This is a genomic window from Lysinibacillus sp. F12 (genome assembly GCF_057773605.1).
In genome coordinates this window covers 1092554-1150224 of record NZ_JBYMLP010000001.1, presented here as the reverse complement: position 1 = coordinate 1150224, position 57671 = coordinate 1092554, and the positions used below count along the sequence as shown (strand labels likewise).

Below are 57671 nucleotides of genomic sequence, written 5' to 3'. Positions count from 1 at the left end.
TGGTATTGCCGTATCCGTCGTAGCTTCCAGTGGTATTCCCTTTAAAACCTTTTGGAAATTTTTTGGTGTATTGGCGGCATTCGGTGCTGCAATCCTTGGCATACTTTTGTTATTCAAGGGTGAACTATTAACTGATAACCGAAAAGGGCGAATTTTATCTTATTTAAATCCGTTCGAATATGAAAATGGTAGTGGTCACCAAGTGGCCAATAGCTATTATGCAATTGGTGGAGGCGGCTTAGAAGGAAGAGGACTTGGTCAATCCATTCAAAAATTAGGGTACCTACCTGAACCACAAACAGATTTTATTATGGCTATAATTATGGAAGAATTAGGGATATGGGGAGTTTTAATCGTCCTGACTGGTTTAGGGTTTATCGTGTATAAAGGTTTTTCTATTGCTTTGCGAACAAAGGATCCAATGGCACGCATGATTGCGGCAGGTATTGCGAGCTGGATAGGCTGGCAATCGTTTATAAATCTTGGGGGTGTAACTGGGTTAATCCCGTTAACCGGTGTAACGTTACCTTTTATAAGCTATGGCGGTACATCTATAATCATTCTATCTTTAGCAATGGGAATATTAATCAATGTTTCTATGTTTGAAAAGGTAGAGAGGAAAAAAACACAATCATAAAGGGGGATATCTATGGAATCAATCAACAAAATCCTTGTAGCCAATCGAGGAGAAATTGCAATTCGTATTTTCCGTGCTTGTACGGAGCTGAATATCCAAACTGTTGCTATCTATTCAAGAGAAGATAGTGGTGCTTTTCATCGCTTTAAAGCTGATGAAGCTTATTTAGTGGGAGCGGGCAAGAAACCAATTGATGCCTATTTAGATATTGAAGGTATTATTGCCATCGCAAAAGATGCAGATGTTGATGCGATTCATCCTGGGTATGGTTTTTTATCAGAAAACGTGGAATTTGCACGTCGCTGTGAAGAAGAGGGTATTATCTTTATTGGACCAACTTCTGAACATTTAGATATGTTTGGGGATAAGGTTAAAGCACGTTTGCAAGCCATTGCGGCTGACATTCCTGTTATTCCTGGTACAGATGGCCCTGTAGCCAATTTAGCAGAGGTAGAGGCATTTGCTAGCACTTTTGGCTATCCAATTATGATTAAGGCAGCGCTTGGCGGTGGTGGTCGTGGCATGCGTCTTGTGCATGCAGCCGAGGAGCTTGCTTCTGCCTATGAACGCGCAAAATCAGAAGCAAAAGCTGCTTTTGGCTCTGATGAGGTGTATGTTGAAAAGGCCATTATAAAACCAAAGCATATTGAAGTACAAATTATTGGTGATCAGCAAGGCAATATTGTGCATTTATATGAACGTGATTGTTCAATCCAACGTCGTCACCAAAAGGTAGTTGAGATTGCTCCTTCTAACTCGATTTCCGAAGAGCTAAGAAATCGTATTTGTGCTGCTGCTGTGAAAATAATGAAGAATGTCTCGTACATAAATGCAGGGACAGTGGAATTTTTAGTCGCAGGGGACGATTTTTATTTCATCGAGGTAAACCCTCGCATTCAAGTAGAACATACGATTACAGAAATGATTACAGGTGTAGATATTGTTCATACCCAAATTAAGGTAGCAGCAGGTTATAGCCTGTTCAGCGAAGAAATTCATATGCCAAAGCAAGAAGATATGCCAATGATCGGCTATGCAATTCAGGCTCGTGTAACAACAGAGGACCCTGCTAACGACTTTATGCCGGATACAGGAAAGTTAATGGTTTACCGCTCTAGTGGTGGTTTTGGAGTGCGTTTAGATGCCGGTAATGGTTTCCAAGGTGCTGTTGTCACACCATACTATGATTCCTTACTCGTAAAAATCTCTACATCTGGCATGAATTTTAAAGAAGCTGCTGCGAAAATGGACCGAAATTTAAAAGAATTCCGTATTCGTGGCGTCAAAACGAATATTCCGTTTTTAAATAATGTTGTGACACATGAGAAATTTTTATCCGGTGCCTTTGATACAAGCTTTATTGACACTACACCAGAGCTGTTCCATTTCCCAGTACGTCAAGACCGGGGGACAAAGCTGTTAAGCTATATCGGTAATGTAACGTTAAACGGATTCCCAGGTGTGGAAAAGCAATCAAAGCCCATTTTTGTTCAACCGAACATTCCTAAAATAGATCGTTTAATTGTGCCGCCAACCGGTACGAAACAAATTTTAGATACACAGGGAGCAGATGGCTTAGTGCAATGGATTTTAGCACAAGATGATGTGCTATTAACGGATACTACTTTCCGTGATGCTCATCAATCTCTTCTCGCTACTCGTGTACGCTCGCATGATATGTATCAAATTGCAGATGCAACAGCTCGTATGATGCATCAATTATTCTCTTTGGAAATGTGGGGCGGTGCTACGTTTGATGTGGCGTATCGCTTCTTAAAGGAGGACCCATGGGAGCGTTTAGCAAAACTACGTGAGCAAGTTCCAAACGTATTATTCCAAATGTTGTTGCGTGGTGCCAATGCTGTTGGTTACACGAACTATCCTGACAATTTAATCCGTGAATTTATCGCAGAATCAGCTGCATCGGGTATTGATGTGTTCCGTATTTTCGATAGCTTGAACTGGATTAAGGGAATGGAAGTAGCTATAGATGCAGCACGACAATCAGGGAAAATTGCGGAAGCGGCAATCTGCTATACTGGCGATATTCTGGATGATACTCGTGCGAAATATTCTGTGCAATATTATAAGGACATGGCCAAGGAACTTGAGGCATCTGGTGCTCATATTTTAGCTATTAAAGATATGGCTGGTTTACTGAAGCCAGAAGCAGCATATCGTTTAATTTCCGAATTAAAAGAGACGACAAGTCTGCCAATCCACTTGCATACCCATGACACTAGTGGTAATGGTATTTACTTATATGCAAAAGCCATTGAGGCAGGTGTAGATATCATTGATACAGCATTAGGGTCAATGGCAGGTCTCACATCTCAGCCAAGTGCAAACTCACTTTACTATGCCATGAAGGGCAGTAAACGTGAGCTCCGTGCAGACATCGATGCATTGGAAAGATTGTCTTATTATTGGGAAGATGTACGTAAATATTATAAGGATTTCGAAAGTGGCATGATTAGCCCACACTCTGAAATCTATGTACATGAGATGCCTGGAGGACAATATAGTAATCTACAACAACAGGCAAAAGCAGTGGGCCTTGGCGATCGCTGGGAAGAAGTTAAACGTATGTATTCCCGTGTGAACCTATTATTTGGGGACATTGTCAAAGTAACACCTTCCTCGAAGGTAGTAGGTGATATGGCACTCTTTATGGTACAAAATGACTTAGATGAAAATACTGTATTAACAAGGGGTCAAACGATTGATTTCCCAGACTCTGTTATTGAATTATTCCAAGGCTATCTAGGACAGCCACACGGCGGATTCCCTAAAGCATTGCAACAAGTAGTGCTAAAAGACCGTAAAGCTATTACAGTTCGACCTGGTGAATTATTAGAGCCTATTCAATTTGAACAATTGGAGGCAGTGCTAGAAGAAAAATTGAATCGTCCGGTTTCAAAAAAGGACGTATTGGCATATGCCCTTTATCCAAAAGTTTTTGAAGAGTATGCGAAAACGGCAGAATCTTTCGGTAATATTTCAGTTCTTGATACGCCTACATTCCTTTACGGCTTAAAGCTTGGTGAAATCATTGAAGTTGAAATCGAAAAAGGAAAAACGCTGATTATTAAACTGGTCTCTATCGGCGAACCGCAACATAATGGAACGCGTGTCCTGTACTTTGAGCTAAATGGTCAATCCCGTGAATTGGTCATTCAAGATATGACCGTGGAAGTAGATGGCAATCTGTCATTAAAGGCAGATCCAAGTAATCCAAATCAAATTGGTGCTACAATGCCTGGTACTGTATTGAAGGTCGTTGTGTCCAAAGGAAGTCCTGTAAAACGTGGTGATCATCTATTGATTACAGAGGCAATGAAAATGGAAACAACTGTCCAAGCACCAAAAGATGGTATCGTTAAAGAGGTTTATGCAAGTGCAGGAGATGCTATTTCAACAGGTGATTTGCTGATTGAAGTTGAATAACTGATAGTAATACAAGGTATGTAGATGCTTTTTTAATATCTGCATACCTTTTTTAATTGTAGAAATGAGAACAATTATATAGAATTTGATTAATTGATTAAGAGATGTTTGAGTAATCAATGAGATTTTATGGAAATTAATAAAAATACCTTTATTCAGGAAGCAAGGAAACAGCAAATTATTTGATGTAACTATAAGGACGTTCAGTGATATTGGCTATGTGAAGTCGAGTTTAGCCCAAATTGCAAATGTACTTTCATTAGCACAGCTTTAATTTCATATCATTTCGCAAAAACACATGTTGCGGATGATTCATTAGCTCATTTTATGGAGGGCATATCAAGAGATACACCCAGAAGGTAATACTGCGCTACTAGTACTGCTAATAACATTCCTTTTGATAAGTTGCCAGGTGATGGAGAAGATCTTTATTACAAGCCTTGAGCAATATATTAACTAAAGGAACAAGGTGAATATATTACATCTGTCCATGTTATGGTAAAACTTAATCAAGGATTGATTGGGGAGTACATGTTAAGAAGGATACCTCATCGAAGAGGTCATCAACATTAGCTGGACAGCTATGAAAGTAGAGGATACTAACCATGCCTAAAGCTTTATTTAATTGGATGTTTGTCATTGGTTTAATACTATTAGGTGGTCGTCTTGTAACAGTGATTTGTAGATATTTTGACATTCCATTTACATCATTCTTTAAAGACTACGCCCTAGTATCTATGATTATTTTAATAGTAGGGATTATAGGAACTGAATCTATGAAGAAACAACGATAAGAAAAAAAAAAGATTCGTTACAAATACTGTAACGAATCTTTTTTATTAAACTATTTCATTTTTTCATTGTAGTTACTACGAGCAACGAGCATGATCATGTAACATAATAGACCGAACAAGAGAGAAATTAATAATGAATGCATTAAAGCGACTGTTAAGTTCAGTTTAGTTAGGACTACTAACATACCAGCAATCACTTGTAAAAATACTATAGTAAAAGCAATGATCCAACCATAGTAAACCACACGTTGATTTTTATATTCTTTCACAGCGTGCCAAGTTATGTATGCAATCCAAATAAAAATAATAAGAACAGCTAAACGATGTCCCATTTGCACCCATTCGTACATGTTATTTGGAGATGCTAATGGTGTTTCGTTATAGCAAAATGGCCAGTCTGGGCAAATTAAGCTCGAATCTGTATGTCGAACTAACGCACCGGTATAAACGACCAAATAAGAATAAATTGTGACAGCAATTGTATGCCAACGTAACTTTTTACCAATAAATACGTTATCGGCATCAAATTTCCGATCGACTTCAAATACAATCATAGAGAGAAGCAGAACCGCGGCAAAGGAAATAAGAGAAATACCAAAATGAAGTGCTAAGATGAAATCACCTTGCCCCCATAGTACTTGAGCAGCTCCAATAAGAGCCTGCGCAATTAAGAAAAACATTGCTAAAAAACCTAAAAGTTTTACTTCACGAATATGTCCGAGCTTACGCCATGTCCAAACTGTTAACACAAGAATTGAAATAGATACGACTCCAGTAACAAGACGATGTGAGAATTCAATAAGGACTTCCGGTGTAATCTCCTTTGGAATAAGAGATCCATTACAATCAGGCCAGTTTCGACCACAGCCTAAGCCACTATCTGTTTTCGTAACGAGAGCCCCACCTAATAAAATAAGGAGCATCCCTACCGTAGCGGCAACAGCAAACCACTTTAAATATCTATTGTGTTGCATAAAATGAGTCACCTACTTTATCTATCAACATTACAAGAACGTAATGTTTCTGCTACTAGATAATATCGAAAATACGTTTAAAAAACAACTTGTAAAGGGAAGGGAGTACTAGATGTCGATTCCATTTCACAAATTGTTCATAATTTCGTGCTTTAACCTTCACAATTCATTTTAGAAAATGATTTACTATAGATATGTTGTTTTTAATTATATTTCTAGACAAAACTAATTTTTACAACTTCATCTAAATTTCACTTAATGTCTAGAAATCAATCGCAAATTTCGCTATAGTTATTGTTAGCGGAATATGCTTACAAAAATGAAAGGAGAGGTAGTATGTCAAACGGTCGTACGCTGGCGGCTACTAGAAATACTGGTCCAGAAACAACATCAGTTGTAAAAGATTTCTTAGCACTAATAAAAATTGGCATTGTAAACTCGAATCTTGTCACAACGTTTACAGGGATGTGGCTGGCTTTTCAATTTACTAGTAGACACTTCTTGCAAGAACTGGATGTCATCTTATTCACCATGCTGGGTGCGGCATTAATCATTGGTGGCTCAGGTGCAATGAATAACTTTATTGATCAAGATATAGATCCGATCATGAAAAGAACGAAGGCAAGACCGACAGTGACTGGCAGATTCAAGCCAAATTTTGTATTGACCATTGCCCTCTCATTTTTAATTGTAGGTGAAATTTTGTTATTTGCGGCATCGTTTGCAGCCGGCATGTGGGGACTAGCAGGAATATTTGCTTATGTCGTTCTGTATTCAATGTGGTCAAAGAGAAAGCATGTTAGTAACACGGTTGTAGGAAGCATTTCAGGGGCTATTCCTCCTATTATTGGATTCGCAGCAGTTGAGCCTGCTTTAGGTCCAGGAGCACTTGCCTTATTTCTAATTATGTTTGCATGGCAACCACCACATTTCTACGCGCTTGCTATGAAACGTACAGAGGAATATCGTGCAGCTAAAATACCAATGCTACCAGTTGTAAAGGGATTTAAACGTACAAAGTACTCAATGTTATTCTGGATTCTTTTATTATTACCGTTACCTTTCCTTTTACCGGAGCTTGGAATTGGCTTTTTAACTCTTGCTACTGCATTGAACTTGGGTTGGTTAATACTAGCTCTGAAAGGCTTTACAGCAAAAGATGATATGAAATGGGCAAACAGAATGTTTATTTATTCATTGAATCATATGACCATACTATTTGTATCCATCATAATATTTGCGGTGTTTAGCTAAATTTAGGAATTCTTTCTTTTTTAAAAGAATTCATATAGACAGAACTAATGTCCTATGTACACATGAAAATACAACAAAGAAAGAGGGGTTTAATTAAGCTATGATGAAAGGGCTTAAAAAATGGCGTCTTTTTTCACTTCTAGCAGTGATGATGGTTTTCCTTTCAGGTTGTGGTGAAGATTATCTTTCTACACTAAAACCATCTGGAGAAGTAGGTAAACAACAATTAAATTTATTACTGTTAACTACTGTAATTATGACGCTAGTAGTGGTAATAGTATCCGTTATTTATTTACTTGCATTCCTGAAATACCGTCGTTCACGCGTTGGTGAAAATGTTATCCCTAAGCAAGTAGAGGGTAGTCATACGTTAGAAGTGATTTGGACAGTTATACCAATTATTCTATTATTAATTATCGCTGTACCAGTTGTTACAACTACTTATAAATTTGCAGATGTTGCTGCAATGGATGAGGTAGATGAAGAGGGGAACAAAACTGCCCTAACAATCAATGTAACAGCAAAATTGTACTGGTGGGAGTTCGAATATCCTAACCAAGGTATTATAACGGCTCAAGAGCTAGTAGTACCAACAGGTGAAAAAGTTTACTTTAATTTAAAAGCTGCCGATGTTAAGCACTCATTCTGGATTCCTGCTGTAGGCGGTAAAATGGATACAAACGTAGAAAACTTAAACAAATTCTATTTAGTATTTGATAAAGAATCTAAAGACCTAAAAGATGGCGTATTTTATGGTAAATGTGCTGAATTATGTGGACCTTCACATGCTTTAATGGACTTTAAAGTAAAAGCTTTAAGCCCAGATGCATTTGACGCATGGGTTGATGCAATGAAAGCAACAGAAGGACAGACTGCTGACAAAGCATCATCAGATCTTGGCGAAGCAACTTTTGCTAACAGCTGCTTAGGCTGTCATGCTATCTCTGGTTCAGGAGCAGGCGGTACACCAGGTCCAAACTTAACTACGTTTGGTGACCGTAACCGTGTTGCTGGTTTCTTAGAACACAATGAAGAAAACTTAAAAGCTTGGATTAAAAACCCTGAGGAATTTAAACCAGGTAACTTGATGATGAATGCTGAAGGTACTGCACCTATATACGGCAATTTATCTGACGAAGAAATTGAAGCTCTTGCAACTTATATCATGGGCTTATCAGTTGAAAAATAATTTCCGTTCTATGTAACAAATTTTGAGGGAGGTAAAAGTTGTGAGCTCATACACACAGAAAAAGGGCTTTGGAGCAACTGTCTGGGATTACATTACTACTGTTGACCATAAAAAGTTAGCAGTTATGTATTTATTAGCCGGTACATTGTTCTTCGCTATCGCTGGTTTTGAAGCGTTATTAATGCGTATTCAGTTAATGAAACCAAATAACGATTTCGTGTCAGCTGGTTTTTTCAATGAATTATTAACAATGCACGGAACAACGATGTTATTCCTAGCTGCTACTCCATTACTATTCGCATTTATGAACATGCTTGTACCATTACAAATTGGTGCACGTGACGTTGCATTCCCGTTCCTTAACTCATTAGGGTTCTGGTTATTCTTCCTAGGTGCAGTATTCCTTCACCTGTCATTCTTTATGGGTGGCGCTCCTGATGCGGGCTGGACTTCTTATGCATCACTATCTTTATATTCTCCAGGGCATGGTATTGACTTCTATGTACTTGGTTTACAGATTTCAGGTGCAGGTACGTTAATTTCGGGTCTTAACTTTATCGTTACGATTATCACGATGCGTGCTCCTGGTATGACATTCATGCGTATGCCATTATTCACATGGACAGCTCTTGTATCAAGTGCATTAATTTTATTCGCATTCCCTCCATTAACAATTGGTTTATTAATGATGTTATTTGACCGTATGTTCGGTGGTAACTTCTTTGACCATACAATGGGTGGTAACACAGTTATTTGGGAACACTTATTCTGGATCTTCGGACACCCAGAAGTATATATCTTAGTATTACCTGCGTTCGGATTATTCTCTGAGATTATCCCAGCGTTCTCTCGTAAACGTTTATTCGGATACTCTTCAATGGTATTCGCAACAATTTTAATCGGTTTCTTAGGGTTCATGGTTTGGGCCCACCATATGTTTACAGTTGGTCTTGGACCAACAGCAAACGCTATCTTCGCCGTTGCAACAATGGCAATTGCCGTTCCAACAGGTATGAAGGTATTCAACTGGATCCTAACGATTTGGGGTGGATCTATTAAAGTTACAACACCAATGCTTTATGCACTTGGTTTCATTCCGTCATTCGTTGCGGGTGGTGTTACAGGGGTAATGCAAGCATCTGCACCTCTTGACTACCAATTACATGATTCTTACTTTATCGTAGCTCACTTCCACTACGTAATCGTTGGTGGTATCGTTACTGCATTATTTGGTTCAGCACATTTCTACTGGCCAATTTTCTTCAACCGTATGTTAAACGAAACGCTTGGTAAAATTACTTTCTGGATATTCTTTATCGGATTCCATTTAACGTTCTTCGTTCAACACTTCCTTGGTTTAATGGGTATGCCACGTCGTGTATTCACTTACATGGAAGGTCAAGGTTGGGATCAATTCAACTATATCTCTACAATCGGTGCATTAATGATGGGTGTAGGGGTTATCTTAATGGTAATCAACTGCTTAATGTCTATCAAAGGCAAACCAGCAGGTCGCGATCCATGGGGCGATGGACGTACATTAGAATGGTCAATTCCACAACCAATTCCATTCTACAACTTCCGTCAAACACCTCTTGTTCGTGGTTTAGATCCATGGTGGATTGAAAAACAAGAAGGTAACAAAGAAGTTACATTTGCTGAGCCACTAGGCGATATTCATATGCCGAATAACTCAGCGATTCCATTCGTTATTTCATTAGGTATGTTTATTGCAGCATTCGGTGCACTTTATAATCCTGATGCAGATAAACCTTGGTCAATTTATGTTTTAATTGCAGGTCTTGCAATTACATTTGGCGCAATGATTGTCCGCTCTGTTAAAGATGATCACGGCTTCCATTTACACAAAGAAGAAATTCTTGAAATTGAAGAACAACTTTATGGCAAAGGGGGAAATAAATAATGGATTTCAATACTAAATTTACTCCTCATACTTGGCCAGATCATCCTGAACAAGCAACGCTGGAAGGTAAAAACAAAGTCGTTGGTTTCTGGATTTTCCTTGCCTGTGAAGTTGTACTTTTCGCAAGTTTATTCGCTACTTATTTAGCGCTTAAGAACAAAGGGCCAGCTGGCATGGAGTTCACAACTCAAGGTTTATTTGAATTACCATTAGCATTTGCTATGACGATGTTACTTTTAACATCTTCACTAACATCTGTTTATGCAATTTACCATATGCGTAACTTTAACTTTAAAGGAATGCAAACTTGGTTAGCAATTACTTTAGCTTTAGGTCTTGGTTTCTTAGCTCTTGAAATTTATGAGTTCCAACACTATGTACATCTTGGTTTTACATTTAACCAGTCTGCATTCGCAACTGCGTTCTATTCTTTAGTTGGTACACATGGTTTCCACGTAACTTTAGGACTTGTATGGATCGCAACTTTAATGATTCGTAATGCTAAACGTGGTTTAAACTTATACAATGCACCTAAATTCTTCGTAGCTGCTTTATATTGGCACTTTATCGACGTTGTTTGGGTATTCATCTTTACAGTAGTTTACTTGATGGGAGTGATCGGATAATGTCTTCACACGATACACCTATAGTTGCTAAATCACAGGCACAATATGAGTATGATCGTCATCATAATGCCGTTCATATGCGTAAACAAGTACTCAACTTTGCGATTATGATTTTCTTTACTTTTATCGCTTTCGCAGTAGTTGCAGCTGATTTTTCTAAATACTTAATTATGCCATTCGTTTTATTATTAGCGGGTGTTCAAGTTGTACTTCAACTGTATTCTTTCATGCACTTAGAAGACAAAAAAACACACTTCGGTGGCGTTATTGGTTTCTTCATGTGGATGGGGATTTTAATTGCATTTACATTCTTCTTAGCATTCTTAACAATTATTTGGTGGTAATCACCAAAAAAAAGCACGTTCGTTACTTTGTACGAACGTGCTTTTTTTATTTTAAATTTTAGTGATAGTTGCAAAAAGAAGCAAACACTGGCAATCTTAACATTTGTTCACCTTTCGTTCATTGCAGTATAGCTGTAAGCGTTTTATAATAGGAGTACTGAAGTTTAAAGGAGTGCGTTCTATATGCCACTTAGTATATTTGGTTTCCAAGCATTATGGAGCCCATATTTAATAGGGGTTCTTGTTTTTATAACAATCATCTATTTTTTAGTCACAGTAAAGTGGCGTCAGGATTTTAAAGAAAGTGAACCTTTAAAAAAGGGACAAGCAATCTATTTCGTATTAGCCATGATTACCATTTATATCATTAAAGGATCTCCAGTTGATTTAATGGCTCATATTATGTTTACAATGCATATGGTTCAAATGGCTATTTTATTATTACTAGTACCGATTTTCTTAATTAAAGGAATACCTTGGTGGGTTTGGAAGGTTGCCATTGAAGCACCTGTTGTTAGAACTATATTTAAAGTATTAACACTACCAGTTGTTGCCGTGTTTGTGTTTATTGGTCTATTTTCCTTCTATCATTTACCAGATGTATTAGATTATATTAAATTAAATGAAACGCTACATGGTACCTATACATTTGTCTTATTCCTATCTGCTGTATTTATGTACTGGCCTTTAATTCAAAATATCCCAGGTAGAGCTCAAATGAAGCCCTTGCATAAATTAGGCTATATTATTGCAAATGCCGTTTTAATTACTCCTGCCTGCGGATTAATCATATTTGCGCCTAATGCCATGTATGAAACGTATACGAATGGTGAAGCTTGGTTAAAGGCAATGGAGCTCTGTGTTCCAGCTTCTACGTTATCGGGGCTATCATTATCAGGACCTGAGTTATTTACAGATATGAAACCTGTTGCTGACCAGCAGTTAGGTGGCGTACTAATGAAAATCATACAAGAGCTTATTTTTGGTGTATTACTTGGTGCCATCTTTACAAAATGGTATCGTGCTGAACAAAAGGATCCAGATAAAATTACAGCTGATGCATTAGCAGCCCATCAAAAAAAGTGGGAAAGTCAACAGCAACATTAATTATAAAATAGAAATTTACTTTGTATAAGGGGTTTTGATAATGGAATTGCAAATTTTGCCTACTATTAGTACATCGTTTATCGTCATTAGTGCCGTACTAGTAGCAATAGGATGGGGCTTAATTATAAAAAGAAATGTAGAAGGGCATAAAAAGGTAATGCTTGCTGCAGGTGTTGCTGCTCTTATCTTCTTTATTATTTATGCTTCACGTACGGTGTTTATTGGAAATACTGCCTTTGGTGGTGGAGAACATTTAAAACCATATTATACGTTCTTCTTGATATTCCATATTATTTTAGCAACATCTGGAGCCGTGTTTGGGATAGTTAGTATTATTTCAGGTCTTAAAACAAACCTAAAATTACACCGTCGTATCGGACCAATTACAAGTATTATTTGGTTCTTCGTCGCTATAACAGGTGTCCTTGTTTATTTATTATTGTATGTTTTATTTGAACCAGGCGAAACAACATCCGTTATTAAAGCTATTTTAGGCTTATAATAAAAATCTCCCACCTCATTTTTCTATAGGTGGGAGGTTTTTTGTCGTTGGCTGAAGTAATGAGAGTACCACTACAAAAAGTAATGGACCAATTAAAATACCTAAAAATCCAAAAATTTTGAATCCAATAAACATGGCAATAAAAGTTGAAAGAGAAGAAAGTCCAATTTTATCACCTATTATTTTAGGCTCAATCATACGACGAACTAAAAATTGACCTACTGTTAATACAATTAATACAACGGCATAAAGATAGTCGCCAGCAAAAACTTGATAGATTGCCCAAGGGACTAATAAAATAAAGGAGTCTAGAAAAGGAATAAAGTCCAAGACGACAAGCAGCAATGCTAACAATAGAGGGAATGGCGTTTTAAGAAAATAAAAGGCGGCGATAGCTAAAGCAAAAATGCCTAATCCTACTAGCAATTGTGCTTTCAAAAATCCAAATAAGGCTAGTTTTACTCGTTGCCCAATAAATACAATTTTCTGATGGTAATGGAAAGGGATGGGCATTAATATTTTTTGATTGATGGTTGGCAATTCCAAAAGTAACATATATAAGACGATCCAATAGACAAAAATATCAAATAATCGTGTAGGGATATACGTTAATAAGGCTGACCAGACATCGATGTTTGTTAAAGAGAGTGCAAAATTTTCAGTGGAAACTAAAGCTCTTGCAATCATATATTGAATTTGTGAAACTAGCTCTACAGGTAAATGGTAGGTGTGGTTACTCAATTTAGATTGCATTTGAATCCATAGTGCAGAAAGTTGGTTCAGATAATCTGGAATATGAATTATAAAAGATGAAAATTGTTTCCAGCTTATATAAATAATAAGCGTACATAATAATAAAGATATACTTAGAAAAAATATAAAAAAGATCGAGACCACTATTTTACGCTTTTTTCGAAAACGTTTGCTCATCCGAACTATAATAGGTTCTAAAAGTAAGGCGGTTAAGTAGGCAAGTAAGATCGGCAATGATATTGAAATGAACCAGAGAAGAAAGACCCCAATTGCGATAACGATTATGGGATGACGAAAAAAAGGACGATTAAAATAGGACAACAATTTTCTCACCTACATCTTCTTATAGATATAGGTAGTATGAGAAGAAATCAAATTTTTACTCAAAATAAAAAAGACTGGGCTACCAGTCTTTTCGTAACAATGAAGCTATTTAATGCGATACTTGCTATCACTTTTTCAGTTAATAAAGATTAGCGTGCGTTAACAGGTTCAAAGTTATTTTTATTTGTAGGCTCGATTGAGAATTGATCTAATTCTAATTTAACCTTTTTTAAGATTTCTTCACATTTTTTCACTAGGTGTGCTGGGTAAACTTCATCATCCCCATATTCAACACCATGTGGATAATAGTACTTACCAAGTGCTGGCTTCATTAAAGTAAGGATGGCATCGTGAGCACCAACATCACCAGAAATGGCATATGCGAAAACGCGTAGGTAATAGCGACCTTCACGAGTATCGAAACGTTTATCGAATGTCATACGTTCATAATCCCAACCGCCATCACATTCTAAACCATGTTTTTTCATAATGCTGACAAGTAGCTCTTGATCAGCTGTTAAATTTTCAAGGTTAGTATTTTCAAAATACATGTATAATCCTCCTTTAGGTTCTCGTACAAAGTATACGCTCATTTTTATAATAGAGCATATTCGACATTGTTGCAATGACAACATTGTGTCAACCCAATTACAATTGATATAATAACTTACAATAATGGTGATGAAAGGAGTCCTATATGAAAGCTTTATTCCGCATATTAATGATTTGTGGTGCGATAGCATTAATCGGCTTTATGTTTTTTAATACCCCTAAGGAAAATGAACCACTAGAAGGCCCGAATACCAATTCTAATATAATCCCTCAAACAGAACTAAAACAGCCTGATATAGGAGCAATGACACGTCCACAAACGGGTATTTCAACATTAATAGGGAAAGGCACACAAACTGTTTTGGAACAATATGGGGTACCAGGAAGAAAGGAACCCTCCTCGTTTGGGTATGAATGGTGGGTCTATAATAAAGATATTTCTACCTTTTTTATGATTGGCGTTGAAAATAACGTTGTTACGCAAGTTTACATAGCAGGGCAAGATATCAATGCTTTCCCTTTTAAAGTAGGACAAAAACGCGATGAAATTTATCGCATGACGATTATTGATTATGAGGTAGCCGCCAATGTTGGTGATAATATTTACATATTCTCGATGAATGAAGAAGATATGCAAACAAGATTACTGGTCAAATTTGATGGACTCTATGCTCAGCTTTATATTGACCGAGAAACAAGTGAGTTACAGGGGATCCGATATACCGATAGTGAAACACTTGTCCTTCACCAGCCATATGAAATGAGTTATCAAGGAGAGCTTGTTAGACGTACACCGCCTTCTTCATTTTTACAGCAAGAAATTGATAGGGCGAATGCCAAACAGCTCGATGATTTACTAAATGTAACGAGAAAGCATCATGGGTTGCTGCCTGTAGAAATGAATGAATCATTGGAAAATACAGCGAGAATGCATAGCGAAGATATGAAGGTACAAAATTTTTTATCACATGAATCCCCCACTTATGGAGATCTTAAAAAGAGGTTACAAGCACAGAACATTGACTATAGCGATGCTAATGAAAATCTAGCAACTGCCTATTTTGATGCGATTGAGGCAATGCATGGCTGGACAAATTCACCAGAACATCGAAAAGTTCTTCTAAATGATAAATATTCACAAGTTGGTTCAGGCGTTTTCGTTGATTATTATACACAAATTTATCTAGAACCTGCTTCACAGAAGGTGGATCATGAGGAGTCAAATAATGAAGACACTGAAAGTGAGGAACCTGTAGAGGAAGAGAATAAGGACCAATCACCATAAAATAATAAATTTACATGAAGACAAGCCTTCGCTGAATGGACTTGTCTTCATTTTTTTGTGCTTGTTAGTGCTCCGATTGGCTTCAACATTTTTCGTCACACCGTTACAAAGGCCGTCATATGATAGAGAACTGAAAGGGGGAAGAGGCTTGCAATTAGCAGAGTTATTGAAAGACTGGCCATGTAGCGTGACGGGAGGTTCGATTCGAACAGAAATTACAGGCGTAGAGGATTATGCACAGGCCGTACAACCTGGCGACATTTTTATTGTACGAAAAGGCAAAAAAACTTCAGGAAGTCGTTTTGTCAAAGAAGCATTGGCCCGTGGAGCAGCCGCAATTGTCTCGGAGGAAAGTATTTCTTTACCCATTATTGATAAAGAAATTCCTTTTGTATGGGTTCCTAATACAGCCTTATTTCTATCGTATGCAAGTGCAAAGCTAGCGGCTTTTCCGGCAGAAGCATTAAGTGTTATTGCAATAACGGGGACAAATGGGAAGACCACAGTGAGTCACTTTGTCAGTCAACTTTTAAACGCTCTACATAAAAAAGCAGCGGTTATAGGAACGATTGGGTTTTATCTTGATGGCGAAAAGCAACAAACATCTTATGAGCAGCTTACCACATTGCAGGCTAAAGAATTACATCCGATATTAAAACAATGTGTACGCAAAGGTGTCTCACATGTAGTGTTAGAAGCATCTTCAATGGGATTACAGCAACATAGACTTGATCATTGTGATATTGATTGTGGAGTGTTTTTAAACTTATCAGAAGATCATTTAGAAGATCATGGGGGATTAGAAGCCTATAAACGTGCGAAAAAAAGATTAGCTGACTTATCTAAAAAGTTAGTATTAAACGGCGATGATAACTTTTGCCGTTCTGTTGGAATTTATGATAAGAAAAAATCCTGCTCATTTGGCTTTGATAATCACAATGATTTACATATCCAAATTGTCAGTGAAACAGTTGGCAAAACAGTGCTTTGCTTACAAACATCTGCGAGTGAGCATATTGTAGAAATCCCATTTGTAGGGAAGTATCATGTGCAAAATACGGTTGCAGCATTGATGGCAGTATGGCGCTTAGGAATTCCAATAGATGATATAATCGAACATATGTGGTCCTTAAAGCTTCCAGAAGGTAGGCTCGAGAAGATCGATAACCCAGTTGGAATTGATGTTTATGTAGATTATGCTCATACTGCTGAAGCGCTCCAAGCGGTGTTACAAACCTTCGATCGTTCGAAAACGATTTATCTTGTCTTTAGTTGTGGAGGAAATCGAGATAAAGCGAAACGCTTTGCTATGGGCGCTGTAGCAAGCAAATATGCAGACGTTATCTATTTAACAACAGATAATCCTCGAGATGAAGATCCAATCATAATTAATGAAAGTATTATTGCTGGTTTTACAGAGCAACAATACTATGAAATTTATTTAGACCGTAAAGTGGCAATCCATCAAGCGTTAGCGAAGGCAAAAAAAGGGGACATTGTCCTTGTTGCCGGAAAAGGGCATGAACAAACACAGCAAATTAAAAATCAAAAATTCCCTTTTTCCGATCAACAGTGTATCAAAGACTATTTTACAGGTTTACTTACCGACGCTGAATAACAAAGAATGATCCCGTAGCAATGGCTAGCTTGCGCCCTGTCTCATCTTCAATATCGCATTCCATTACAAGTGTTTGCCGCCCTTTATGAACAAAACGACCACGCGCAATTAATTCTTTATTCGTTGTTGTGGCAATATACGTGACATTCATATTTGTAGTTACTACATTAAATCCTTCTGGTACAGAACGGGAAGCAAGTCCACCCATTGCCGCATCGGCTATAGTCGCAATAATGCCGCCGTGTGGCACCTTTATCGTGTTATGAATAACTGGTGTAATGGGAATACGAACCTCACTGACTTCAGGCTCAAACTTGCCAACCATGTGTAAGGCAGCGTTAATAAAGCGACGATGAATGCCTTGTTGTTTTTCTCGGAGCCCGGTTAAAAGATGTAAAAGAACTTCTTCATCTTCCTCCGTACTATCTTGTAAAATTGCCCCTAATAATAGATCGATTTTTTCTTTGGATGTTGTCATCAATTGGAAAAACCTCTTTCATTAATAATCTCATTAATGTAAAATTACCATAAAATCTGTTATGATGGGAAAGAGATTGGGGGAATTAAAAATGATGATGACCTCTGACTGGGTATTCATTTTAGATGAGGCGGAAGCGCTTTGTGAGATGATTCTTTCCTCAGAACCTGCGATGGCGCTCCGACAAGCGTATGATGCCGTTTATAGTGATACACAAATTGTAGAAGCTATTTACGCGTTTAATCGCATGAAAGAACAGTACGAAGATGTACAACGTTTCGGAAAATATCATCCGGACTACCATACAATTATGAAGTCGATTCGCCAACAGAAGAGGGCGCTTGACTTAAATGAAAAGGTTTCTGCCTTAAAAATTGCTGAAAACGATTTTCAGGACTTGCTTGATGAGATTAGCCTACTTGTAGGGAAAACAGTCTCTGAAGCGGTAAAAGTTCCTGTAAGCAATCCATTCTTTGCATCTGGTTCATCTTGCGGAGGAGGATGTAGCTCGGGCGGTTCATGCTCATGCTCAGCGTAAATGAAGATGTGTTAAAACACATCTCTACTAGACTGTACACAACTCGAAGTAAAACTGAGTTTGTTTACAGTCTTTTTCTATACAATTATGGCAGGAGGCAATATACATGAAAAACATAGGATTGCAGTCGTACCAGAAGATGGTATATGAAAAGAGGTAGTACCAGCAGTTATAGATGCACATGCACTTAATAAGGGGGATCTATTAGATGGTCGCTTTCAATACGAGTGGACATCTTTCCAGGGGCATTATCACTTAGAGAGGACTAATATGAAACCTGAAAATGGGATAGAGATTTTAGAGTCATATGACCAAATTTTCTTATGGGCAGTGGGCATGCCGCAATTAGTGCCAGACCATATATTCTTAAGAGGGCTACTGAACGGATGCGGTATTACAACATGAAGAATCAGTCTATCAATGAAGACATTACTTAATATAACAAAAGCCATCGTGTATCTCGATGGCTTTTATCAATAGTAAGAAGGAAGGCGTTTATTTAAAACATTAGCTTTCCATAGGATAATTCCTTGTTAAGACTCTTGAGTTTGCAATAATTCTACGGCTATATCAGGACGATCCGTAATAATCCCTTTAGCGCCGTTAGTAATTAATTTTTTCATCGTCTCTATGTCATTGATTGTCCAATAGTGAACTGGAATGTTGAGATTATTTAAAAACTGAATAAATTTTGGAGAATCTAAAGCGATAACCCCTGATTTAGGAGGAATTTGGAACACATCTACTTTTGGATGATATAAATGTCCGAATTGACTGGAGAAGGAAGCAAATGCTTTTCTTACATCTGATTCACCTGCACCAAGCGCCACCTGATTTTGAGCATATAAGTTAAAACGATCTATTTGCTCACCATAAAAACTTGTTACAACAACACGATCCTCTGCGCCAAGTTCTTCAATTAAACGCCAGAGCTTAGAAGGCATTAGACTTCCTTCATAAGTTTCAGGGGCATCTTTAATATCGATATTGATTAACATATGTGGGTACGTCTCAAGTAGCTCACGTAATGTTACTACTTGTAATTTATCCTCACGATAAGGGAAGGCTCCATCCAAATCTTCAAATTGATAGCCGTGGTTTAAGGCATTGATTTCTGCCAATGTCATATCAGCTATAAGACCGTAGCCATCTGTTGTTCGTTCAACTGTATCATCGTGGAAAACAATAATTTCTTCGTCTTTTGTTAATCGTACGTCTATTTCAAATCCATCAACGCCTAGCTGAGCTGCTTTGTCAAAGGCGATCATAGTATGTTCGGGTGCTAAATGAGCTCCGCCTCGGTGTGCAAGAATGATTGTGCGATCAAACTGTAATGCTTGTTTACCTTCACGTTGCTGTGGTTTAGAAATAGCTTTACTACCCGCCCAAGCTGCCGCACTTGCAGCTGCGATTGCAATTGCTATTTTAGTTTTCTTCCCCATATTCGTCCTCCTTAACAATTTTTTTCTAAAGTAATGGTGAATTCATTGTTTCAATGACTAGCTCCCAACGTTCGTCCAAGAGCTTTATAAAAAACTAGTAAGTAGTTAAGGGAATGATGATTTTTTCATGTCGACTTCTACCTTCATCCGTGATGAAAGAATGAGGCATAAACATCCCATCCTTCAGTAAAATATACATTCCATGGAAAAAATAATCATGTAAGCTATTTAAAACAACTGATTCGAATTTCTACGATGCTAACGTAGTATGCTTTTCCATTATAACGGAAAATCGAGTGTTCTGTCAGCTAAACTCTGTTGCTATCATTTTCTGGTCTATGGTATGCTTTTAGGTAAGAAATGAGGGAATCCATTATGAACGAACGACAAGGGCTAATCGTTTACGTCCATCAATTAAAACATGCGAAGTCTCTTCGGAAATATGGTCATGTTCTTTATATTTCTAGAAGACAAAAATATGTAGTGCTGTATTGTGATCGTGAGGACATTGAAATGTTGACAACAAAACTACAACGCCTTCCTTTTGTGAAAGACGTTGTGGAATCTTACCGTCCATTTGTGAAAACTGAATACGAAAATGCAAAGCCAGATAAAGCCAAGGAATATGACTATAAAGTAGGTCTATAATATTAGGCTAATGCTGGTATATAGTTATTTAGTCTTAATATGCCGATTAAGTATTGATAAAATAGTTTTGATTCCGAAAATATAGATGAGTGCTTTATTTCTACAACAACTGCTTTTCGGTCTAGTTGTTCTATTTGTGCTTCAAACATTTTTTGTCGCTTAGTTGGTTGTTCATCATGATAAGGGATGCCTTCGCGACAAATATATATTGGCATGAATTTACTTTCACCCACTGGTTTAAAGGCAACGGCTAAGGAGATTACCTTTTTATCTTCTTTTGTAGATGTTAGTATAAAGGCCTGATGAAAGCGTTCCTGATTGGTTTTAATAATTTCAAGTAGCTCGTATACATCACCATAGCCTTCTCCTAATTCTATAAATTGTTGTGGCATAATAATTGCACATCCTTTCCAATACTCATAGTATCATGCTGCGGGAGGTCAAGCACATGAAATTTGCATTAAGCTTTTTTTCTATTTTAGTACTTATTATTTCAGGAACGTTATTTTTCCAGTATCATGCATACTCATCTGATTTAGAAACCGGCATAGGGGATTTTCATTACTCGCAGGAAATTGAGATTGTTTATCGTGAAAATAGCTTAGATATTCGCCAACATTTTAAAAATTTGCCAAATCAAAAGGTGAAAATAAAATGGCCTGAAAAGGCAACAAATCCTAGTTGCTTTATCGAGAATGAAAAAAGCTGTGATCGATTATCAGATGAGGTCTCTTATTTTGCAAAAGGGGAGACAAAATCACAATCTGTGTCATACATAATTCCGATTGAGGGTGGCTTGAAAAATAAGATGCTCCTTCAAGACGTTTTTGCTACACTAATTAATGGTGAAGCGTCCTATTCAATTGTTCATATTTCTACAGATAGTAAAATTAATGGACAATGGATTACAGGTTTGCCATTAGTAGGTCAACAACAGCTATCACTTGTTAACTATACGATGTTTAGAGGCAACGGAACTGTTCATGATCTTTATTGGCAAGCAGGAAAACTCAAAGTACAAGAACAAACGCCTGTATTATCAATCTATGCACAACAGGCTGTTCCGAATGATTTCCTAAAATCTTTAGAGAGTTTACAGTTTTTAAATGATGAACATATCGCGATTATTCAAGAGAAAAGTCCTGTCCCGGTTCATGATGAAAGGTTGTTATTTTTACCAACACTTACAGCTCAAGCTGTTGAACAGGAAGTCATTTTGTCCCAAATAAAATCGCAATATACATTTGTGGACTCCCCAGAATGGTTGCTAGAAGTTGTGGCATCCTATTTAGTGAATGATTCAATTGGTGGAGACAAAGCAAAGAAAATTGTGAAGACATTGAATGATTATATGACAGATAGTCAACAGCAGAGTTGGCAAGATAAGTTGAAAAAACTTGGAGATGACCCTATTTCTCCAAACACTATGGATGAGTATTTATCGCAAGTGTTAGATGCTAAGACATCATACTTTACGTTAAATGCAGCACAGAAAAACGGAACATATCCGTTATTATTTGAGGATTCTCGAGATGTATATGTGAATGATGTGTTGAAGGAAGACGTTCATGTTATTCTATATGAAGGACAAGCGTTATATACGGCAGATACGTTATTACCTTATCTTGGTTATACAGTCGGAGAAGGAAAGAACGGCTATTATGTAAATAGCGAGCATCGCACATTCCGATTCCCTAAAGAACCTGGATTTTATGTATTCAATCAGCGAAGATATTCAACAATTTCAGAGCCAATTATTAAAATTGCTAATCAATATTATGTGGAAGAAGCTTGGTTACAACGTTTATTCTTAGTTGAATTACAAAAGAAAGAGGAACGTATTCAAGTATTAACACAAGAGCAACAATAAATTTTGCAGCGGAGGGCTTTCCTTTCGCTGCAAAAATACTTTATATGGATGAAAGTACGGTGATAGCTTATATGAGAGTTGTAGCAGGAGAGCGTAAAGGAATGCCGCTAAAGGCGATAGCTGGGAATACGACGAGGCCTACAACTGATAAAGTGAAGGAATCGATTTTTAATATTATTGGTCCTTTTTTTGATGGAGGTACTGCACTTGATTTGTTTGCAGGAAGCGGCGGTTTAGGTATTGAATCGCTAAGTCGTGGTGTAGAGCGTGCTATTTTTATTGAAAAAGATGCAAAAGCCTTTCAGGTGCTGCAAGAAAATATAAAAAAATGCCGTTACGAAGAGCATACTGAGCTGTTTCGCATTGATGCAAAGCGTGCTGTGAAAGCGCTATTAAAGCGTGATATTACGTTTTCATTAGTTTTTTTAGATCCACCTTATCATCAAAAGGAATACTATGACTTAGTACAATTACTCGTTGATAATGAAAAAATTCAACAAAATGGTATTATTTTATGTGAACATGCAAAAGAAGTAACATTGCCTCAAAGTTTTGGTGAGTTTGTTTTAAAAAGACAAGAAGCATATGGCGGAACAATTATTTCTGTTTATCGCTGTACAGAGGAAGAGGGAGAATAAGTTGTCAGAGAAAATTGCTGTAGTTCCTGGAAGTTTTGACCCTGTGACATTTGGCCATTTAGATATTATTAAACGTGCAGCCGATGTGTTCGATATCGTCTATGTCGCCGTATTAAACAATTCAGCAAAAAATCCGTTGTTTTCTGTAGAGGAGCGTATGGCTTTAATGGCTGAAGTAACAAAAGCGTTACCTAATGTTCGGATAGAAAGTTCTTCAGGTCTTCTCATAGACTATGCTAAAGAAAAAAAAGCCAAGGCCATTGTACGTGGCTTACGAGCAGTTTCAGATTTTGAATATGAAATGCAAATTACTTCTATGAACCGTTTTCTTGATGAAACCATCGAAACATTTTTCATTATGACGAAGAATCAATACTCATTCCTAAGTTCCAGTATTGTAAAAGAGGTTGCGAAATATGGAAGTGATGTAAATGAGCTAGTTCCAGATTGTGTTGTACAAGCTTTAAAAGAAAAATATGGTTTTTCCCAATAGTGGTTGAAGAGGATGTCGGTAATATACGCTGAACATCCTCTTTTTTATCTGTGAAAACTAATTATTTCAGAAAAAATAGAGCATAAATAGTTGGTACAATGATTATGCTAAGGAGGCGGAATTTTAGATAAGGTCTCACAGAAAGTTTGGCGGATTTAGCAATCACAAAAATTTGTAAATGAATACTTATACTTTGCATCGTTAACAAAATGACGACTAGTAAAGTAGTATACGGAAAATCTGGGAAGGCAGTGACAGTCATTTTAAGACCATTTGTCACTTCTAGAATAGCTGCTAAGGAAAGTTCAATTGTATAAGGCAGCTTTGGTATTAATTGATCTAAGCCCTGTTGCACAATAGTCTGGATGGTTGTGAAAAAGATAATAGTTGTGCCCACTAGCAAAATTGTTGGGGCAGTTTCTTTAATACTTTCTGAAAAGGGAGCCGTATAAAGTGTAGTGTTGTGAACAGATATGGTAGGTGAATCCGTTTTGCGGTATAAAAAGTAACCAGTTACTAAGCAACAAATATTAAACGTATGTAGTAAACATAAAAATAACCATCCAAACGTATTACTGTGTAGTAAATCAAGACTTACAAAACCTAACACGAATAATGGACTTGGTGCATGACAAACAGCTAGTAGAAAATTTGCTTCTTTAGGATGTAACTGACCGCTGTTTTTTAAATAAACAATAGTGGTTGCTCCAGTTGGATAGCCCCCAAGTGCGCTAATAATATAGGCTTGTACGTATAAGGAAGCTCTCTTTGTTTTCGTACGCATAGGCGCTGTTAAACGCAAAAGCCATTGTGTTAATACCAAATAGGGTAGTAAATACGGAAATAACGCCTCCATGAAAAGAGATAAGCCTAAATCAGTACCACTATGAGCGGTTTGTGGGAATAACAAGAGTAAGAGAATTAGAATTACGCAGAGCGCTATTTGAATTGTAGCAAACATGTTATCATCTCGTTTCAACTTTTTGTCATTCACATAGGCAAATGCTAAAATTAATATATGTGAGAAAGGCAAAAACATGAACGTATGGTTTTGCAAGCGTCCTAGGAGGTGTATTCAAGTGAAGAAAAAAATTGGCATTTATGCGGTGGTAATAGTCGTGATTTGTTCTATGATGTTATACCGACTAGACGCGTATATTATGAAACCTGGTAGTGCCTATGATGTCAGTAAATTTGTTACAGTCGATAGCAAGGAGCCAGATAGTTTAGGGTCTATGAGTCTCATGACGGTTGCCATGCAGCAAGCCACACCGTTTTCATATTTATGGGCTAAAACTCAAAAATATCAAAAACTCATGGATATTGAACAAGTCCGAAATCCATTAGAGGATGATGAGGAATATAATGTTCGACAGTTGAAATTAATGTCAGATTCACAATTTAATGCAAAATATGTAGCTTTCCAAAGAGCTGGATTAGAGACAAAAATTCATTTTAACGGTGTTTTTATCTTAAATGTATTAGATGGTGGTGCTTCAGACGGCATCTTAAAAGCTGGTGATGAAATAATTGAAGTGGATGGTCACAAAATAACTAATCAGCAAATGCTTGTAGAGCTTTTACAGCCTAAACAGCTTGGGGATCAAGTAACGATTCAATTTATACGACAAGAAGAACAGCAAAAGGCAACGGTTACATTGAAGGAAATTCCAAATGCGCAAGAACATAGAGCGGGTTTAGGGATTTCTTATACAGAAAGCAAATCAATTGAAACCAATCCACAAGTAACAATGAAAACAGAGGATATTGGTGGTCCATCTGCAGGATTGATGTTTACACTTGAAATATTAGACCAACTTCTGGATGAGGATTTAACGAAAGGTTATGCCATTGCAGGTACAGGAGAAATGCTAGTGGATGGATCTGTTGGTCGAATTGGGGGGATTGACTATAAGGTCATAGCGGCTGATCGTGATGGTATGGAAATCTTTTTTGCCCCCGATGATGAAATTTCTACAGAAATGAAGGCAAAATATCCAGATTTAGAGTCGAATTATACAACTGCTGTAAAAACAGCGAAGGAGATTGGGACAAAGATGAAAATTGTACCTGTGAAAAATGTAGATGATGCCATAAAATATTTAAAGCAGCTGCAACCAAAATAAAGACGATAAAGGGATGCTAGACTATCTAGCATCTCTTTTTATGACTTTAATTACGAATTGGGGGTGTTTGATAATCTTTAGGGAGACTCTGCGCTGTAACGCCTTGTTCTATACTTAAATTGTATAGCTCTGCAGCATGAATATCGATGGCCAACATAGCATCATTTGCAGCTGCAACACGACTTATTAAAGGTAATTCAATATCTTTTTTGCGCTTTCCTAAATAAGCTTGACCCTTTGCGCTCATGCCAAGTAAACGGATAAATGATGGGGCTTCAAAGCTCTGTAGCTGCTCCTTTGTAAACCCTGTATAAATATGAGTGATCATACGTTGTATTCGTGTCCATGTATAACGTTTAGATTTTATTTTTTCCATAAAGCTATTAAAGGATGAGCTATTTTTTGCAGCTTTCATAATAGCGTTCTCAATTCCTTCAGTTACTTCTGCATAACGAGTGAGCTCTGAAGGCGTGTGTCTCATGATAGTGAACTGTAATAGTGGCCAAAATGATTCCCAACTGGCAAATTTTTTATAGTGTCTATGCCAGTCTGTCAAATAATCAAAAGATGTCTCAGGGACAACCTTTTGCACACTTTGTAAAGAACTTGTAGATGCTAGGGCTTTACGTATTCCAGTGGCGCTTGCAATGGATGAGTCCTGTTTAAGTGCATCATGATAACCTGCTGCGATACGGGGAATGGTTAGCGGCTTGATGTTACTGTCCAGCGTTCTCGCCGCCTCTAGATAATGAAAGCCAAGAATATTATTGGGTTGTGCAAGATCAATGTATGGGGCTGGGAACTTCTGAGTAAGCTGTTCATAGGCGTAATATAGGCTTTTAGGGTAGCTAGCCCCCGTTTTAAGGCTGTCTTTTATGAGTGCGTCATATTCTGTACGGTTATTGTCAATCAAATCATAAGTGTTCAAGAAAGGTTGGATAGAGCCATCCTCACTACCAAAAGCAAATGAGTCACAGCCAACGGCAGTTAATATTGAAATCGCCCCCTTTGCGAAATCAGTAGCAGGAGCTGTACTATAGACATAAGGTAGCTCAATGACAATATCTACACCACCTGCGAGTGCCATTTTTGTACGTGTCCATTTATCAACCATAGCTGGTTCACCACGTTGTAAAAATGTTCCACTCATAACAGCGATGACAATATCTGCTTTCGCTACTTTTTTTGCCTGTGTCAAATGATAGGCATGTCCGTTGTGAAAAGGATTATATTCAACAACAATTCCAACTGCTTTCATGCTTTCCCTCCTGGTCATTTATGTTTTTATGGTAAGCTGTTAGGAGCAAATATACTTCTTATAGTATATAATTATAAGTAGGTTTTAAAGTAGTGACAAGAAATTATCTTGACATCTATTTTTACACATTATATAATCAACATTGTTGTCTCGAGGTGATTAAACGAATGAAATGGTCAATTCATCAATTATCTAAATACCGCCAAAACGGGATGCCAATCGATGCCTTTGTCCAATTGGACGAAGTGATGGAGCGAAACCAGGATATTCGAGCAATTTCGCCCGTTCATGTAAAAGGGCTATGTACTTTTGGTGCATCGCAAATGACATGTCAGTTAACTGTGAAAGCGACGTTAACACTACCATGTGCTCGCACGTGGGAGGATGTTGAGTTTCCTATCAATGTTGAGACAGTTGAAATTTTTAGCTGGATTGACGAAGATCAACGAGGAGACGATGACGGAGACATTCACTATATTGACGGTGAAGTCATCGACATGAAACCAGTTCTTGAGGAACTAGTGTTACTCGAGGTGCCTATGCAAGTGTTCAAGGAAAATACTGAAGGACAAGTGCAAGGCGGTAAAAGCTGGTCTTATGCAACAGACGAAGACGTAGAGCTACACAAAAAAGCTGACGAACAAAAAGTGGATCCAAGACTAGCTGCTTTAGCTAAGTATTTTGATCAAACAGACGAATAGACGATCTGTAAGGAGGTGCCATCAATGGCTGTACCATTTAGAAGAACTTCTAAAACTGCAAAAAGAAAGCGTCGTACGCATTTCAAATTATCTGTACCTGGTATGGTAACTTGCCCTAACTGTGGTGAGGCTAAATTATCACACCGTGTTTGCAAAGCTTGCGGACAATACAAAGGTAAAGAAGTAGTAAGCAAATAATACAGTGTTTGCTCACTTAAAAGGCTAGTAGAGAGACCATGGCTCTTTACTAGCCTTTTTTTGATGGATTAAAAACGGAATATTGCGTCGTTTGTGAAGTTTAATATAATAGTGAAATAATTGTATGATACAATTATTTCATGGAGACAAAGGGGGTAGTGATGTGAGTTATACGATTGACAATCGTGATGGTGTTATGACTTTTACGATTAATCGAGAAGAGAAGCGTAATGCTGTCAATGATGAGGTTATGAATGGTCTTCAGGAAGTCATTATGTATATTCGTAAACATGAGGATGTACGTTTTTTAGTAGTGACGGGTGCTGGAGAAAAATCATTTTGCTCTGGGGGAGATCTATCTGAGTTTCATTCTCTGGAGACGGAGGATGAGGCATTTGGTATGTTAAGTAAAATGGGGAACATATTATATGACCTTGCGACGCTCCCGGTTCCGACGATAGCGCTTATAAATGGTACTGCAGTTGGTGGCGGTTGTGAGATTGCTACGGCTTGTGATTTCCGTTTAGTGACAGAACATGCCAAGTGCGGTTTTATTCAAGGGACCTTAGCCATTACGAGTGGCTGGGGTGGTGGTACATATCTTTTTGAAAGAGGGTTACGTCATGATCGTGCGTTAAAAATGCTTGTAGATGCAAAGCCATATCCTGCACATTTGCTCTATGAAATAGGGTGGGCAATGCGAGTTTTTGAAGGCTCAAAAGAAGAGGCGTTAAATGATTTTATTGAACATATGCGAAAAATACATCCGTCTGTTCATAAAGCTTATAAGGAAATCGAACTTCGTAAATGGCGCGAACGAAATATGTATGAGCGGGTGATGGAGGAAGTTCGTACTTGTGCAAAATTGTGGGAAAGCGAAGCGCATCATCTGGCTGTTAATAATTTCTTAACTAAGAAGAATAAAAAGTGATGTATAAAGGCAGTGATGAAAGTAAAACATCATCACTGTCTTTTTTCATGCAATGATTCTATTTTGCTCGCTACTGCATATAGTAGTAAAAAATGCGAGGGTGATAGATTATGGAATTGAAAAAAAGAAAAGATCAATGGACAAAGGAAGACGATGAAAGACTAGCAGAAATTGTCTTGCATAATGTGCAAAATGGCAAAACGCAGTTGGAGGCTTTTGAAATGGCGGCTGTGGAATTGGGCCGTACAAAGCAGGCATGTGGCTTCCGTTGGAATAAAACATTACGTGGTCAATATAGTCAGTCATTATTAGCTGTAAGAAATCAACCACAACAATCTATGCGAAGCCACTTGAAATTGGCATTGACAAGTTTTGACGAATTAACAGATGCCTATCAAACCCTTGAAATGAAACATCGCGAGTTGCAAAATGAACATGAGAAATTAGTGAAGTGGCTGCAACAAGGTTATTCATTAATGAAAGATTAAATTTACAGTAGCTTCGGAAGATTATACAATATTTATCTTTCCTAGAGATAAAACCCTTTCAGTATATCGTCAATAATCAGCCAATCTTGTATAATAGAAGAACCTGCTTAGGGGTGCCTTAGAATTTATTCTGAGGCACCTTATTCTTATAGCTTTATAAAGTAGTGAGGAAAGGATGTAAAATGAAATGATGAAGGTAGCAGTTATTGGTGCTGGTGCGGTTGGTCAATTAACAGCAAGCTTTTTAGCAGAGTCGGGAATGTCAGTGTCATTGGTTGCCAGAAAACAGGAGCAGGTAGAAGAGCTAACTATCAATCAATTAACGCGATTGAATGTTGATGGAACTAAAACTGTACAAAAAATTGTTTCTACAACAAATTTAACTTCTTTACCACCTCAAGATTTAATGGTCATTGCTGTTAAATATGTTCATTTACAGAATCTCTACGACCAATTAGCGTCACTATCAAATGAAATACCTTTGCTCTTTTTGCAAAATGGCTTAGCTCATTTTGAGGAGGCACTAAATTTACCTCAAAAAAATATCGCGTTTTGCTCTGTATCTTTTGGCGCACAATTGCTGAATCAAACAACGGTTCAACATAGAGGAATTGGTCCATGTAAAATAGCTATTGAACGAGGGGAACAACATGTTTTTTTTAAGTTGTTACAGTTACAAAACCCATTGTTTCCTGTTGAACTGGTCGATAATGCGGAGAAGATGCTATTTGAAAAAGCTATATTCAATAGCTTAATCAATCCATTAACTTGTGTATTACAAATAAAGAACGGGGAACTAGTGACGAATACACACGCGTATGTACTTATGAAAAATTTATATGAGGAGTTAACAATGGCGTTCGAAGGCATTGAGCGCACTATATCTTTTGGAGACGTGGTAGACTTATGTAGGCAAACAGCCGAAAATACCTCTTCTATGCTTGCAGATCGTATGCAGGGAAGAAGAAGTGAGATTGAAACAATTGTTGGTGCCATACTGAATAAAGCCTTAACAAATGGTCATCATTTGCCTACTTTGCGTACCTTATATCTCCAAGTACTTGCGATAGAGGAGAGCGGTGAACAAAGTTGAAAGACATTTTACATATAATTGTTAGTATCGTTATTTTTTGTCCAATTGTTCTTTTTATTATAGTCTATCTAATTAGCAGGAAAGTTAAAATACGGGGCACGCATGCATTTGGTGCAGCCTCTGATGTGACAACCTTCTGTTTGTTCTTTTCGGTACCCTTAGGCATTGGGGTACTATGGCAAATAAATGTAGGGGGACTTTTAGTCATACTTGCAATAATGATGGCTATGATTTTTACATATATTGATTGGCGGACAAAAAAAGAAATAGAAGTGAAGCCTTTATTAAAGAAAATTTGGCGTTTTTTATTTTTATTATTGAGCACCGCGTATGCTGTTATTTGTATAATTGGTGTCATTCAGTCCCTTGTAGACTATTTTCGGGTTGTCTAAGCATTTTCTTTTCAAGTTGGAGCTATAAGGGTTAAAATAATAGCATTATAAAGTAGATATAAAAAATCATTCTTTATGGATGGGAAACTGATTAAAGGCCATAAAGCCCAGAGCTAGAAGAATAGTTCAGTAATATTGCACAGTGCTATATTTATGGTGGGAGAAATGCAATATGGGCTAAAACATTTACTGCATCATGTGCATAATATGTGAGGAATCAATTTCTCGTTATAAGTAAATTAATGATTGAGTGAGTAGAGGAGCTTATGTTAAATGAAACTGGAGTCTATCCAAGTACCTATAAAAAATAATGTGCTAGCCGATTACTGGTCGCCAAATACTGCCATTCATCAGTTTTTTGAATACGAATTTAATGATCAGGCTTTTGAGAAAAGAGCGAAGCATTTAGCACAACATGCCAGAGATCAAAAAGAGCTGACAGCCATCATCCGTCAATTTATGGAGCCGCTAGGGCTATCACAAAAAGCGAATGAGCATTTACAACAATTAGAACAGGGAGCTATGGTCATAATTGGTGGCCAACAAGCAGGTATCTTAACTGGCCCTCTTTACTCCGTTCATAAAGCGATTTCAGTGATTGTGTTAGCAAAAGAGCAAAGTGTGAAGCTTCAAAGATCTGTGGTACCTGTTTTTTGGATAGCTGGAGAAGATCATGATTTGGAAGAAATTAATCATACCTATACGGTGCATGGTGAGCTATTAAAAAAACGTGCATACAGTGAGCGCTCTAGACGTAAAACAATGGCTTCTGCAACAATGCTCAATAAAGAGTCAATGACACAATTCATCCATACCGTTGTTAGGGATATTGGGGAAACAGAGTATACAGAGGCGCTTATTAAACAATTAGTAGATGTGCTAAACGAAAGTGAGACATTTACTGATTTCTTTGCGCGGTTAATGAACCAATTATTTAAAGATGAAGGGTTACTGTTAATTGATGCAGCGGATTATAATTTCCGTCAATATGAAAGTACCAATTTTACGCATATCATTCAGCATAGTGAAGAAATTGCTAGAGTCGTAACAGAAAAGGAAGAGCAACTAGAGCGAACGGGCTACGGAAAACCTATTTTGGCCACACGAGAAGCAGCTAATTTATTCTATGTAGAGGATGGAGAACGTCATCTTTTAGAAAGAAAAAATGATCTATTTATTAATTTAGCAGCAAACCTTAAATTTACTCGAGAAGAGCTATTAGAGATTGCTGAAAAATATCCAGAGCGTTTGAGTAATAATGTAGTGTCTCGCCCATTAATGCAGGAAATGACGTTCCCTGTACTAGCATTCGTCGGTGGTCCAGGTGAATTAGCTTATTGGGCAACATTAAAGAGTGCATTTTCTGTGCTAGACCTACAAATGCCTATTTTTGCTCCACGCCTTCATATGACGATTGTGACGCGTCATGTAGAACAATTATTACGTGAACATCAATTGTCTGTTACAGATGTTTGGAATGGCAAAGCCTTAGAAATGAAAGAGCGTTTTATTCATGATGTGCAAGATATTGAAGCTAAACGCCAAATTCAGGCTATGGAGCAGTTATTAGCAGAAAAGTACAGTGAGCTTGCATCGTATTTAGAGGAACAACATTTAACTTTAGATAAAATCCTTGTGAAGAATCAAGAAAATCATGCAAAACAATTTGATTACCTTCAGCAAAAAATTGAACAAACTGTACTCGATAAGCATGAGACTACTATACGCAAATTTACGACGCTACAAAATGAGTTGTATCCAAATGAGGGCTTCCAGGAAAGAACGTATAATCCGTATCAATATTTTAATGAGTTTGGACCTATGTTGATTGCTGAAATGTTAAAGCAAAACTATAGTATTGGCAAACACCACTATTTACTTTATTTATAAAACCTAAGTATCAAGTTCTTTATACCTAGGTAGTTTTTTGATACAATAGGGATTTGATGAATAATGTCTATAAAAATCGTATATAGAGAGCTATCCTACTAAGGATAGCTCTTTCTTTATGTCATTTAGCATATATCAAAAATTCCTATCAAGGTCTAATTGCATATTAAGAGATAAAATGTCAAGTTTTTTTTAAAAAAAGTGGAGGAAAGTGGGGGGATGTGGTACATTATTTAATAAAGTGGGGTGAGTAGTATGTTCATGGGAGAATATCAACACTCCGTTGATGCAAAAGGGCGATTAATCGTGCCGGCAAAATTTCGTGAAGCTTTAGGCGAAGCGTTTGTTGTCACAAGAGGTCTCGATAACTGTCTATTTGGCTATCCTATGAATGAATGGCGAAAACTCGAAGAAAAGTTAAAAGATTTACCGATGACCAAAAAGGATACACGTGCATTTGCAAGGTTTTTCTTTTCTGGAGCAACAGAGGTAGAAATAGACAAGCAGGGGCGAATCAATATTCCAGCTACTCTTATGCAACATGCACATCTGGTTAAGGAATGTGTAGTGTTGGGGGTTTCAAATCGAATTGAGATTTGGGCTAAGGATGCATGGGAAGCTTACTTCAGCGAGTCTGAACAATCTTTTAATGAAATTGCAGAAAATATGATTGGCTTTGATTTTTAACTTTTGATAGGCATGTCAATGCAAAGTTGACATGAGGTTAAGGCCTGAAAGGAGCGAGTGGTATGTTCGATCATACAACCGTGTTATTAAAAGAAACTGTTGATGGGTTGAACATCGATCCTGATGGTGTATATGTGGACTGTACGTTAGGTGGTGCAGGCCATAGTGAATATTTAGTACAGCAATTATCAGATAAAGGCCGATTAATTTGTTTTGATCAAGATATGACGGCTATTGAAAATGCGAAAATTCGATTAGCGCCCTATATTGAGCGTGTCACGTTTATCCACTCGAATTTCCGGTATTTAAAAGAAGAATTATTGGCTCATGGTTTTGAACAAGTAGATGGCATTTTATATGACTTAGGCGTATCTTCACCTCAGCTAGATACACCAGAGCGAGGCTTTAGCTATCACCATGATGCACCACTAGATATGCGCATGGATCAAACGGCAACACTTACAGCTTTTGAAGTTGTCAATCAATGGGCTTATGAGGATTTAGTACGTATTTTTTTCCGTTATGGGGAAGAAAAGTTTTCAAAGCAAGTTGCTCGTAAAATTGAAGAGGCGCGCAAATCAGCACCGATTGAAACAACTGGACAACTTGTAGAACTTATTAAAGAGGGTATTCCAGCAGCGGCACGCCGAAAAGGTGGGCATCCAGCAAAGCGCATTTTCCAAGCAATAAGAATTGCTGTCAATGACGAGTTAGGCGCGGCAGAGGATTCATTAGTCGATGCGATTGATATGATTAACGTAGGTGGACGCATTAGTGTCATTACGTTCCATTCATTGGAGGACCGCCTATGCAAGACAATCTTTAAGGAAGCGTCATCATTACCGGAATTACCACCAAATTTACCTGTAATTCCCGATGACATGAAGCCAACTTTAAAGCTTATTACACGAAAGCCAATTGTTCCTTCAGATGAAGAATTAGAAGTGAATAATCGGGCGCGTTCAGCAAAGCTTAGAGTGGTGGAGAAAATTAACGACAAAGGGCGTGAGTAAATGGCAGCCGTACGTGTAAGGCAACAGCACCAACATCAACAAGTGCAACAACCGATAACACCACCTAGTCCACAACCCACTATCATACGTCGTAAAAAAACGAACCAGAAGTTTGAGAAGACAATGCTAATTGTTTTAGTTAGCATTATTGCTGTATTAGGTATCCTGGTATTAAATAAACAAGCAGCTATTCAAACTACAAACATGGACATTCAAAACATCGAATCAGAAGCAGATGAGATTGCAAAACAGAATGTTGACTTAACGGTTCGTGTAAGTGAACTTTCTACATACGAAAACATATGGAAAAAAGCGAAAGAACTCGGTTTAACTCAAAATGAGAAAAATGTAAAGGTAGTGCCGGGAGAATGAAAAAAAAGAGATTTCGATTCCAATGGGGAGCCTTTCTATTATTGATTTTTTATGGAGGGCTCTTTTTTCTATTATTCACAAGAATGGTGAACATTCAGGCGACAGGGCAAGTAGAAGGACAGGAGCTTGCAGCAAGAGCAGCTGCTAAGTATGGTAAGGAAAGTGTTATCACAGCAAACCGAGGAAAGATTTATGACCAAAACGGTCAAGTGATTGCAGAGGATACGTTAAGCTATCGCCTAGTAGCTGTCGTAAGTGAAGCAGCTACAACGGATTCAAAGAAACCGAGGCATGTTGTAGATGCTGAAAAAACGGCTCAAGTTTTAGCGAAGTATATTCCAGCCATGCAAGGAAAAGAAGACGAAATTCTTAAAAAGCTAAATAATCGCTATAGAAGCGATGGGAAACCATTATATCAAGTAGAGTTTGGTAGTTCAGGACGCGGTATTAGTCACGAGGTTATGAGTAAAATAAAGGAAGAAAAATTACCAGGGATTCTATTTGTTAGCGACTTAAAACGATATTATCCAAATGGTGTCTTTGCCTCCCATTTAATTGGCTATGCACTGAAGAAGGATAACGAGGACGGGACTGTTACAACAAAAGGCGAAATGGGCCTAGAATATACGTATGATAAAGAACTGACAGGCGTCGACGGGAAAATCAAATATGAAACAGATGCTTTCAGCTATTTATTACCCAACAGCGAGAAGATGGTGACGCCTGCTAAAAATGGGGATGACATTTATTTAACCCTCGATAAAACCATCCAAAGCTTTTTAGAGGAAGCAATGTCAAAGGTTGAAAAGGAATACAATCCTGAATCTATGACTGCGGTTGTAGCAGACCCCAAAACAGGGAAAATATTAGCGATGTCCCAACGACCTACGTTCAATCCTGAAACACGCGAAAGCCAAAATATGAAATGGCTGAACGAGGTAATTGAGGAGACAATTGAGCCTGGTTCAACGATGAAAACATTCACGCTCGCTTCAGCGATTGATACAAATACGTGGGCTCCGAATGCAAATTTTCAATCTGGCTCTTATACAGTACATGACCGAACAATTCGAGACCATAATCAGGTTGGATGGGGACAAATTAGCTATTTAGAGGGTTTCCAACGCTCTTCGAATACGGCCATGGCCCACTTATTAAAATTGATTGGCGATGATGTCTTTGTGGAATATTTAGACCGCTTTGGTTTTGGCCACAAAACCGGAATTGATTTACCGAATGAAGCGGCAGGAACAATATTATCTCAATACCCAATCCAACGAGTAACAACAACATATGGGCAAGGGTCAACCGTAACACCTATCCAAATGATTCAAGCCATGACTGCTATTGCGAATGATGGCAAGATGATGCAGCCCTATGTAATTGACCGCATTGTTGATTCATCAACAGGGAAGGTTATTCAAAACCATGAACCTGTTGAAAAAGGACAGCCAATCAAAGCAGATACAGCGAAACAAGTACGAGAAATTCTTGCTTCTACTTTAACTTCAAAATATGGTACGGCAAAGGATTTTATATTGGAAGATTACGAGGTTGCGGGGAAGACAGGGACAGCGCAAATTCCGAGAGCAGATGGTACGTATGCTTGGGGCGCTAACCAATTCCTATATTCATTTTTAGGAATGGCTCCCGTTGATGATCCTCAGCTCATTATGTATGTCTCAGTGAAAAAACCTAAGTTAAATAATGAGCTTGGATCAGTGCCAGTATCTAAAGTGTTTAATCCTGTGATGTTAAATAGCTTAAAGCACCTTAATATTAATCCGGATGATGTACAGCATGTGGATAAGGTAGATATGAAGGATTATACAGGTCAAAGTGCTGAAGCGATTGAAGTAGAGCTAGGAAACAATGGATTGCAGCCTGTTATTGTTGGTAGCGGGGGTAAAATCATAGACCAATATCCTAAAGATACAAAACAACTAGTAAAAGGTAGTTATGTATTTTTAAAGACAGATGGAGATATCATATTGCCAGACTTTACGAATTGGTCATTAAGAAATTTACTTGTATTCAAATCCATGACAGGGGTAGAGATGGAGATTTTCGGTGAGGGCTTTGTAGCGAGTCAAAGTGTATCTCCAGGGACTGTTATAACGGATAGTTCGCCGATTGTTGTTAAGCTCAAAACACCTGCTGAAAGTTTTGTGCAAGATGTAGAAGCTGCCTCTGAGGGTGAAATTGAACAAGTAGAGGATGAATAATACTGAATAGAAGTCCACTTTATTTCATACGTTGTAAAAAACAAGGTGTGATGTCGAATGAAGTGGATTTCTATCCATTCTAAAAAGCGTTTACGTATTTTATATGTGTTGTTTATGTGTGCTGCAGTGGCGATAGTGATTAGGCTATTCTTTTTGCAAGTGTTAGATCAAAAAGAACTGACATCGAAGGCAGAAGAGAACTGGGACCGAGAAATACCGTTTGCTAATGAACGAGGGCATATTACTGATCGAGATGGGGAGAGTATTGTAACTAATAAGCTTGCACCAACTTTATATTTTATGCCCTCTCAAAGTAAAGATATTGAAGGGGCCGCTGAAAAAATTGCGCAAGTTTTGGAAGTGGATAAAGAGAAACTGTTAGAGAAGATGAAGAAAAAAGCCTATTTAGTAAAGCTAGCGCCTGAGGGAAAAAATATCCCCTATGAAAAAGCAGTTGAATTACAAGGCTTACAAATTGAAGGACTATATAGTGGTGTCGACTACTCTAGAGATTATCCATATGGGACACTTTTATCTCGATTTTTAGGATTTACAGGCTATGATGCACAAGGTTTAGCTGGTATTGAATACGAATATGATAAGTTTTTACAGGCTAATTCTTCTGCAATTCGCCTCTTTACAGATGCAAAAGGCAATAATCTACCAAATGTCGCGAGTGCTTGGAAAGCTGGTGAGGATGGAGCAACTATTGAGCTAACGATTGATGTCGATGTCCAGCAGGTCGTTGAGCGTGAATTGTCACAGGCTATGAAGCGCTATGAAGCGGACCAAGCATTGGCCATTGCTATGAATCCAAATAATGGTGAAATTTTAGCATTAGCCTCTTATCCAACTTTTAATCCGGCTGAATATCAATTAGTCGAACCAACGATTTATAATCGAAATTTACCTGTATGGATGACATATGAGCCAGGTTCTACTTTCAAAATTATTACCTTGAGCGCTGCATTGGAAGAAAATTTAGTGGATTTAGAGCATGATACATTTTATGATCCAGGGTATACAATGGTTGCTGGGGCAAGACTACGTTGTTGGAAGCGTGAAGGGCATGGACATGAAACCTTCTTAGAAGTTGTGGAGAATTCCTGTAACCCAGGCTTTGTTGAATTAGGGCAGCGGTTAGGAAACGAGCGACTATTGCAATATATTAAAGATTTTGGCTTTGGTCAAAAGACTGGTTCCAATATTGCTGGTGAAGCCTCAGGAATTTTATTTTCTAAGGAAGCCTTCGGACCCGTTGAACAGGCTACAACCTCATTTGGGCAAGGGGTAGCGGTAACTCCAATTCAGCAAGTTCAAGCGGTAGCAGCAGCTATAAATGGAGGCAAGCTATATACGCCTTATGTTGTAAAAAAAGTATTTAATCCAAATACAGGGGATGTCATACAGGAAACTGAACCTGTTGTCAAAAATCAGGTGATTCGTGAGGAGACTTCTGCAAAGGTTCGGGGCGCATTGGAGTCAGTTGTAGCAAATGGTTCAGGTCGACAAGCCTTTAGAGATGGTTTACGAATTGGCGGTAAAACAGGAACAGCGCAAAAGGTTGAAAACGGCCGTTACAAGAGTGGGGAATATATCGTATCATTTATTGGCTTTGCGCCAGCTGACAATCCGCAAATTGTCGTCTATGTAGCAGTCGACAACCCTAAAAAGACGACGCAGTTTGGCGGTGTTGTAGCAGCACCTATTGTTGGGCAAATAATAGAGGATGTTGCACCGTTTGTAGGTATTGAAAAATCAAAGGAACAGCTTGAAAAGGATTATCGATATGGTGATCCAATTACTGTGAAGGTACCAAATTTTATTGGTCAGACAAAGGATGATATTGCCAAGCAGTTTTATCCATTTCGTATAGAATGGCATGGAGAAGGGACTAAAATTGGTAACCAATTACCTGAAGTGGATAGTGTTATCAAACAAGATGGTACCATTCATTTATATTTGGAGAACTGAAATAACTTTACCTTTAAAAAATGGGAAAGAACCACTATTATTATGAAGGGTAGTAATAAATAAATGAAAGTTTATGCTTTTTTCCTAACGAAGAAAGTGAAACAAGATTTAAAGGAGATTTTTCAATGAAACTCGCAACAACACTTACCATTTTAGCTCTTGCTTTTATAGTAACAGTTATCCTGGCACCAATTAGTATTCCACTTCTTCGACGCCTAAAGTTTGGGCAAAGTATTCGTGAAGAGGGACCGAAATCACATATGAAAAAAGCTGGTACACCAACAATGGGCGGTATAATTTTCTTAATTTCTATCGTCCTAACAACTGTTGGTGTAGGAAGCTTTTTAGATTTATTAACGACACAGACCGTAGTACTTTTATTAGTATTAGCAGGATTTGGCTTAATAGGTTTATTGGATGATGGTTTGAAGGTTGTATTTAAAAGGAATTTAGGGTTAACCTCTCTTCAAAAATTAATTGGTCAAATTGTTATCGCCATCCTTGCATATTTTCTACTGTATGTTGGATCTTTTGATACAACGCTCGCTATTCCATTTACAGATTGGACAGTTGATCTTGGTGTATTCTATGTTGCCTTTTTAATCTTTTGGTTAGTAGGGTTCTCCAATGCGGTGAATTTAACAGATGGTTTGGATGGACTAGTGGCAGGAACTGCATCGATTGCTTTTGCGGCTTTTGGCGTTATCGCACTCTTCCAAAGCCAAGCAGATATCGCTTTATTTGCATTTGCTGTTACAGGAGCATTATTAGGGTTTCTATTATTTAATGCGAATCCAGCAAAAGTATTTATGGGTGATACGGGTTCATTAGCATTAGGTGGGGCATTAGCTATGGTATCGGTATTAGTAAAAGAAGAATTTTTACTTTTACTAGTTGGCTTGGTTTTTGTCATCGAAACATTATCCGTTATTTTACAGGTAGGAAGCTTTAAGCTACGTAAAAAGCGTATTTTTAAGATGAGTCCAATCCATCACCATTTTGAATTATCAGGTTGGTCAGAGTGGAAGGTAGTGCTTGTCTTCTGGTCAACTGCCCTAGCAGTAGCATTGATTGCAGTTTTATCGGAGGCGTTTTAATGAAAAACTATACAGATTTACAACATAAAAAAGTACTTGTGTTAGGCCTAGCGAAAAGCGGTGTGGCCGCTGCTGAAATTTTACATGAGCTCGGCGCCTTTGTAACAGTCAATGATTCCAAACCATTTGATGAAAGCCCAGATGCACAGGGTTTATTACAAAAGGGGATTACCGTGATTTGTGGTCGTCATCCTGAGGACTTACTGGATGAAGGTTTTGAATTAGTCGTTAAAAACCCAGGTATACCTTATAGCAATCGCATTGTAGCGGATGCTATACAGCGCGGTATTCCTGTATGGACAGAGATTGAACTTGCGTATTTAATAAGTGACGCGCCATTTATTGGTATTACAGGCTCGAATGGAAAAACAACAACGACCACTTTAATATTTGATATGTTAAACAACGGAAGTAAAAATCCATTAATTGCAGGAAATATTGGTACAGTTGCTTGTGGCGTTGCTAAAGAAGCTAGTAAAGATAACGTTATTGTAACGGAGTTGTCATCTTTCCAATTGATGGGGACTAAAACATTTAAGCCTAAAATTTCTATACTTACAAATCTTTATGATGCCCATCTTGACTACCATGGAACATTTGATAATTACGCTGAAGCGAAGTTTGGTGTGACACGTAATCAAGATGAAAGTGATTATTTTATTTATAATGCGGACCAACCAATTGTAGTTGGCTATGCGGCAAAATCCAATGCGCAAAAAATTCCGTTCAGTTCAAATGGGCGTACTGTCCACGGAATCAGTGCAGATGATACAACGATCTATTGGCAAGGGGATCCGTATATGGACCGAGCAAATATAGCACTGCCTGGTAAGCATAATTTAGAAAACATCCTAGCAGCAGTGGCGGCCTGTATTTTAGTTGGCTGTGACAAAGGGAAAATGGAAGAGGTTTTAGCGGCTTTTGGTGGGGTGAGACACCGTACTCAATTCGTACGCGAATGGAATGGTCGAAAGATTTATAATGACTCCAAAGCAACGAACTGTTTAGCAACAAAAAGTGCTTTAGATGCATTCCAGGCGCCCGTTATTTTGTTAGCAGGTGGTTTAGATCGTGGACATTCTTTTGAGGAGCTTCGACCTAGTATGAATCATGTGAAAGGCGTCGTCGCATTTGGAGAAACTGGATTACGTTTTGTTGAATTTGCAAAATCATGTGGTGTCCAACAAACAGTAATCGCTCAAAATGTGGAAGACGCTGTACACTATGCAGCACCGATGTCAGCAGAGGGAGATATTATTTTACTATCACCAGCTTGTGCAAGTTGGGATCAATATGACAGCTTTGAAATACGCGGAGATGTTTTTATTGATGCTGTAATGAAGCTGTAATGAGCCTGTAACTATTTTAGAATATACTTGACTTGGAAGGATGGCATTACTGAGAGGGAAAGAAAGCTACTTATTGCTCGTCACAACTTTGATGCTATCAGTAATCGGCATTATTTTCGTCTATTCTGCGGGGACTTATTGGAGTGCCATTCATTATAGTGGAAAAATGCCGTTTTATATGAAGCAAAGCGTATACTTTGTGGTAGCCATAATTGTATTTTTAATCACAATTCGATTAAATATTTTGAGAGAGCAGTCCTTTTGGAAAATGGCCTATATATTTTCGTTAGTCTTACTTGTTCTAGTGTTAATACCTGGTATTGGGCTAGTGCGAAATGGCTCGCAAAGCTGGATTGGGATTGGTCCATTGACAATCCAGCCAGCGGAGATAACGAAAATAACAGTCATTGTTTACCTGAGTCATATTTTAGCGCAGCATAAAACAGGAACGCCAGTTGTTAATTGGCGCCATGCTTTAATCCTCCTAATCCCTGTTGTTTTGATTATGTTGCAGCCTGACTTTGGTTCAGTATTTATTCTTGTTGTTGCTGTATTTTTATTGTTTTTTGTCGCTGGCTACCCGTTAAAGCTATATGCCATGATTATGTTAGCTGGTATAGCTGGACTAGTAGGACTAATTGCGACTGCACCATATCGACTAAAGCGAATAGAAGCATTCCTCGATCCATGGGCTGATCCCTTAGTAAGTGGATTCCAAGCAGTGCAATCACTTATGGCGATAGGTCCTGCTGGAATTTTTGGTCATGGTTTTGGACAAAGTCGGCAAAAGTTTCTATATTTGCCTGAGCCACAAAATGACTTTATTTACGCTATTATTTTGGAGGAGATCGGCTTGATTGGTGGTCTCGTTATTTTAGCACTTTTTGTACTGACAATTTATGCAGGCTATAGATTTGCTGTACAGGCTAAAAGCCGAACATCCTATTATGCGATTATAGGGTTAGTCACAATGCTGATGGTGCAAGCGTTTCTTAATATAGCTGTTGTAATAGGTTTAGTACCCGTAACGGGTGTTACATTGCCTTTTATCAGCTACGGAGGAACATCTTTAGTCACAATGTGGTTAATAATAGGTATTATTTATCAATTAGCGAAATAAATATAAAGGAGGAGTACTTTTTGGAGAAAGTAATTGATATAGAAGATCGTATACCTACGCTAAAAAAGCGACGAAAAAAGCGTACAAATCGTAAATTCATCGTGCTAATATTACTTTTCTTTATTGTGTTAGCAGTACTCCTTTATTTTCAATCTCCATACAGTAACATCAATAAAATAACAGTCAATGGTGCTAAGCTGGCAAATAATGAACATTATGTGGAGACAAGTACCCTGGCGCTAGGTAAATCAATGTGGGGTTTCAAAATAGAAGATGTGGAGAAGCTTCTGTTGAAGGATAAATGGGTAAAAGAAGCACATGTTAAACGTAACTGGCTTCGAGGCGTAACGATTGATGTGAAAGAGTGGAAAAAAGTTGCGTATTTGGCTGGGGACGGCACCTATTATCCACTGCTTGAAAATGGTGAACGTTTTGAACAAAAAGGAAATGATACGCCAATTGATGCACCTGTTTTTATTGGTATTACTGGCGAAAAAACAATCAAAAAACTTGTTGAACAGTTAGCACAATTAAAACCAGAAGTATTAGCTTTAATTTCTCAGGTTAACACGAATAGTAATGATACAAATCCGAACGCGGTAAAGCTTTATATGAATGATGGATATGAGGTACGAGCTGTTATTCAGACGCTTGCGGAGAAGTTAAATTATTACCCCTCCATTGTTGCACAAATTGCAAATTTAGAAAAAGGCGTGATTGATTTAGAGGTCGGTTCCTATTATCGCCCTTTTAACGAAGAGTACAACAAAATAAGCATCGATATGGAAGCTAATGCAGATGGGGAAATGGTTGACCAGGAAGTGACAGACGATGAACAACAAAAAGATGAATAGCAAAGGAAGTTTTTTTTCAAGAAAACAATTTGAATTACTGATTGTTTGTGTGACAACAGGATTTATTATCGGCTATTCATATAATCAGGCAAAAGATAACCGGGAAGCAGGCACGATTAATTCAGAGCTATTTGAGCAAGAAGATTCTTATCGTGAGGAATTGATCACTCAACAAGAACGTAATAAAGAGCTATCGGATGAGCTAAATAGTCTACAGGAACAAATTCGAAAGTATGAAAAATCATTTGCTTCTAATGAGAAGGATTATAAAGAACTTGTGGAACAAGCAGAGGATTTACGGCTTCTACTTGGTGAATTGAAGAGTGAGGGAAAAGGAATAAGGATCACTCTCCAGGATGGTGACTATGATCCAAAATCTTTGAATCCGAATGACTATATTGTTCATGAAAGTCATGTTTTTAAATTGTTGAATGAACTGAAGATATCAGGTGCTCAGGCAATTGCTATTAATGGGCAACGTGTCATGGCCAATTCCTATATCCGATGTAATGGTCCTGTAATAACTATTGATGGTACACAGCATCCCGCTCCTTTTGTGATAGAAGCTGTTGGAGATTCCGATACTTTAATAGCATCTTTAAATTTAAATGGCGGTGTCGTTGATCAATTATTAAATGACAATATTGTAGTGTCTTTAGAAGAACATCAAAAACTTACAATGCCAAGAGTAAAAGTAGAAAGTTAAGGACAAGACCTATTTCATGTTTAAAGTCTAATTTTAGCCTCTAGGAAAGTTTTACATTGAATTCTGAGGGGCATACGATACGTCTAGGAGGGGCTATTTTGCGAAGAAATATGTACACCCGAATAACGATCGTGCTATTTATTATCGGTTTGATGATAGCGGTACAATACAATACCATACAAAAACCAGCAGAGCGAGATACACGAGATATTTGGGCAATAAGAGAGGAATTAGCACAAGAAAAGCAAAGACATTCCGCATTACTGGCAGAAATTCGCTCACTTCATGAAGTAGTGGATCGCTATGAGCAATCTGAAAAAGTAAATCAGCAAGCCGCTTTACATGAAACATTGAATCGTTTAAAGCAACAGGCTGGACTAACAGAAGTGGTAGGGCCTGGTGTCAGACTTCGTATTGAACCCGCACCTGAATTAATAGAGATGGGTTATGAAATCAAAGAGATATCGCCTGATTTATTAACCCAATTATTAAATACGCTGTTTAAAAACGATGCAACAAGTGTTTCAATAGATGGCAATCGTGTTGTTCAAACAACAGCCATTCGGGACATAAATGGGAAGACAACGGTGAATAGTGTACCATTGTCGACACCTAAATTTGATATATATGTTGGGACAAGCGATTTTAAAGCAGCTCAAAAAATGTATAATTCGCTTCAAGCCTCAACATTTATAGATTCATTTTATTTAGATAATTTTAATTTAGTGATTGAAGAGCCAATTGATCAATTACAAATTCCAGCATTTGATCAGCGATTGACAAATGATTACTTAGCAGAGGTAAAAAAAGGAGATTAATTTATGTGGCTACCATTTTTAGGTTTGATATTTGGACTTGCCCTTGGCTTGTTAACAAATATACAAATCCCCTCTATGTATGAAAATTATCTGTCAATAGCTGTTTTAGCAGCTTTAGATACATTATTTGGTGGTATCCGTGCTCAATTACAGCAAGTGTACGACGATAAAGTTTTTGTATCAGGATTCTTTTTTAATATAGTTCTCGCAGCAGGGTTAGCTTTTATAGGTGTGAATTTAGGGATAGATTTGTATTTAGCAGCTATTTTCGCTTTTGGGGTACGTTTGTTCCAAAATATAGCAATAATTAGGCGTATATTACTAACACGGTTGGATGAGAAACGTCACAAGAAAGAAAAAACTTCCATAGATTAAGAGAAAAATTGACCAAAATACTCGATTTGCTTAGACATTATGCCAAATTTACAATAGAATGAAAATAAGAGCATTTTTCAAGGAGGTGCAGCGAATTGAATCAGCAAGATTTATACATTTCACTTGATATTGGATCCTCCTCTATCAAGGTATTAATAGGTGAAATGAGTGACGGACAATTACATGTAATTGGCGTCGGAAATGTAAAATCGAATGGGGTTCGAAAAGGAGCAATTGTTGATATAGATGCAACAGTTCAATCTATTCGAAAAGCAGTAGAACAAGCCGAACGAATGACAGGTTATCAAATTCACGAAGTCGTTCTAGGCGTTCCTGCTAACCAAACGATGTTACAGCTAGTTAAAGGTGTTGTCGCTGTAAATAGTGAAAACAGAGAAATTACAGATGATGATTTAGACAGAGTGGTAGAATCTGCACAAGTCATGTCAATACCTCCTGAACGTGAATTAGTTAACATCATTCCAAGACAGTTTATTGTGGACAACCTTGATGAAATTAAAGATCCTCGTGGTATGATTGGCATTCGTCTAGAAATGGATGCAACCATGATAACGACATCCAAAACGCTTTTACACAATGTACTTCGTTGTGTTGAGCGTGCCGGTTTAAGTATACGAGAAATATATTTGCAACCATTAGCATCAGGCTACTTTGCATTAACTGAAGATGAAAAAAACCAAGGAACTGCCTTTATCGATATAGGAGGCGGATCTACTACAATCGCAGTATTTGAAGAGGGATTGCTAACGCATACAGGTGTCATACCAGTTGGTGGTGATCATATAACGAAAGATATTTCTATCGTCTTAAAGACACCAACAGAACAAGCTGAAAATATCAAACACCAATTTGGACATGCCTTTTATGATGATGCATCTGACGATGAAATCTTTGAAGTACCAATTGTAGGAACAGATTCTACTGATCAATATAGTCAACGCTATATATCAGAAATTATTGGCGCACGCCTAGAAGAATTACTAGAATTAGTGATTGACGAGTTAGCACGTCTAGGTGTTAGAGATTTACCAGGTGGCGTTGTTATAACGGGTGGTGTTGCTAAACTTGAAGGTATCGCCCAGTTAGCGCGTCAAATTCTACAAACGCGTGTAAGAATTTATACACCCGATTATATTGGCGTTAGAGAGCCTTCATTTGCAACAGCGGTTGGACTTATTCGTTACGCCTATTTAGAAGATGATTTTTACGGTAAAAGTACGAATACGCAACCTGTTGAATATGCAGCTGTAGGAGCTCAAGCAGCTATGCCTAAAAAGCAAGAGTATTCTGCACCTTCAGAACCAAAAGAAAGCGTAATTGGGAAAGCAAAAAAATTATTTGATAAGTTTTTTGATTAACTAGAATGCGTAATGATTGATACAGAGTCGAGTTACCGTGGGAGGAAAAAGAGATGTTAGAATTTGATACAAATGTAGATGAACTTGCAGTAATAAAGGTCATAGGTGTTGGTGGCGGCGGTAACAACGCTGTCAATCGAATGATAGAACATGGTGTACAGGGTGTTGACTTTATCGCAGTTAACACTGATTCACAGGCATTAAATTTATCAAAGGCAGAAGTTAGGCTTCAAATTGGAGCGAAACTGACGCGGGGTTTAGGTGCAGGTGCAAATCCAGAAGTAGGGAAAAAGGCTGCTGAAGAGAGCCGCGAGCAATTAGAAGAGGTTCTACGTGGTGCAGACATGGTATTCGTCACTGCTGGTATGGGTGGAGGAACCGGTACGGGTGCAGCGCCAGTAATTGCACAAATTGCTCGTGAATTAGGAGCACTAACAGTAGGTGTTGTGACACGTCCATTTACGTTTGAAGGGCGTAAACGTCAAACACAAGCTATCGGCGGCATTGGTAGTATGAAAGAAGCTGTGGATACGCTAATTGTTATCCCGAACGACAAGCTATTACAAATTGTCGATAAATCAACACCAATGTTAGAAGCTTTCAGAGAAGCAGATAACGTACTTCGTCAAGGTGTTCAAGGTATTTCAGATTTAATTGCAACCCCTGGTCTTATTAACTTAGACTTTGCAGACGTGAAAACAATTATGTCAAACAAAGGCTCAGCATTAATGGGTATCGGTATTGCTACTGGTGAAAACCGTGCTTCAGAAGCAGCAAAGAAAGCCATTTCAAGTCCATTACTAGAATCATCTATCGATGGTGCTAAAGGTGTTCTTATGAATATTACAGGTGGCTCTAATCTTAGCTTATTTGAAGTACAAGAAGCGGCAGATATCGTAGCTTCTGCATCTGACGAAGAAGTAAATATGATTTTCGGTTCTGTTATTAATGAAAACCTTAAAGATGAAATCATTGTTACAGTTATCGCAACTGGTTTCTCAGAGGAAGCTTTACAGCAACAACGTAATACAACAAAACCATCGCTCAATATAAATAGACAATCTGCTCCACAACAACAAGCACCGATTCGTGAACAACGACAAGAAGTGCATGTTCAACAAGAGCAGCCACGCCAAAATCAGCAACATTATGCACAGGATGACATGCTTGAAGTCCCAGCATTTTTACGCAATCGCAAAAATCGCGGTTAATTGAAAAAACAACTTCTAAAAAGCTCGTATTTTACATATGTAAAATACGAGCTTTTTATTTTTGTTGTCGAGATGTTCATTTGTGTAAGGAAACCATGTATTTTGTCAAAACATTTTAAGGAAATGGTGCGATTGTTTGACAATATTTGTGGGAGTAACATGCTAACTTTGTAAGTAGGAGGCGGCTGTTATGTATGGAGAATGGCTGGTGCTCATTAATACGCTTTTCAATCTAGCAATACTCACGTTTACCGCAAGAGTAACAGGGGTTTTGGTCAAGAATTCAAGATTATTAATGAGTTCATTTTGTAGTAGTTTAGTAGCTGTAATTGGCGGTCAAATGCTGTGGTCAACGGTACTTAGTTTTATATTGCTCATAGGTATAGCTTTTCGCTTTAAGATTCGAAGCTTCCAAAAGCAAGGACCGATCGTTTTAACAGCAACGATCGTTATCGGCGGATTGCTAACAGCACTACAACCCTATTTAAAAAATCTTTCTGCCAACCATTTTATAATGATTTGTTTTGTACTAGCAGTTTTAAATCTTGTTGCATTTTATAAGCAATGGGGTTTTGTTAAACTAGAACGTTTAAGTGGACAATTTGTATTTGATACAACTTTAAAAATCTTTGGTTCGATAATACCACTTTCAGCTTTTGTGGACACAGGAAACCAAGCAATCGAGCCGCTTTCAGGGAAACCTGTTCATTTCGTCTCTTATACAGCTCTAAGCCCACATTTACCTGCCGATTTTTGCAAATCATTAGTAGAATGGCAAGAAACAGATCCGTACAATGTATCTATGTTTTCAGAAGATTATCAGCGTTATATTCGATTTATTCATATCAATACCGTACAACAACAAACCGTTGTTCTTGGTTTTCGCTTTGATGAGTGGTTGATAAAGGGGGAGCCTTCACAGGTGAAATCGAATGAATATATCGTTTTAACAAAAAAAGCAAAAAATTTTCCACATAGCACAGCAGCAATTTTACATTTTTCAGCGCTTTCAAATAACTCATAGAGGGGGAGAACTATTGCTTCTTAGGCTACTTGCTAGCTTGAAAAAATTTTGGAGTAAGTTTCGTAGTCGTGAAACGTACTATATAGGGGGAAATGATTCATTGCCAGTGCCACTAAGTCGAGAAGAAGAAGTTACAGTCATTGCATCCTTTATGAAAGGTGATTTACGAGCTAGAGACACACTAATTGAACGTAATTTACGTCTTGTTGTTTATATTGCTAGACGTTTTGACAATACGGGAACGCCAATCGAAGATTTAATCAGCATTGGTTCTATCGGATTAATAAAGGCAATTGAAACGTTCAATACAGATAAAAATATTAAGCTTGCAACATACGCATCTCGATGCATTGAAAATGAAATTTTAATGCATTTACGAAAAACAAGTCGTATGAAGGGTGAAGTATCATTAGACGAACCTTTAAACTCTGATGCAGATGGAAATGAATTATTACTGTCAGATATTTTAGGTACGGAAGAGCACATTATTCTTGATAATGTGGAGAAAAAAATTGAACGGCAGCATATGTTCCATGCCATAAATTTATTAGGTGCACGTGAACGATATATTATGGAATGCCGTTTTGGTCTCAATGGAAAAGTAGAAATGACGCAAAAAGAAGTAGCAGATCATTTAGGGATATCACAATCATATATTTCCCGTTTAGAAAAGAAAATTATTCAAGATTTACGTGAAAATTTAAATCAGCCAATTTCTTAGAAAGGGAAAATTATCCTACCTAAAATTGGTCATAGCTTTTGTGCATATTCTTGTTTCTCTCGGACAAACTGATGTCACGGTTTAGTCAGAGAATAACATCCGGAGGAATCGAATATGCGAACAAAAGTAGATCTTTGCGGCTTAGATACATCGACTTTGCCAATTTTAAAGCACGAAGAAATGAAGGAGCTCTTCATTCGTTTACAAGCCGGTGAAACTGAAATCAGAGAAGAGCTTGTCATGTGCAATTTAAGGTTAGTGCTAAGTATTGTTGGTAGATTTGCCTATAGAGGTGAACAGGCAGATGATTTATTTCAAGTAGGCTGTATTGGCCTCATGAAAGCCATTGATCATTTTGATTTAAAGCATAATGTAAGATTTTCAACATATGCTGTCCCAATGATCATTGGTGAAATTCGTCGCCATCTGCGTGATCATCATGCATTACGAGTATCTCGTTCTTTAAGGGATATTGCCTATAAGGCAATGCAGGCAAAAGAACAGTGGATAACCGAAAATTTGCGCGAACCAACGATTGAAGAAATTGCTGACATGATTGACATGAAAAAAGAAGATGTTTTATTTGCTTTAGATGCTATTCAAGACCCAATGTCATTACAAGAGCCCATTTATTCAGATGGTGGGGACGCTGTTTATATGATGGACCAATTACGTGATGATGATGTATCAGAAGATCAATGGGTTGCCTACGTGTCGGTAAAGGAAAGCTTGCAGAAACTAGATGAACGTCAGCAAATGATCGTGGCAAAACGATTTTATTATGGAGAGACACAAACTGAAATCGCTAAGGAATTAGGGATTTCACAAGCACAAATTTCACGTCTTGAAAAGAATGCAATTGAAACAATGCAAAAAGATTACAAATAAAAAATGCGCATCGAATTATTCGGTGCGCATTTTATCTTCATTCAATGAACAGTTGATACATAAATATAAAGAGACAGCAAAGTTTGGTGATAGAGAAAAATAATTTAGGTGAAAGAGTACTGGATAGAGGAGGTTATTTATTGCGGTTCTCAATGTTACAGCAAAAGGAAGTAATTGAAGCAGGAAATGGACGATTTATAGGATTTGTGGTAGATGCTGAAGTATCGAAAGAAACGGGCTATGTAACAGCATTTTTAATTGCTGAGCCCCGAAAATATCTTGGTTTTTTTAAAGGAGAAGAATCTGTAAGAAAAGTGTATATGAAAGATGTGCTTGTTGTTGGCAAGGATGTCATTCTAGTCAAGGCACTTTCCTAAATAGCTGACATAGGTCAGGCTATTCATTGATAAATCAAGCATTGCTTGTTACAATAAGAGAAACTAATGTTGTAAAGTTGGGAAAAACAGTGACAAAAATCTTAGCAAATTTAAACAAATTAAATGATTTAATAGCAGCAGCAGAAACAAGAGTCAATCGCGAAGCCAATAATGTCCAAATAATAGCTGTGACGAAAGAGGTTTCTGTAGAAAGAACGCAAGAAGCTATCGAAGCTGGATTGACTCATTTAGGAGAAAACCGACCGGAAGGCTTAAATCGTAAAATATCTGCGATTCAAGCTGATGTCAATTGGCATTATATAGGGTCCCTACAAACACGTAAAGTAAAACAAGTGATTAACAGCATTGATTTTTTACATTCATTAGATCGTTTGAGTTTGGCAGAAGAAATTGAGAAAAGAGCAGTAAAGCCCGTTAAATGTTTTATCCAAGTAAACGTTTCTGGGGAAGAATCAAAACATGGTTTAAGCATGGAAGAAGTATTACCTTTTGTAGAATCATTGAGAAGCTTTACAAAAGTCCAAGTTGTCGGTTTAATGACCATGGCACCAAACACAGAAGACGAAGCACTTATTCGTTCTGTATTTAAGCAATTAAAACAATGTCAACAGCAAATAGCCGAGCAAGGATTCGCACACGCACCTTGTACCGAGTTATCAATGGGCATGTCTAATGACTTTGAAATTGCGGTAGAGGAAGGGGCTACTTTTGTTCGAGTCGGAACGGCTCTTGTTGGAAATGAAAGAGGGGAACAGGATGAGCATGAAAAATAAAATTAAAAACTTCTTTTACCTTGAAGAAGAACTAGAAGAAGAAATCACGCAAGCTCCTATTCAGCAGCAACAACCCGTACAACAACAGCAACCGATTCATTCAGTAAAGCCTAAAAAAACAATTAAAGAACGTAAGGCATCGATCCATGAAATTGTGCCGCAAAGTACAGCTACTCCTAATAATATTGTTAGCTTGCAAGCTGCGATGAGTTCCAAGGGAGCAAAAGTTGTCTTAATAGAGCCTAGAGTCTATGCAGAAGCACAAGATATCGCGGAACATTTAAAAAATAAACGTGCAGCTATCGTCAATTTACAACGTATTGAACGAGAGCAAGGTAAACGCATTATTGATTTTTTAAGTGGCACAGTCTATGCCCTTGCAGGGGATATTCAACGTATCGGGAAAGATATTTTCCTTTGCACTCCAGATAATGTAGAAGTAACTGGTGAAATTACAAACTTTATTTTAGACGATAATTAATAGCGAGGATTGTAGTTTATATGACTTTTTTTATAATACTTGGTTATGTATCTTTAGCATTTAGGATTTATTCGTTTATGCTAATTGCATATATCTTAATGTCTTGGGTGCCTGCCGCTCAAAATTCAGCCATTGGACGAATGCTTGAAAAAGTGTGTGAGCCTTATTTGGGGATATTCCGAAAGTTTATCCCTCCGCTTGGTATGATTGATATTTCACCAATTGTGGCGATCTTTATGCTGAATTTTATTGAAAGAGGACTTGTTATAGTCATTCAGAAAATATTTCTTATGTTCGTATAGATATAAAATCCTCACGTTTTAGTGGGGGTTTTTTATTTATATGGAGTATAGAAAAAACGTAACAAAGAAATGTTGCCCTAAAGCTTTAAGCAGATGTCACAAATTTTAAAGGGTCCATTTAGAGTGAACTAGAAAAAATTTGATGCAATGATGTCAAAGTACCAATGATTGGGAATACTATGGTTATCTAATTATTGAAGCAAATAGGGACGATGAAAGAGGAGACAACAAGATGGAGCACTTGATTCAGCATTTTCGGAAAGATGAGCAACCTTTTATTGAACAGGTAATAAGCTGGCAGCGGGAGGTAGAGGATCGCTATGCACCTAAGCTGACTGATTTTCTTGATCCAAGACAGCGCTTTATAGTGACATCTATTATTGGACAGGATGACTCAATGAATACATTATGTGCAGGGCTATTTAATGAAGCAGAGAGACAACGTATGCTCATTTATCCAGCCTACTATGAGCCTACAGAGAAGGACTTTCAACTGACAGCTTTTACACTTCAGTATCCCGTTAAATTTGTACAATTACGCCATCCAGATGTTTTAGGAGCCTTATTATCATTAGGGTTAAATCGTAGTAAGTTCGGTGATATTCGCGTTAATGACCATCAGATTCAATTTGTCGTTGCACAGGAAGTGGCTGAATATGTGCGTCTACATTTAACTGGCATTGGTAAAGTAAAGGTACATGTTGAATCTCTTAAAGAACAGGAGCCTCTCCTTATCAATGAAGAGGAATGGTTAGAGGAATCTTACACAGTTACCTCCATGCGACTAGACGTTATTATTGCAACAGTTTTGAAAGTGTCTCGTCAAAAGGCACAAGCTTTAATTACAGGTAAAAAAGTGCGTGTAAATTGGACAGAGCGTGATGCCGTTGCTTTTGAATTACAAGAAGGGGATATTCTATCGATAAGAGGAAGCGGTCGTATGAAAATAATTATGACAGAAGGCCGTACAAAAAAAGATAAAATCCGTCTACAAGTCGGTCGATTGGCCCAAAAAAGCTAAAAGAAAAGTAAATTTCATTAATTTATACTGCTAAGTTGTCGGAAGAATTGTATAATAGGAAATACGAATGTACACGAAAAGGAGAGAAGGATTGTATGCCATTATCACCTATTGATATACATAATAAGGAGTTTACAAAAGCTTTCAGAGGCTATGCTGAAGATGAAGTAAATGAATTTTTAGATCAAATCATTAAAGATTATGAAATTTTGTTGCGTGAAAAAAAAGAGGTTGATAAGCAACTAGAAATGGCCTTAGAACAAGCGAGGCATTTTAGCACTTTAGAAGAGACCTTACAGAAGTCTATTGTTGTTGCGCAAGAAGCAGCAGATGAAGTGCGAAGAAATTCTCAAAAAGAGGCAAAGCTTATTGTCAAAGAGGCAGAGAAAAATGCTGATCGAATCGTTAATGATGCTTTAACGAAAGCGCGTAAGGTAACGATTGAAATTGATGAGCTTAAAAAACAGTCAAAAGTTTTCCGTAATCGTTTCAAGATGCTAGTCGAAGCTCAGCTCGATTTATTAAATGCGGATGATTGGGATCATTTACTTCAGTATGATATCGATTTAACAGAGATTCAAGCATCTGTAGATGAAGCGCAAGAATCAGAAGATATGTAGCTTTACTTTTCATTGAGATGATCAAATTTAAATGAAACTTGACGCGATTGTTTGAATTTCATATACTTTGTAATAGTAATTATTTTGTACAGACATATGCATAGAAGCAGAGACGAAGACAGTATTTGTTAGGCGTGGTGAAGCGATTTGGGGATAGTGGAAGCCCAAACAAGCAACTAACAATGAATATCACTTCCGAGCTAAATAACTGAAAAAAGTAAGTTATTTCGTGGTGCACGACGTTAATGTGCTTGAAAGAGGTAGTGCAGCCTAATGGATTGTGCTACAAGTAGGGTGGTACCGCGAGTAGAAGCTTCTCGTCCCTTAGTGGGATGAGGGCTTTTTTTATTTGTCCGCGAATCGTTTCAGATAAGTAAGCCTATAACTGTCGTAAGAGAATAGTGTCGATATGCTTTATGTAAATTAAAGGAGGATTTTTTATGGTTGAATACAAAGATACGTTATTAATGCCAAAAACGGATTTCCCAATGCGTGGAAATTTACCAGCAAATGAGCCGAAAATGCAAGAAAAATGGAATGAAATGGATATTAATAAATTGCAGATGGAGCGTACAGAAGGACGTCCTGAATATGTACTTCATGATGGCCCTCCGTATGCAAATGGTGATATTCATATTGGGCATGCATTGAATAAAGTATTAAAGGATATGATTACCCGTCATCGTTCAATGACTGGCTACCATGTTAATTATATTCCTGGTTGGGATACGCATGGTCTACCTATTGAACAAGCATTGACAAATAAAGGTGTTAAACGTAAAGAAATGTCAGTAGCAGCTTTCCGTCAACTTTGTGAAGAATATGCATATGAGCAAATTGACAATCAACGAAATCAATTCCGTCGTTTAGGTATCCGTGGTAATTGGGAAAACCCTTATATTACATTGAAACCTGAGTTTGAAGCTCGCCAAATTGAAGTATTCGGAAAGATGGCGGAAAAAGGGTATATCTATAAAGGCTTAAAACCAGTATATTGGTCTCCGTCTTCTGAATCTGCTCTTGCTGAAGCAGAAATTGAATATAAAGATATTAAATCGCCTTCTATTTATGTAAGCTTTGCTATTAAAGATGCAAAAGGTGTTGTACCAGCAGATGCTAAATTTGTTATTTGGACAACAACTCCTTGGACATTACCAGCAAACTTAGGGATTTCTTTAAATCCTGAGTTTATGTATGTTGTCGTTGCAGTAGCTAATAAAAAATTCATCATTGCAAAAGATTTATTAGAAACTGTGGCAACTGCACTTGAATGGGAAGCGTATGAGGTTATTCAAGAAGTGAAGGGTGAAGTATTAGATCGTATTGTCGCTCAACATCCTTTCTATGATCGTGATTCACTTGTAATGGTAGGCGAGCATGTTACTGCTGACGCAGGTACTGGCTGTGTTCACACAGCTCCTGGACACGGGGAAGACGATTATCATATTAGTAAGCAATATGGTTTAGACATTCTGAGCCCGCTTGATAATAGTGGCTGCTATACGGATGAAGCACCTGGGTTTGAGGGCGTCTTTTATAATGATGCCAATAAACTAGTAACAGAAAAGCTAAAAGAAGTAGATGCATTAGAAAGTCTTGGGTTTATTTCACACTCATACCCACATGATTGGCGTACAAAAAAACCAGTTATTTATCGTGCCACACCGCAATGGTTTGCGTCTGTTGAAGCGTTCCGCGGGGAGCTCTTAGAGGCTGTTAAAGCAACTGCATTTACACCAGCTTGGGGAGAAACACGTCTTTACAATATGATTCGTGACCGAGGAGATTGGGTAATTTCTCGTCAACGTGCTTGGGGTGTACCAATTCCAATTTTCTACGCTGAAAATGGGGAGCCAATTATTACACCTGAAACAATTAGCCATATTTCAGCACTATTCCGTGAGCATGGCTCAAATATTTGGTTCAAAAAAACAGCAAAAGAATTATTACCGGAAGGCTTTACACATCCAGGTAGTCCGAACGGTGAATTTACAAAAGAAAATGATATTATGGACGTATGGTTCGACTCAGGTTCTTCACACCAAGGTGTACTTGTAGAACGTGGCATGAAGTACCCTGCTGATTTATATTTAGAAGGCTCAGACCAACACCGTGGATGGTTTAACTCTTCTCTTATTACATCAGTAGCTATTAACGGTTTTGCACCATATAAAGGACTTTTAACACATGGTTTCGTTCTTGATGGAGAAGGTCGTAAAATGAGTAAATCCTTAGGGAATGTCATCATTCCGCAAAAAGTAATGGATCAATATGGAGCAGATATTCTTCGTCTATGGGTTGCTTCTGTAGACTATACTGCTGACGTGCGAATTTCTATGGATATGTTGAAGCAAGTATCAGAAGTATATCGTAAAATTCGTAACACTTTCCGTTTCCTACATGGCAATATTGCTGATTTCGATCCAACAAAAGACCGTGTAGCCTATGCAGAGCTTCGTGAAATGGATCAATATGTATATATGCGTTTACAGGATGTTTTAAAAACTGTTCGTACTGCATATGATCGTTATGATTTCGCTGCTGTATATCATGTTGTGAATAATTTTGTAGCAGTGGAACTATCTTCATTCTATTTAGATATTGCAAAAGATGTTGTTTACATTGAAGGTTCTGACAATAAAGATCGACGTGCTATGCAAACAGTTATTTATGATACGTTGATGACTTTAGTTAAAATTATGACACCAATTATCCCTCATACTACAGATGAAATGTGGTCATACTTACATGCTCAAGGTACTGTAGAGGAAGCTTCTGTTCAATTAACGGATTTCCCAGAGGAAGATGTACAAGCGAATTTTGAAAATCTTCGTGCAAAATGGGAAAAAATCATTGATGTACGTGATGATATTTTAAAAGCATTAGAAGAGGCTCGTAATGCTAAAACGATTGGTAAATCTCTTGAAGCAAAAGTAACAGTATATGCAAAAGAAGATGTTGTGGCATTATTGAACGATGCGAACATTGACTTTGCACAACTATCTATCGTTTCTGCTTTTGAGGTAGCTACAATCGAAGAAGTACCAGCAGATGCTTTGGTACTTGAACATGTATCCATTGTTGTTGAGAAGGCCACAGGTGAGAAGTGCGAACGTTGCTGGTCTATTTCAGAAACAGTTGGTGCGAATGCGGCACATCCTACAGTATGTGCTCGCTGTGCAGAAGTAGTAGAAAAATATTACGCATAAGTGGAATCAGTGAATAATAAGAATCTGCATTCTATGTAGCTTATAAGCAAGTCTCCTTTAGGGGGCTTGCTTTTTTCATGTGGTTTTTGCAGATTCTTGAAAAACTACATCCTACTTAAACAAAATTTCCTTCGTATTGCGGTAGTCTGTTGGCGATATTCCAACATATTTTTTAAAGGTTAGACTGTAATAATTCGGTGTATTAAACCCACAGGTGGAGGAAATTTTTTCGACCGTATAATCAAACTTTCGTAAAAAGGGTAAAGTCTTGATAATACGTGTAAAGGCAACATAGTCAACAAAATTACGACCCGTTTCTTTTTTAAATAGCCTGCTAAAATGTGTTGGGCTAAAGCTTATATATTTCGCAACTTCACTTATAGAAAGCTGTTCGTCAAAATGCTCTTCTATAAATTGAATAGCTTTTTGAAGCTGTGGATGCTTCGTTAAATCTTCATAATATCGTATATGAATGTTATCAATAGGCGGTTTTCTACGAGCTTTTCGTGCCTGACTATAGGATTCCTTCACTTGCATAGC

The 57671-nt window shown here is 37.7% G+C and carries 58 protein-coding genes and 1 other annotated feature (2 of these 59 running past the window's edge); of the genes, 49 read left to right on the top strand and 9 right to left on the bottom strand.

The window, feature by feature from the left end; translation table 11 throughout:
- From AC3CH7_RS05815 to AC3CH7_RS05805, 3 genes are all read left to right on the top strand, one after another.
- Positions 1 to 637: the 3' portion of an FtsW/RodA/SpoVE family cell cycle protein gene (locus AC3CH7_RS05815; protein ID WP_012293120.1), read on the top strand. 545 nt of this gene lie to the left of the window's left edge; only the last 637 of its 1182 coding nucleotides appear in the window; its start codon lies off the left edge, out of view; the stop codon is at positions 635 to 637.
- Between the two features lie 12 nt (positions 638 to 649).
- Positions 650 to 4084: a pyruvate carboxylase gene (gene pyc, locus AC3CH7_RS05810; protein ID WP_012293121.1), complete on the top strand. Its 3435-nt coding sequence runs from the start codon at positions 650 to 652 to the stop codon at positions 4082 to 4084.
- A 605-nt stretch (positions 4085 to 4689) separates the two neighbouring features.
- Positions 4690 to 4878, top strand: coding sequence for a hypothetical protein (locus AC3CH7_RS05805; protein ID WP_012293122.1), 189 nt, complete (start codon positions 4690 to 4692; stop codon positions 4876 to 4878).
- Between the two features lie 50 nt (positions 4879 to 4928).
- Here the strand turns inward: AC3CH7_RS05805 and AC3CH7_RS05800 are convergent, their stop codons facing one another.
- Entirely contained in the window at positions 4929 to 5852 is a 924-nt protein-coding gene (locus AC3CH7_RS05800) for a COX15/CtaA family protein (RefSeq protein WP_012293123.1), read from the bottom strand.
- 336 nt (positions 5853 to 6188) lie between these two features.
- Here AC3CH7_RS05800 and cyoE point away from each other — a divergent pair, with 336 nt between their 5' ends.
- From cyoE to AC3CH7_RS05765, 7 genes are all read left to right on the top strand, one after another.
- Positions 6189 to 7106 (top strand): heme o synthase, encoded by a 918-nt coding sequence (cyoE, locus tag AC3CH7_RS05795; protein WP_012293124.1) that lies wholly within the window; start codon positions 6189 to 6191, stop codon positions 7104 to 7106.
- A gap of 100 nt (positions 7107 to 7206) precedes the next feature.
- A complete protein-coding gene (gene coxB, locus AC3CH7_RS05790) occupies positions 7207 to 8295 on the top strand; it encodes a cytochrome c oxidase subunit II (RefSeq protein ID WP_036167341.1) in 1089 nt (362 codons plus the stop codon).
- A 40-nt stretch (positions 8296 to 8335) separates the two neighbouring features.
- Entirely contained in the window at positions 8336 to 10219 is a 1884-nt protein-coding gene (gene ctaD, locus AC3CH7_RS05785; RefSeq protein ID WP_012293125.1) for a cytochrome c oxidase subunit I, read from the top strand.
- Positions 10219 to 10845 carry a cytochrome c oxidase subunit 3 gene (locus AC3CH7_RS05780; protein WP_008173951.1) on the top strand — a complete coding sequence of 209 codons (627 nt, stop codon included), beginning with the start codon at positions 10219 to 10221 and terminating at the stop codon, positions 10843 to 10845. Before ctaD ends, AC3CH7_RS05780 begins: the two co-directional genes overlap by 1 nt.
- Positions 10845 to 11189 carry a cytochrome C oxidase subunit IV family protein gene (locus tag AC3CH7_RS05775; RefSeq protein ID WP_012293127.1) on the top strand — a complete coding sequence of 115 codons (345 nt, stop codon included), beginning with the start codon at positions 10845 to 10847 and terminating at the stop codon, positions 11187 to 11189. The genes AC3CH7_RS05780 and AC3CH7_RS05775 overlap by 1 nt, the downstream gene beginning before the upstream one ends.
- A gap of 183 nt (positions 11190 to 11372) precedes the next feature.
- Entirely contained in the window at positions 11373 to 12296 is a 924-nt protein-coding gene (gene ctaG / locus AC3CH7_RS05770) for a cytochrome c oxidase assembly factor CtaG (RefSeq protein WP_012293128.1), read from the top strand.
- 40 nt (positions 12297 to 12336) lie between these two features.
- A complete protein-coding gene (locus AC3CH7_RS05765; RefSeq protein ID WP_012293129.1) occupies positions 12337 to 12798 on the top strand; it encodes a DUF420 domain-containing protein in 462 nt (153 codons plus the stop codon).
- A gap of 15 nt (positions 12799 to 12813) precedes the next feature.
- On the opposite strand, the gene ytvI is transcribed toward AC3CH7_RS05765, so the two are convergent.
- Complete coding sequence (gene ytvI / locus AC3CH7_RS05760; protein ID WP_236249608.1) at positions 12814 to 13884, bottom strand: sporulation integral membrane protein YtvI; 1071 nt, start codon at positions 13882 to 13884, stop codon at positions 12814 to 12816.
- 140 nt (positions 13885 to 14024) lie between these two features.
- Positions 14025 to 14426: a YugN family protein gene (locus AC3CH7_RS05755; protein WP_012293131.1), complete on the bottom strand. Its 402-nt coding sequence runs from the start codon at positions 14424 to 14426 to the stop codon at positions 14025 to 14027.
- Positions 14427 to 14572: 146 nt separating this feature from the next.
- On the opposite strand from AC3CH7_RS05755, the gene AC3CH7_RS05750 reads away from it, so the two are divergent.
- Positions 14573 to 15712: a CAP domain-containing protein gene (locus AC3CH7_RS05750; protein WP_012293132.1), complete on the top strand. Its 1140-nt coding sequence runs from the start codon at positions 14573 to 14575 to the stop codon at positions 15710 to 15712.
- Positions 15713 to 15860: 148 nt separating this feature from the next.
- Positions 15861 to 17330, top strand: coding sequence for a UDP-N-acetylmuramoyl-L-alanyl-D-glutamate--2,6-diaminopimelate ligase (locus AC3CH7_RS05745; RefSeq protein WP_031418899.1), 1470 nt, complete (start codon positions 15861 to 15863; stop codon positions 17328 to 17330).
- Here the strand turns inward: AC3CH7_RS05745 and AC3CH7_RS05740 are convergent.
- The gene (locus AC3CH7_RS05740; RefSeq protein ID WP_012293134.1) at positions 17314 to 17808 is read right to left on the bottom strand and encodes a PaaI family thioesterase; all 495 of its coding nucleotides are present in this window, start codon (positions 17806 to 17808) and stop codon (positions 17314 to 17316) included. The two genes, AC3CH7_RS05745 and AC3CH7_RS05740, sit on opposite strands and share 17 nt — an antisense overlap.
- A 91-nt stretch (positions 17809 to 17899) precedes the next feature.
- Here AC3CH7_RS05740 and AC3CH7_RS05735 point away from each other — a divergent pair, with 91 nt between their 5' ends.
- Positions 17900 to 18346: a YlbF/YmcA family competence regulator gene (locus AC3CH7_RS05735; RefSeq protein WP_036160933.1), complete on the top strand. Its 447-nt coding sequence runs from the start codon at positions 17900 to 17902 to the stop codon at positions 18344 to 18346.
- A 533-nt stretch (positions 18347 to 18879) separates the two neighbouring features.
- On the opposite strand, the gene AC3CH7_RS05730 is transcribed toward AC3CH7_RS05735, so the two are convergent.
- Positions 18880 to 19788 (bottom strand): glycerophosphodiester phosphodiesterase family protein, encoded by a 909-nt coding sequence (locus tag AC3CH7_RS05730; RefSeq protein ID WP_012293136.1) that lies wholly within the window; start codon positions 19786 to 19788, stop codon positions 18880 to 18882.
- A 375-nt stretch (positions 19789 to 20163) separates the two neighbouring features.
- Here AC3CH7_RS05730 and AC3CH7_RS05725 point away from each other — a divergent pair, with 375 nt between their 5' ends.
- The gene (locus tag AC3CH7_RS05725) at positions 20164 to 20436 is read left to right on the top strand and encodes a YlbG family protein (RefSeq protein WP_031418902.1); all 273 of its coding nucleotides are present in this window, start codon (positions 20164 to 20166) and stop codon (positions 20434 to 20436) included.
- Positions 20437 to 20438: 2 nt separating this feature from the next.
- Here AC3CH7_RS05725 and AC3CH7_RS05720 read toward each other — a convergent pair whose 3' ends face one another.
- Positions 20439 to 20828: a DUF7147 family protein gene (locus AC3CH7_RS05720; RefSeq protein WP_012293138.1), complete on the bottom strand. Its 390-nt coding sequence runs from the start codon at positions 20826 to 20828 to the stop codon at positions 20439 to 20441.
- A gap of 56 nt (positions 20829 to 20884) precedes the next feature.
- Here AC3CH7_RS05720 and AC3CH7_RS05715 point away from each other — a divergent pair, with 56 nt between their 5' ends.
- From AC3CH7_RS05715 to coaD, 3 genes are all read left to right on the top strand, one after another.
- Positions 20885 to 22306 carry a hypothetical protein gene (locus tag AC3CH7_RS05715; RefSeq protein ID WP_036214899.1) on the top strand — a complete coding sequence of 474 codons (1422 nt, stop codon included), beginning with the start codon at positions 20885 to 20887 and terminating at the stop codon, positions 22304 to 22306.
- Positions 22307 to 22377: 71 nt separating this feature from the next.
- On the top strand, positions 22378 to 22944 hold the full coding sequence (gene rsmD, locus AC3CH7_RS05710) for a 16S rRNA (guanine(966)-N(2))-methyltransferase RsmD (protein WP_031418904.1): 567 nt from the start codon (positions 22378 to 22380) through the stop codon (positions 22942 to 22944).
- A gap of 1 nt (position 22945) precedes the next feature.
- Positions 22946 to 23437, top strand: coding sequence for a pantetheine-phosphate adenylyltransferase (gene coaD / locus AC3CH7_RS05705; RefSeq protein ID WP_012293141.1), 492 nt, complete (start codon positions 22946 to 22948; stop codon positions 23435 to 23437).
- A 61-nt stretch (positions 23438 to 23498) separates the two neighbouring features.
- On the opposite strand, the gene AC3CH7_RS05700 is transcribed toward coaD, so the two are convergent.
- Positions 23499 to 24398 carry a hypothetical protein gene (locus AC3CH7_RS05700; protein ID WP_230584349.1) on the bottom strand — a complete coding sequence of 300 codons (900 nt, stop codon included), beginning with the start codon at positions 24396 to 24398 and terminating at the stop codon, positions 23499 to 23501.
- A 118-nt stretch (positions 24399 to 24516) separates the two neighbouring features.
- On the opposite strand from AC3CH7_RS05700, the gene AC3CH7_RS05695 reads away from it, so the two are divergent.
- The gene (locus AC3CH7_RS05695) at positions 24517 to 25563 is read left to right on the top strand and encodes a SepM family pheromone-processing serine protease (protein WP_031418908.1); all 1047 of its coding nucleotides are present in this window, start codon (positions 24517 to 24519) and stop codon (positions 25561 to 25563) included.
- Between the two features lie 46 nt (positions 25564 to 25609).
- Here AC3CH7_RS05695 and AC3CH7_RS05690 read toward each other — a convergent pair whose 3' ends face one another.
- Entirely contained in the window at positions 25610 to 26821 is a 1212-nt protein-coding gene (locus AC3CH7_RS05690; RefSeq protein ID WP_012293144.1) for a nucleotidyltransferase, read from the bottom strand.
- Between the two features lie 167 nt (positions 26822 to 26988).
- Between AC3CH7_RS05690 and AC3CH7_RS05685 the strand changes: the two genes are divergently transcribed.
- From AC3CH7_RS05685 to ileS, 31 genes are all read left to right on the top strand, one after another.
- Positions 26989 to 27522: a YceD family protein gene (locus AC3CH7_RS05685; RefSeq protein ID WP_031418910.1), complete on the top strand. Its 534-nt coding sequence runs from the start codon at positions 26989 to 26991 to the stop codon at positions 27520 to 27522.
- 24 nt (positions 27523 to 27546) lie between these two features.
- Positions 27547 to 27720: a 50S ribosomal protein L32 gene (rpmF, locus tag AC3CH7_RS05680; protein WP_004224819.1), complete on the top strand. Its 174-nt coding sequence runs from the start codon at positions 27547 to 27549 to the stop codon at positions 27718 to 27720.
- A 163-nt stretch (positions 27721 to 27883) separates the two neighbouring features.
- The gene (locus AC3CH7_RS05675; protein WP_488381607.1) at positions 27884 to 28651 is read left to right on the top strand and encodes an enoyl-CoA hydratase/isomerase family protein; all 768 of its coding nucleotides are present in this window, start codon (positions 27884 to 27886) and stop codon (positions 28649 to 28651) included.
- A gap of 110 nt (positions 28652 to 28761) precedes the next feature.
- Positions 28762 to 29139: a transcriptional regulator gene (locus AC3CH7_RS05670; RefSeq protein ID WP_012293147.1), complete on the top strand. Its 378-nt coding sequence runs from the start codon at positions 28762 to 28764 to the stop codon at positions 29137 to 29139.
- A gap of 187 nt (positions 29140 to 29326) precedes the next feature.
- Positions 29327 to 30232 carry a ketopantoate reductase family protein gene (locus tag AC3CH7_RS05665; protein ID WP_012293148.1) on the top strand — a complete coding sequence of 302 codons (906 nt, stop codon included), beginning with the start codon at positions 29327 to 29329 and terminating at the stop codon, positions 30230 to 30232.
- Positions 30229 to 30624, top strand: a complete 396-nt coding sequence (locus AC3CH7_RS05660) for a DUF3397 domain-containing protein (protein ID WP_031418914.1) — start codon at positions 30229 to 30231, stop codon at positions 30622 to 30624. Before AC3CH7_RS05665 ends, AC3CH7_RS05660 begins: the two co-directional genes overlap by 4 nt.
- 273 nt (positions 30625 to 30897) lie before the next feature.
- Positions 30898 to 32514: a bacillithiol biosynthesis cysteine-adding enzyme BshC gene (gene bshC, locus AC3CH7_RS05655; protein WP_012293150.1), complete on the top strand. Its 1617-nt coding sequence runs from the start codon at positions 30898 to 30900 to the stop codon at positions 32512 to 32514.
- Between the two features lie 255 nt (positions 32515 to 32769).
- A complete protein-coding gene (gene mraZ, locus AC3CH7_RS05650; RefSeq protein WP_008173894.1) occupies positions 32770 to 33201 on the top strand; it encodes a division/cell wall cluster transcriptional repressor MraZ in 432 nt (143 codons plus the stop codon).
- A 62-nt stretch (positions 33202 to 33263) separates the two neighbouring features.
- Entirely contained in the window at positions 33264 to 34214 is a 951-nt protein-coding gene (gene rsmH / locus AC3CH7_RS05645) for a 16S rRNA (cytosine(1402)-N(4))-methyltransferase RsmH (RefSeq protein ID WP_012293152.1), read from the top strand.
- On the top strand, positions 34215 to 34586 hold the full coding sequence (gene ftsL / locus AC3CH7_RS05640; RefSeq protein ID WP_012293153.1) for a cell division protein FtsL: 372 nt from the start codon (positions 34215 to 34217) through the stop codon (positions 34584 to 34586). It begins immediately after the preceding gene.
- Positions 34583 to 36811 (top strand): penicillin-binding protein, encoded by a 2229-nt coding sequence (locus AC3CH7_RS05635; protein ID WP_036167365.1) that lies wholly within the window; start codon positions 34583 to 34585, stop codon positions 36809 to 36811. Before ftsL ends, AC3CH7_RS05635 begins: the two co-directional genes overlap by 4 nt.
- Positions 36812 to 36868: 57 nt before the next feature.
- Positions 36869 to 38785: a stage V sporulation protein D gene (locus tag AC3CH7_RS05630; RefSeq protein WP_012293155.1), complete on the top strand. Its 1917-nt coding sequence runs from the start codon at positions 36869 to 36871 to the stop codon at positions 38783 to 38785.
- Between the two features lie 125 nt (positions 38786 to 38910).
- Complete coding sequence (mraY, locus tag AC3CH7_RS05625; RefSeq protein ID WP_036160939.1) at positions 38911 to 39882, top strand: phospho-N-acetylmuramoyl-pentapeptide-transferase; 972 nt, start codon at positions 38911 to 38913, stop codon at positions 39880 to 39882.
- Positions 39882 to 41231 (top strand): UDP-N-acetylmuramoyl-L-alanine--D-glutamate ligase, encoded by a 1350-nt coding sequence (gene murD / locus AC3CH7_RS05620; protein WP_207889693.1) that lies wholly within the window; start codon positions 39882 to 39884, stop codon positions 41229 to 41231. The genes mraY and murD overlap by 1 nt, the downstream gene beginning before the upstream one ends.
- 40 nt (positions 41232 to 41271) lie before the next feature.
- Positions 41272 to 42351 (top strand): putative lipid II flippase FtsW, encoded by a 1080-nt coding sequence (ftsW, locus tag AC3CH7_RS05615; protein ID WP_012293158.1) that lies wholly within the window; start codon positions 41272 to 41274, stop codon positions 42349 to 42351.
- Between the two features lie 20 nt (positions 42352 to 42371).
- On the top strand, positions 42372 to 43205 hold the full coding sequence (locus AC3CH7_RS05610) for a cell division protein FtsQ/DivIB (protein WP_031418919.1): 834 nt from the start codon (positions 42372 to 42374) through the stop codon (positions 43203 to 43205).
- On the top strand, positions 43183 to 43911 hold the full coding sequence (locus AC3CH7_RS05605; protein WP_031418920.1) for a DUF881 domain-containing protein: 729 nt from the start codon (positions 43183 to 43185) through the stop codon (positions 43909 to 43911). Before AC3CH7_RS05610 ends, AC3CH7_RS05605 begins: the two co-directional genes overlap by 23 nt.
- A gap of 98 nt (positions 43912 to 44009) precedes the next feature.
- On the top strand, positions 44010 to 44729 hold the full coding sequence (locus AC3CH7_RS05600) for a DUF881 domain-containing protein (protein ID WP_031418921.1): 720 nt from the start codon (positions 44010 to 44012) through the stop codon (positions 44727 to 44729).
- 3 nt (positions 44730 to 44732) lie between these two features.
- A complete protein-coding gene (locus AC3CH7_RS05595; protein ID WP_008173872.1) occupies positions 44733 to 45104 on the top strand; it encodes a small basic family protein in 372 nt (123 codons plus the stop codon).
- A 95-nt stretch (positions 45105 to 45199) separates the two neighbouring features.
- Complete coding sequence (ftsA, locus tag AC3CH7_RS05590) at positions 45200 to 46483, top strand: cell division protein FtsA (RefSeq protein ID WP_012293163.1); 1284 nt, start codon at positions 45200 to 45202, stop codon at positions 46481 to 46483.
- 53 nt (positions 46484 to 46536) lie between these two features.
- Positions 46537 to 47694 (top strand): cell division protein FtsZ, encoded by a 1158-nt coding sequence (gene ftsZ, locus AC3CH7_RS05585; RefSeq protein WP_031418922.1) that lies wholly within the window; start codon positions 46537 to 46539, stop codon positions 47692 to 47694.
- A 190-nt stretch (positions 47695 to 47884) separates the two neighbouring features.
- Positions 47885 to 48718, top strand: a complete 834-nt coding sequence (locus AC3CH7_RS05580; RefSeq protein ID WP_031418923.1) for a sigma-E processing peptidase SpoIIGA — start codon at positions 47885 to 47887, stop codon at positions 48716 to 48718.
- 13 nt (positions 48719 to 48731) lie between these two features.
- A complete protein-coding gene (gene sigE / locus AC3CH7_RS05575; protein ID WP_025113851.1) occupies positions 48732 to 49439 on the top strand; it encodes an RNA polymerase sporulation sigma factor SigE in 708 nt (235 codons plus the stop codon).
- A gap of 114 nt (positions 49440 to 49553) precedes the next feature.
- Complete coding sequence (gene sigG / locus AC3CH7_RS05570) at positions 49554 to 50327, top strand: RNA polymerase sporulation sigma factor SigG (RefSeq protein WP_012293168.1); 774 nt, start codon at positions 49554 to 49556, stop codon at positions 50325 to 50327.
- A 140-nt stretch (positions 50328 to 50467) separates the two neighbouring features.
- The gene (locus tag AC3CH7_RS05565; protein ID WP_031418925.1) at positions 50468 to 50704 is read left to right on the top strand and encodes a PRC-barrel domain-containing protein; all 237 of its coding nucleotides are present in this window, start codon (positions 50468 to 50470) and stop codon (positions 50702 to 50704) included.
- Positions 50705 to 50793: 89 nt separating this feature from the next.
- Positions 50794 to 51498: a YggS family pyridoxal phosphate-dependent enzyme gene (locus AC3CH7_RS05560; protein WP_031418926.1), complete on the top strand. Its 705-nt coding sequence runs from the start codon at positions 50794 to 50796 to the stop codon at positions 51496 to 51498.
- The gene (locus tag AC3CH7_RS05555; RefSeq protein WP_031418927.1) at positions 51482 to 51979 is read left to right on the top strand and encodes a cell division protein SepF; all 498 of its coding nucleotides are present in this window, start codon (positions 51482 to 51484) and stop codon (positions 51977 to 51979) included. The genes AC3CH7_RS05560 and AC3CH7_RS05555 overlap by 17 nt, the downstream gene beginning before the upstream one ends.
- Positions 51980 to 51999: 20 nt before the next feature.
- A complete protein-coding gene (locus AC3CH7_RS05550) occupies positions 52000 to 52281 on the top strand; it encodes a YggT family protein (RefSeq protein ID WP_025113856.1) in 282 nt (93 codons plus the stop codon).
- 232 nt (positions 52282 to 52513) lie between these two features.
- Complete coding sequence (locus tag AC3CH7_RS05545; RefSeq protein ID WP_012293172.1) at positions 52514 to 53302, top strand: YlmH family RNA-binding protein; 789 nt, start codon at positions 52514 to 52516, stop codon at positions 53300 to 53302.
- Between the two features lie 95 nt (positions 53303 to 53397).
- Positions 53398 to 53922 (top strand): DivIVA domain-containing protein, encoded by a 525-nt coding sequence (locus AC3CH7_RS05540; protein WP_012293173.1) that lies wholly within the window; start codon positions 53398 to 53400, stop codon positions 53920 to 53922.
- Between the two features lie 100 nt (positions 53923 to 54022).
- Positions 54023 to 54250, top strand: a binding site (T-box leader).
- Between the two features lie 112 nt (positions 54251 to 54362).
- On the top strand, positions 54363 to 57131 hold the full coding sequence (gene ileS, locus AC3CH7_RS05535) for an isoleucine--tRNA ligase (protein WP_012293174.1): 2769 nt from the start codon (positions 54363 to 54365) through the stop codon (positions 57129 to 57131).
- 111 nt (positions 57132 to 57242) lie between these two features.
- Here ileS and AC3CH7_RS05530 read toward each other — a convergent pair whose 3' ends face one another.
- Positions 57243 to 57671: the 3' end of an AraC family transcriptional regulator gene (locus tag AC3CH7_RS05530; protein WP_031418928.1), read on the bottom strand. 777 nt of this gene lie beyond the right edge of the window; the window shows 429 of its 1206 coding nt (coding positions 778-1206); its start codon lies off the right edge, out of view — the gene reads right to left on this strand; the stop codon is at positions 57243 to 57245.

Excerpts from the sequence above, each read along its gene's own strand:
- pyc (WP_012293121.1), top strand. The coding sequence starts at position 650 with ATGGAATCAATCAACAAAATCCTTGTAGCCAATCGAGGAGAAATTGCA.
- AC3CH7_RS05805 (WP_012293122.1), top strand. The coding sequence starts at position 4,690 with ATGCCTAAAGCTTTATTTAATTGGATGTTTGTCATTGGTTTAATACTA.
- AC3CH7_RS05800 (WP_012293123.1), bottom strand. The coding sequence starts at position 5,852 with ATGCAACACAATAGATATTTAAAGTGGTTTGCTGTTGCCGCTACGGTA.
- cyoE (WP_012293124.1), top strand. The coding sequence starts at position 6,189 with ATGTCAAACGGTCGTACGCTGGCGGCTACTAGAAATACTGGTCCAGAA.
- coxB (WP_036167341.1), top strand. The coding sequence starts at position 7,207 with ATGATGAAAGGGCTTAAAAAATGGCGTCTTTTTTCACTTCTAGCAGTG.
- AC3CH7_RS05780 (WP_008173951.1), top strand. The coding sequence starts at position 10,219 with ATGGATTTCAATACTAAATTTACTCCTCATACTTGGCCAGATCATCCT.
- AC3CH7_RS05775 (WP_012293127.1), top strand. The coding sequence starts at position 10,845 with ATGTCTTCACACGATACACCTATAGTTGCTAAATCACAGGCACAATAT.
- ctaG (WP_012293128.1), top strand. The coding sequence starts at position 11,373 with ATGCCACTTAGTATATTTGGTTTCCAAGCATTATGGAGCCCATATTTA.
- AC3CH7_RS05765 (WP_012293129.1), top strand. The coding sequence starts at position 12,337 with ATGGAATTGCAAATTTTGCCTACTATTAGTACATCGTTTATCGTCATT.
- AC3CH7_RS05755 (WP_012293131.1), bottom strand. The coding sequence starts at position 14,426 with ATGTATTTTGAAAATACTAACCTTGAAAATTTAACAGCTGATCAAGAG.
- AC3CH7_RS05750 (WP_012293132.1), top strand. The coding sequence starts at position 14,573 with ATGAAAGCTTTATTCCGCATATTAATGATTTGTGGTGCGATAGCATTA.
- AC3CH7_RS05740 (WP_012293134.1), bottom strand. The coding sequence starts at position 17,808 with ATGACAACATCCAAAGAAAAAATCGATCTATTATTAGGGGCAATTTTA.
- AC3CH7_RS05735 (WP_036160933.1), top strand. The coding sequence starts at position 17,900 with ATGATGATGACCTCTGACTGGGTATTCATTTTAGATGAGGCGGAAGCG.
- AC3CH7_RS05730 (WP_012293136.1), bottom strand. The coding sequence starts at position 19,788 with ATGGGGAAGAAAACTAAAATAGCAATTGCAATCGCAGCTGCAAGTGCG.
- AC3CH7_RS05725 (WP_031418902.1), top strand. The coding sequence starts at position 20,164 with ATGAACGAACGACAAGGGCTAATCGTTTACGTCCATCAATTAAAACAT.
- AC3CH7_RS05720 (WP_012293138.1), bottom strand. The coding sequence starts at position 20,828 with ATGCCACAACAATTTATAGAATTAGGAGAAGGCTATGGTGATGTATAC.
- AC3CH7_RS05715 (WP_036214899.1), top strand. The coding sequence starts at position 20,885 with ATGAAATTTGCATTAAGCTTTTTTTCTATTTTAGTACTTATTATTTCA.
- rsmD (WP_031418904.1), top strand. The coding sequence starts at position 22,378 with ATGAGAGTTGTAGCAGGAGAGCGTAAAGGAATGCCGCTAAAGGCGATA.
- AC3CH7_RS05700 (WP_230584349.1), bottom strand. The coding sequence starts at position 24,398 with ATGTTTGCTACAATTCAAATAGCGCTCTGCGTAATTCTAATTCTCTTA.
- AC3CH7_RS05690 (WP_012293144.1), bottom strand. The coding sequence starts at position 26,821 with ATGAAAGCAGTTGGAATTGTTGTTGAATATAATCCTTTTCACAACGGA.
- AC3CH7_RS05685 (WP_031418910.1), top strand. The coding sequence starts at position 26,989 with ATGAAATGGTCAATTCATCAATTATCTAAATACCGCCAAAACGGGATG.
- rpmF (WP_004224819.1), top strand. The coding sequence starts at position 27,547 with ATGGCTGTACCATTTAGAAGAACTTCTAAAACTGCAAAAAGAAAGCGT.
- AC3CH7_RS05670 (WP_012293147.1), top strand. The coding sequence starts at position 28,762 with ATGGAATTGAAAAAAAGAAAAGATCAATGGACAAAGGAAGACGATGAA.
- AC3CH7_RS05665 (WP_012293148.1), top strand. The coding sequence starts at position 29,327 with ATGATGAAGGTAGCAGTTATTGGTGCTGGTGCGGTTGGTCAATTAACA.
- bshC (WP_012293150.1), top strand. The coding sequence starts at position 30,898 with ATGAAACTGGAGTCTATCCAAGTACCTATAAAAAATAATGTGCTAGCC.
- mraZ (WP_008173894.1), top strand. The coding sequence starts at position 32,770 with ATGTTCATGGGAGAATATCAACACTCCGTTGATGCAAAAGGGCGATTA.
- rsmH (WP_012293152.1), top strand. The coding sequence starts at position 33,264 with ATGTTCGATCATACAACCGTGTTATTAAAAGAAACTGTTGATGGGTTG.
- ftsL (WP_012293153.1), top strand. The coding sequence starts at position 34,215 with ATGGCAGCCGTACGTGTAAGGCAACAGCACCAACATCAACAAGTGCAA.
- AC3CH7_RS05635 (WP_036167365.1), top strand. The coding sequence starts at position 34,583 with ATGAAAAAAAAGAGATTTCGATTCCAATGGGGAGCCTTTCTATTATTG.
- AC3CH7_RS05630 (WP_012293155.1), top strand. The coding sequence starts at position 36,869 with ATGAAGTGGATTTCTATCCATTCTAAAAAGCGTTTACGTATTTTATAT.
- mraY (WP_036160939.1), top strand. The coding sequence starts at position 38,911 with ATGAAACTCGCAACAACACTTACCATTTTAGCTCTTGCTTTTATAGTA.
- murD (WP_207889693.1), top strand. The coding sequence starts at position 39,882 with ATGAAAAACTATACAGATTTACAACATAAAAAAGTACTTGTGTTAGGC.
- ftsW (WP_012293158.1), top strand. The coding sequence starts at position 41,272 with ATGGCATTACTGAGAGGGAAAGAAAGCTACTTATTGCTCGTCACAACT.
- AC3CH7_RS05605 (WP_031418920.1), top strand. The coding sequence starts at position 43,183 with ATGAACAACAAAAAGATGAATAGCAAAGGAAGTTTTTTTTCAAGAAAA.
- AC3CH7_RS05595 (WP_008173872.1), top strand. The coding sequence starts at position 44,733 with ATGTGGCTACCATTTTTAGGTTTGATATTTGGACTTGCCCTTGGCTTG.
- ftsZ (WP_031418922.1), top strand. The coding sequence starts at position 46,537 with ATGTTAGAATTTGATACAAATGTAGATGAACTTGCAGTAATAAAGGTC.
- AC3CH7_RS05580 (WP_031418923.1), top strand. The coding sequence starts at position 47,885 with ATGTATGGAGAATGGCTGGTGCTCATTAATACGCTTTTCAATCTAGCA.
- sigG (WP_012293168.1), top strand. The coding sequence starts at position 49,554 with ATGCGAACAAAAGTAGATCTTTGCGGCTTAGATACATCGACTTTGCCA.
- AC3CH7_RS05555 (WP_031418927.1), top strand. The coding sequence starts at position 51,482 with ATGAGCATGAAAAATAAAATTAAAAACTTCTTTTACCTTGAAGAAGAA.
- AC3CH7_RS05550 (WP_025113856.1), top strand. The coding sequence starts at position 52,000 with ATGACTTTTTTTATAATACTTGGTTATGTATCTTTAGCATTTAGGATT.
- AC3CH7_RS05545 (WP_012293172.1), top strand. The coding sequence starts at position 52,514 with ATGGAGCACTTGATTCAGCATTTTCGGAAAGATGAGCAACCTTTTATT.
- AC3CH7_RS05540 (WP_012293173.1), top strand. The coding sequence starts at position 53,398 with ATGCCATTATCACCTATTGATATACATAATAAGGAGTTTACAAAAGCT.
- ileS (WP_012293174.1), top strand. The coding sequence starts at position 54,363 with ATGGTTGAATACAAAGATACGTTATTAATGCCAAAAACGGATTTCCCA.